The organism is Sediminispirochaeta bajacaliforniensis DSM 16054, from assembly GCF_000378205.1.
Taxonomy (GTDB): Bacteria; Spirochaetota; Spirochaetia; order DSM-16054; family Sediminispirochaetaceae; genus Sediminispirochaeta; species Sediminispirochaeta bajacaliforniensis.
Genome location: NZ_KB899410.1, coordinates 150,866 through 208,536, shown reverse-complemented (window position 1 = coordinate 208,536; position 57,671 = coordinate 150,866). Strand labels below are relative to the sequence as shown.

60 protein-coding genes and 1 tRNA gene (2 of these 61 running past the window's edge) are annotated in these 57,671 nt (G+C 51.1%); 31 read left to right on the top strand and 30 right to left on the bottom strand.

Annotation, left to right across the window (positions count from 1 at the left end):
- From F459_RS0106590 to proS, 8 genes are all read right to left on the bottom strand, one after another.
- On the bottom strand, positions 1–807 hold the 5' portion of the coding sequence (locus F459_RS0106590; RefSeq protein WP_020611948.1) for a BMP family lipoprotein. The gene continues 246 nt to the left of window position 1, outside the view; the window shows 807 of its 1,053 coding nt (coding positions 1–807); the start codon lies at positions 805–807; its stop codon lies beyond the left edge, outside the window.
- Positions 808–1,049: 242 nt separating this feature from the next.
- Positions 1,050–2,117: an ABC transporter ATP-binding protein gene (locus F459_RS0106585; protein ID WP_020611947.1), complete on the bottom strand. Its 1,068-nt coding sequence runs from the start codon at positions 2,115–2,117 to the stop codon at positions 1,050–1,052.
- On the bottom strand, positions 2,107–3,408 hold the full coding sequence (locus tag F459_RS0106580; protein ID WP_020611946.1) for an ABC transporter ATP-binding protein: 1,302 nt from the start codon (positions 3,406–3,408) through the stop codon (positions 2,107–2,109). Before F459_RS0106580 ends, F459_RS0106585 begins: the two co-directional genes overlap by 11 nt.
- A complete protein-coding gene (locus F459_RS0106575; RefSeq protein ID WP_020611945.1) occupies positions 3,408–4,367 on the bottom strand; it encodes an ABC transporter permease in 960 nt (319 codons plus the stop codon). Before F459_RS0106575 ends, F459_RS0106580 begins: the two co-directional genes overlap by 1 nt.
- Before the next feature lie 17 nt (positions 4,368–4,384).
- Positions 4,385–5,419, bottom strand: a complete 1,035-nt coding sequence (locus tag F459_RS0106570) for an ABC transporter permease (RefSeq protein ID WP_020611944.1) — start codon at positions 5,417–5,419, stop codon at positions 4,385–4,387.
- A gap of 95 nt (positions 5,420–5,514) precedes the next feature.
- A complete protein-coding gene (locus F459_RS0106565; RefSeq protein WP_020611943.1) occupies positions 5,515–7,305 on the bottom strand; it encodes an ABC transporter substrate-binding protein in 1,791 nt (596 codons plus the stop codon).
- Between the two features lie 84 nt (positions 7,306–7,389).
- Positions 7,390–8,304 (bottom strand): GNAT family N-acetyltransferase, encoded by a 915-nt coding sequence (locus F459_RS0106560; RefSeq protein ID WP_020611942.1) that lies wholly within the window; start codon positions 8,302–8,304, stop codon positions 7,390–7,392.
- Positions 8,304–9,992: a proline--tRNA ligase gene (proS, locus tag F459_RS0106555; RefSeq protein WP_020611941.1), complete on the bottom strand. Its 1,689-nt coding sequence runs from the start codon at positions 9,990–9,992 to the stop codon at positions 8,304–8,306. Before proS ends, F459_RS0106560 begins: the two co-directional genes overlap by 1 nt.
- A gap of 112 nt (positions 9,993–10,104) precedes the next feature.
- Between proS and eno the strand changes: the two genes are divergently transcribed.
- Positions 10,105–11,400, top strand: a complete 1,296-nt coding sequence (gene eno, locus F459_RS0106550; RefSeq protein ID WP_013256292.1) for a phosphopyruvate hydratase — start codon at positions 10,105–10,107, stop codon at positions 11,398–11,400.
- Between the two features lie 103 nt (positions 11,401–11,503).
- On the opposite strand, the gene F459_RS0106545 is transcribed toward eno, so the two are convergent.
- The 6 genes from F459_RS0106545 to rplM form a co-directional block, all read right to left on the bottom strand.
- The gene (locus F459_RS0106545; protein WP_245540103.1) at positions 11,504–11,773 is read right to left on the bottom strand and encodes an acylphosphatase; all 270 of its coding nucleotides are present in this window, start codon (positions 11,771–11,773) and stop codon (positions 11,504–11,506) included.
- 2 nt (positions 11,774–11,775) lie between these two features.
- On the bottom strand, positions 11,776–12,144 hold the full coding sequence (locus F459_RS0106540) for a response regulator (protein ID WP_013256294.1): 369 nt from the start codon (positions 12,142–12,144) through the stop codon (positions 11,776–11,778).
- A gap of 5 nt (positions 12,145–12,149) precedes the next feature.
- Positions 12,150–12,755 carry a response regulator gene (locus F459_RS0106535; RefSeq protein WP_033301346.1) on the bottom strand — a complete coding sequence of 202 codons (606 nt, stop codon included), beginning with the start codon at positions 12,753–12,755 and terminating at the stop codon, positions 12,150–12,152.
- A gap of 64 nt (positions 12,756–12,819) precedes the next feature.
- Entirely contained in the window at positions 12,820–13,443 is a 624-nt protein-coding gene (locus F459_RS0106530) for a regulatory protein RecX (protein WP_020611938.1), read from the bottom strand.
- Positions 13,444–13,445: 2 nt separating this feature from the next.
- Positions 13,446–13,838, bottom strand: coding sequence for a 30S ribosomal protein S9 (rpsI, locus tag F459_RS0106525; RefSeq protein ID WP_020611937.1), 393 nt, complete (start codon positions 13,836–13,838; stop codon positions 13,446–13,448).
- Between the two features lie 19 nt (positions 13,839–13,857).
- The gene (rplM, locus tag F459_RS0106520) at positions 13,858–14,286 is read right to left on the bottom strand and encodes a 50S ribosomal protein L13 (RefSeq protein ID WP_020611936.1); all 429 of its coding nucleotides are present in this window, start codon (positions 14,284–14,286) and stop codon (positions 13,858–13,860) included.
- A gap of 198 nt (positions 14,287–14,484) precedes the next feature.
- On the opposite strand from rplM, the gene F459_RS23550 reads away from it, so the two are divergent.
- Positions 14,485–14,712, top strand: coding sequence for a ferredoxin (locus F459_RS23550; RefSeq protein WP_081623715.1), 228 nt, complete (start codon positions 14,485–14,487; stop codon positions 14,710–14,712).
- Here F459_RS23550 and F459_RS0106505 read toward each other — a convergent pair.
- The 7 genes from F459_RS0106505 to F459_RS0106475 are packed head-to-tail and all read right to left on the bottom strand — an operon-like array spanning position 14,678 to position 23,777.
- A complete protein-coding gene (locus F459_RS0106505; protein ID WP_020611933.1) occupies positions 14,678–14,977 on the bottom strand; it encodes a hypothetical protein in 300 nt (99 codons plus the stop codon). The two genes, F459_RS23550 and F459_RS0106505, sit on opposite strands and share 35 nt — an antisense overlap.
- Complete coding sequence (locus tag F459_RS0106500) at positions 14,964–15,869, bottom strand: hypothetical protein (protein WP_020611932.1); 906 nt, start codon at positions 15,867–15,869, stop codon at positions 14,964–14,966. The genes F459_RS0106505 and F459_RS0106500 overlap by 14 nt, the downstream gene beginning before the upstream one ends.
- Positions 15,859–18,039, bottom strand: coding sequence for an ATP-dependent helicase (locus F459_RS0106495; protein WP_020611931.1), 2,181 nt, complete (start codon positions 18,037–18,039; stop codon positions 15,859–15,861). Before F459_RS0106495 ends, F459_RS0106500 begins: the two co-directional genes overlap by 11 nt.
- Complete coding sequence (gene rimO / locus F459_RS0106490) at positions 18,036–19,361, bottom strand: 30S ribosomal protein S12 methylthiotransferase RimO (protein WP_020611930.1); 1,326 nt, start codon at positions 19,359–19,361, stop codon at positions 18,036–18,038. Before rimO ends, F459_RS0106495 begins: the two co-directional genes overlap by 4 nt.
- A 6-nt stretch (positions 19,362–19,367) precedes the next feature.
- On the bottom strand, positions 19,368–20,486 hold the full coding sequence (locus F459_RS0106485) for a helix-turn-helix domain-containing protein (protein WP_020611929.1): 1,119 nt from the start codon (positions 20,484–20,486) through the stop codon (positions 19,368–19,370).
- 2 nt (positions 20,487–20,488) lie between these two features.
- Positions 20,489–21,184, bottom strand: a complete 696-nt coding sequence (locus tag F459_RS0106480) for a LolA family protein (protein WP_020611928.1) — start codon at positions 21,182–21,184, stop codon at positions 20,489–20,491.
- A gap of 46 nt (positions 21,185–21,230) precedes the next feature.
- Complete coding sequence (locus tag F459_RS0106475) at positions 21,231–23,777, bottom strand: tetratricopeptide repeat protein (protein ID WP_020611927.1); 2,547 nt, start codon at positions 23,775–23,777, stop codon at positions 21,231–21,233.
- Positions 23,778–23,862: 85 nt separating this feature from the next.
- On the opposite strand from F459_RS0106475, the gene pyrH reads away from it, so the two are divergent.
- Positions 23,863–24,561: a UMP kinase gene (gene pyrH / locus F459_RS0106470; protein WP_020611926.1), complete on the top strand. Its 699-nt coding sequence runs from the start codon at positions 23,863–23,865 to the stop codon at positions 24,559–24,561.
- An 8-nt stretch (positions 24,562–24,569) separates the two neighbouring features.
- Here pyrH and F459_RS0106465 read toward each other — a convergent pair whose 3' ends face one another.
- Positions 24,570–25,490: a radical SAM protein gene (locus F459_RS0106465; RefSeq protein ID WP_020611925.1), complete on the bottom strand. Its 921-nt coding sequence runs from the start codon at positions 25,488–25,490 to the stop codon at positions 24,570–24,572.
- Positions 25,491–25,630: 140 nt separating this feature from the next.
- Here F459_RS0106465 and F459_RS0106460 point away from each other — a divergent pair, with 140 nt between their 5' ends.
- The 9 genes from F459_RS0106460 to F459_RS0106420 all read left to right on the top strand — a co-directional run bounded on the left by F459_RS0106460 (position 25,631) and on the right by F459_RS0106420 (position 29,955).
- Positions 25,631–25,999: a P-II family nitrogen regulator gene (locus tag F459_RS0106460; protein WP_026294922.1), complete on the top strand. Its 369-nt coding sequence runs from the start codon at positions 25,631–25,633 to the stop codon at positions 25,997–25,999.
- Positions 25,974–26,435, top strand: a complete 462-nt coding sequence (locus F459_RS0106455; protein WP_154651640.1) for a PTS sugar transporter subunit IIA — start codon at positions 25,974–25,976, stop codon at positions 26,433–26,435. The genes F459_RS0106460 and F459_RS0106455 overlap by 26 nt, the downstream gene beginning before the upstream one ends.
- Complete coding sequence (locus F459_RS0106450) at positions 26,432–26,944, top strand: Na+/H+ antiporter subunit E (RefSeq protein WP_020611922.1); 513 nt, start codon at positions 26,432–26,434, stop codon at positions 26,942–26,944. The genes F459_RS0106455 and F459_RS0106450 overlap by 4 nt, the downstream gene beginning before the upstream one ends.
- Before the next feature lie 9 nt (positions 26,945–26,953).
- The gene (locus F459_RS0106445; protein WP_013256312.1) at positions 26,954–27,247 is read left to right on the top strand and encodes a monovalent cation/H+ antiporter complex subunit F; all 294 of its coding nucleotides are present in this window, start codon (positions 26,954–26,956) and stop codon (positions 27,245–27,247) included.
- On the top strand, positions 27,244–27,549 hold the full coding sequence (gene mnhG, locus F459_RS0106440; protein WP_020611921.1) for a monovalent cation/H(+) antiporter subunit G: 306 nt from the start codon (positions 27,244–27,246) through the stop codon (positions 27,547–27,549). The genes F459_RS0106445 and mnhG overlap by 4 nt, the downstream gene beginning before the upstream one ends.
- Positions 27,537–27,791, top strand: coding sequence for a Na(+)/H(+) antiporter subunit B (locus F459_RS0106435; RefSeq protein ID WP_020611920.1), 255 nt, complete (start codon positions 27,537–27,539; stop codon positions 27,789–27,791). Before mnhG ends, F459_RS0106435 begins: the two co-directional genes overlap by 13 nt.
- 2 nt (positions 27,792–27,793) lie before the next feature.
- Positions 27,794–28,219: an MnhB domain-containing protein gene (locus F459_RS0106430; protein WP_020611919.1), complete on the top strand. Its 426-nt coding sequence runs from the start codon at positions 27,794–27,796 to the stop codon at positions 28,217–28,219.
- A gap of 54 nt (positions 28,220–28,273) precedes the next feature.
- Positions 28,274–28,357: transfer RNA gene (locus F459_RS0106425), tRNA-Leu, on the top strand.
- 152 nt (positions 28,358–28,509) lie between these two features.
- Positions 28,510–29,955: a sensor histidine kinase gene (locus F459_RS0106420; RefSeq protein ID WP_245540102.1), complete on the top strand. Its 1,446-nt coding sequence runs from the start codon at positions 28,510–28,512 to the stop codon at positions 29,953–29,955.
- 74 nt (positions 29,956–30,029) lie between these two features.
- Here the strand turns inward: F459_RS0106420 and F459_RS0106415 are convergent, their stop codons facing one another.
- From F459_RS0106415 to F459_RS0106400, 4 genes are all read right to left on the bottom strand, one after another.
- Positions 30,030–30,371 carry a P-II family nitrogen regulator gene (locus F459_RS0106415; protein WP_020611917.1) on the bottom strand — a complete coding sequence of 114 codons (342 nt, stop codon included), beginning with the start codon at positions 30,369–30,371 and terminating at the stop codon, positions 30,030–30,032.
- Positions 30,372–30,383: 12 nt separating this feature from the next.
- On the bottom strand, positions 30,384–31,727 hold the full coding sequence (locus F459_RS0106410) for an ammonium transporter (protein ID WP_020611916.1): 1,344 nt from the start codon (positions 31,725–31,727) through the stop codon (positions 30,384–30,386).
- Positions 31,728–31,949: 222 nt separating this feature from the next.
- Complete coding sequence (locus F459_RS0106405; RefSeq protein WP_020611915.1) at positions 31,950–32,606, bottom strand: hypothetical protein; 657 nt, start codon at positions 32,604–32,606, stop codon at positions 31,950–31,952.
- Between the two features lie 94 nt (positions 32,607–32,700).
- The gene (locus F459_RS0106400) at positions 32,701–35,370 is read right to left on the bottom strand and encodes a hypothetical protein (protein ID WP_020611914.1); all 2,670 of its coding nucleotides are present in this window, start codon (positions 35,368–35,370) and stop codon (positions 32,701–32,703) included.
- A gap of 101 nt (positions 35,371–35,471) precedes the next feature.
- On the opposite strand from F459_RS0106400, the gene F459_RS0106395 reads away from it, so the two are divergent.
- The 15 genes from F459_RS0106395 (at position 35,472) to F459_RS0106325 (ending at position 48,616) form a co-directional block, all read left to right on the top strand.
- Positions 35,472–36,212: a substrate-binding periplasmic protein gene (locus tag F459_RS0106395; protein WP_020611913.1), complete on the top strand. Its 741-nt coding sequence runs from the start codon at positions 35,472–35,474 to the stop codon at positions 36,210–36,212.
- A 5-nt stretch (positions 36,213–36,217) separates the two neighbouring features.
- A complete protein-coding gene (locus F459_RS0106390) occupies positions 36,218–37,576 on the top strand; it encodes a sensor histidine kinase (RefSeq protein ID WP_020611912.1) in 1,359 nt (452 codons plus the stop codon).
- Between the two features lie 40 nt (positions 37,577–37,616).
- Positions 37,617–38,465: an aldo/keto reductase gene (locus F459_RS0106385; RefSeq protein ID WP_026294921.1), complete on the top strand. Its 849-nt coding sequence runs from the start codon at positions 37,617–37,619 to the stop codon at positions 38,463–38,465.
- Between the two features lie 3 nt (positions 38,466–38,468).
- Positions 38,469–39,011 (top strand): protein-tyrosine phosphatase family protein, encoded by a 543-nt coding sequence (locus F459_RS0106380; RefSeq protein WP_020611910.1) that lies wholly within the window; start codon positions 38,469–38,471, stop codon positions 39,009–39,011.
- 42 nt (positions 39,012–39,053) lie between these two features.
- Positions 39,054–40,106 (top strand): histidine kinase dimerization/phosphoacceptor domain -containing protein, encoded by a 1,053-nt coding sequence (locus F459_RS0106375; protein WP_033301333.1) that lies wholly within the window; start codon positions 39,054–39,056, stop codon positions 40,104–40,106.
- 60 nt (positions 40,107–40,166) lie between these two features.
- Entirely contained in the window at positions 40,167–40,433 is a 267-nt protein-coding gene (locus F459_RS0106370; RefSeq protein ID WP_020611908.1) for a hypothetical protein, read from the top strand.
- Entirely contained in the window at positions 40,430–40,786 is a 357-nt protein-coding gene (locus F459_RS0106365; protein ID WP_020611907.1) for a sodium:proton antiporter, read from the top strand. The genes F459_RS0106370 and F459_RS0106365 overlap by 4 nt, the downstream gene beginning before the upstream one ends.
- Positions 40,770–42,485: a complex I subunit 5 family protein gene (locus tag F459_RS0106360; RefSeq protein WP_020611906.1), complete on the top strand. Its 1,716-nt coding sequence runs from the start codon at positions 40,770–40,772 to the stop codon at positions 42,483–42,485. Before F459_RS0106365 ends, F459_RS0106360 begins: the two co-directional genes overlap by 17 nt.
- A 98-nt stretch (positions 42,486–42,583) precedes the next feature.
- Positions 42,584–43,183: a hypothetical protein gene (locus F459_RS23165; protein WP_020611905.1), complete on the top strand. Its 600-nt coding sequence runs from the start codon at positions 42,584–42,586 to the stop codon at positions 43,181–43,183.
- Entirely contained in the window at positions 43,176–43,487 is a 312-nt protein-coding gene (locus F459_RS0106350) for a transcriptional regulator (protein ID WP_020611904.1), read from the top strand. Before F459_RS23165 ends, F459_RS0106350 begins: the two co-directional genes overlap by 8 nt.
- The gene (locus tag F459_RS0106345; RefSeq protein WP_020611903.1) at positions 43,484–44,239 is read left to right on the top strand and encodes an outer membrane lipoprotein-sorting protein; all 756 of its coding nucleotides are present in this window, start codon (positions 43,484–43,486) and stop codon (positions 44,237–44,239) included. Before F459_RS0106350 ends, F459_RS0106345 begins: the two co-directional genes overlap by 4 nt.
- Positions 44,240–44,248: 9 nt before the next feature.
- Positions 44,249–45,439 carry a hypothetical protein gene (locus F459_RS0106340; RefSeq protein ID WP_020611902.1) on the top strand — a complete coding sequence of 397 codons (1,191 nt, stop codon included), beginning with the start codon at positions 44,249–44,251 and terminating at the stop codon, positions 45,437–45,439.
- A gap of 14 nt (positions 45,440–45,453) precedes the next feature.
- The gene (locus F459_RS0106335) at positions 45,454–46,146 is read left to right on the top strand and encodes an ABC transporter ATP-binding protein (RefSeq protein ID WP_020611901.1); all 693 of its coding nucleotides are present in this window, start codon (positions 45,454–45,456) and stop codon (positions 46,144–46,146) included.
- Entirely contained in the window at positions 46,143–47,369 is a 1,227-nt protein-coding gene (locus tag F459_RS0106330) for an ABC transporter permease (protein ID WP_020611900.1), read from the top strand. The genes F459_RS0106335 and F459_RS0106330 overlap by 4 nt, the downstream gene beginning before the upstream one ends.
- Positions 47,370–47,383: 14 nt before the next feature.
- Positions 47,384–48,616, top strand: coding sequence for an ABC transporter permease (locus tag F459_RS0106325; RefSeq protein ID WP_020611899.1), 1,233 nt, complete (start codon positions 47,384–47,386; stop codon positions 48,614–48,616).
- On the opposite strand, the gene F459_RS0106320 is transcribed toward F459_RS0106325, so the two are convergent.
- Entirely contained in the window at positions 48,613–50,460 is a 1,848-nt protein-coding gene (locus F459_RS0106320; protein ID WP_020611898.1) for an amino acid permease, read from the bottom strand. The genes F459_RS0106325 and F459_RS0106320 overlap by 4 nt on opposite strands.
- Before the next feature lie 31 nt (positions 50,461–50,491).
- Positions 50,492–51,322 carry an AraC family transcriptional regulator gene (locus tag F459_RS0106315; RefSeq protein WP_020611897.1) on the bottom strand — a complete coding sequence of 277 codons (831 nt, stop codon included), beginning with the start codon at positions 51,320–51,322 and terminating at the stop codon, positions 50,492–50,494.
- Between the two features lie 89 nt (positions 51,323–51,411).
- Here F459_RS0106315 and xylA point away from each other — a divergent pair, with 89 nt between their 5' ends.
- The 4 genes from xylA (at position 51,412) to F459_RS0106295 (ending at position 55,697) form a co-directional block, all read left to right on the top strand.
- The gene (gene xylA / locus F459_RS0106310) at positions 51,412–52,752 is read left to right on the top strand and encodes a xylose isomerase (protein WP_020611896.1); all 1,341 of its coding nucleotides are present in this window, start codon (positions 51,412–51,414) and stop codon (positions 52,750–52,752) included.
- 130 nt (positions 52,753–52,882) lie between these two features.
- Complete coding sequence (locus F459_RS0106305) at positions 52,883–53,812, top strand: nucleotidyl cyclase domain-containing protein (RefSeq protein WP_033301329.1); 930 nt, start codon at positions 52,883–52,885, stop codon at positions 53,810–53,812.
- Positions 53,809–54,807, top strand: a complete 999-nt coding sequence (locus F459_RS0106300; RefSeq protein ID WP_020611894.1) for a hypothetical protein — start codon at positions 53,809–53,811, stop codon at positions 54,805–54,807. The genes F459_RS0106305 and F459_RS0106300 overlap by 4 nt, the downstream gene beginning before the upstream one ends.
- A 50-nt stretch (positions 54,808–54,857) precedes the next feature.
- Entirely contained in the window at positions 54,858–55,697 is an 840-nt protein-coding gene (locus F459_RS0106295; protein WP_026294920.1) for a M15 family metallopeptidase, read from the top strand.
- Here F459_RS0106295 and F459_RS0106290 read toward each other — a convergent pair whose 3' ends face one another.
- Together F459_RS0106290 and F459_RS0106285 are read right to left on the bottom strand one after the other, a co-directional pair.
- Complete coding sequence (locus F459_RS0106290; protein WP_020611892.1) at positions 55,698–56,540, bottom strand: phosphodiester glycosidase family protein; 843 nt, start codon at positions 56,538–56,540, stop codon at positions 55,698–55,700.
- On the bottom strand, positions 56,537–57,671 hold the 3' portion of the coding sequence (locus tag F459_RS0106285; RefSeq protein ID WP_020611891.1) for a hypothetical protein. Its footprint extends 596 nt past the window's final position; only the last 1,135 of its 1,731 coding nucleotides appear in the window; its start codon lies beyond the right edge, outside the window; its stop codon occupies positions 56,537–56,539. The genes F459_RS0106290 and F459_RS0106285 overlap by 4 nt, the downstream gene beginning before the upstream one ends.

Sequence of the window (57,671 nt, the reverse complement as noted above, 5' to 3'; positions counted from 1 at the left end):
TTTCAGCTGCGAAGTCAAGACACTTCCCGGTTGATCATTATCCTGGTTCAGATCTACCCCTATTGCATACTTACCCGCATCCTTTGCTGCTTCCAGAATCCCTGGACCAGTACCAGATGCGACATTCATGACAATATCTGCTCCCTGTTCGAACTGAGCAAGCGTGAGCTCTTTACCTTTTAGGGGATCATTCCAGGATCCTGCAAAGGACTGAAGAATTTTTATGTCCGGGTTGATATATTTGGCACCCTCTTCATAACCGATATAGAAGTCATGCAATACAGGGATATCCATTCCGCCGACCCATCCAATAACCGCTTTGTCATTTACACCGGGGATCTCCGCATGCGTCGTGAACATTGCAGCAGCGGCGCCGGCTAAAAACGATCCCTGGTTTTGAGCAAAACTAATGGATTCTACATTATCCTGCTTCACCACAGTATCGATGATTGCAAACTTGATATTCGGATACAGCGGAGCACACTCCTTTAGATACTCTTCAAAATTTGAGGAAGAACAAATAATCAAATCGTACTGGACTTCGCATGCGGAAAGCAGATTTGCCTTCCATTCATCCGAAGTGGTGCCTTGCAGATTTTTTACTTTGACGCCGAGCTCCTGTTCGGCCAGGGTGGCTCCTGCATCGCACGAGTCGTTATAGGATTTATCTCCTAAGTTTCCGCTGTACACAATACAAACGCGAAGCTGTCCTGAGTCAGCAGAAGCCCCCGTTTCGGTATTTCCGTTGGCAAACAGCGTGGTTACTGTCAATGCCAAAGCCAACATGATGACCAATTGTTTTCTCATCTTGTCCTCCTTAAAATAATGTATATTCCACCATGGAAAAACGTTTTTCCAAATTTGGTAAAACGTTTTTCCAACAACGTAAGTTTATTATTAACCATATTTCATTATCCGTCAATTTTTTTTTACAAGCATTGATAGAATGTATCGGACCACAATAATCGACATAATCGAACAGAGTTAACAAGAATGAGGCTATTTACAAAAAAAACGGCCGATCTCCATGGAGACGGCCGTTTTTTTGTTCAATTGAGTTCCCGCCATCTGTGGCAGGCGACAAGATGGCCGCCTCCGGCATCCTCAAGCGCGGGAATGCGTTCTTTGCAAATCTCCTTGGCATAGGGACAACGGGGATGGAAACGGCAACCGGACGGAGGGTTCAGAGGATTTGGAACATCCCCCGAAAGGATGATCTTTTCAATCTTGGTCTCAGGATCCGGAATGGGAATTGCAGAAAGCAGCGCCTTGGTGTAGGGATGCAGCGGTGTCTTGAACAGCTCAGGCGTCTGAGAGAGCTCCATCATCTTTCCCAGATACATTACGGCAATCCGCTGAGTGATATACTTCACCACCAGGAGGTGGTGGGTGACAAAAAGATAGGTAAGCTGGAATTCATCCTGAAGTTTTTTAAGCAGATTCAGGATCTGTGCCTGTACCGAAACGTCGAGGGCGCTGGTAGGCTCATCCATCAAGATAAACTTGGGATTGGTTGCAAGGGCACGGGCCACGGCAATACGCTGCCGCTGTCCTCCGGAGAACTCATGAGGATATCGACGCATGTGCTCACGGGAAAGACCGACGGTGCCAAGCAACTCGACTACCCGTTCATCAACCTCTGCCACACTGGAATAGACATGCTGGATTATCATTGGCTCACCGACGATATCCTTAATCAGTAGTCGAGGATTAAGGGAGTTTGAGGGGTCCTGGAAAACGATATTGATCTTTCGTCGGGCTTCTTTCATGGCCTTGCCCTTGAGGCGGGTAAGGTCCATCATCTTTCTCATGGCCTCGGCCTTTGCGACATTCTCCTGCTTGTCGGAAGCAAGCAAGGCCTCAAGCTCCTCAATCTTTTCTGCATCCTGATCAAGATAGACACGACCGGCGGTGGCATCATGAAGCCGCAAAATAGCCTTTCCCAGAGTTGTCTTACCACATCCGGATTCTCCAACCATACCGAGACATTCGCCTCGCTTAATCTGGAAAGAGACATCGTCCACAGCCTTCACATCGGCGATATGCCGACGCATGACACCCCCCTTTACGGGGTAGTATTTTTTCAGATTTCTGATATCAAGGATGTTATCGTTCATTATGCTTTTCCCCCGTGAAGAGATGACACGCGACAAAGTGATCCTTCGAATGCTCGATAGTGACCGGCTTTTCTTTCTTGCAGATATCCATCGCATAAGGACAACGGGGATGGAATCGGCAGCCTGTCGGCGGATGGATCAAATTGGGGACCGTTCCGGGAATGGTTTGTAAGGCCCCCTCCTGCTCAACCTTCGGAACCGAATTCATCAGCCCCTTGGTATAGGGGTGAAGCGGATCCTTAAAAAGTTCCTTTACTTCCGCCGTCTCCACCGCATCACCGGCATACATAACCGTGACCCGGTCACACACCTCGGCAACAACACCGAGATCATGGGTAATAAACAGTACTGAAGAAATAAGGGTTTCTTTTAGCTTCTTGATGAGGTCGAGAATCTGGGCCTGAATGGTAACATCGAGATTACTTGTCGGCTCATCGGCAATCAACATACGGGGATGACATGCCAAAGCAATGGCTATGACGATACGCTGCTGCATGCCGCCGGAAAGTTCATGGGGATATCGATCCACCACATTGTCGGGATTGGGAACCCCCAACTGCCGCAAAAGATCGATCACATACCCCCTGATGGTAAGGGCAATCCGCTTTCGATAACGCTTGAAAAAAGGAACATGCGAGGCAAATTGAACCAAAGGAGCCCTCTTTCGAATATGCTCCCGGTGTCGTTTCAAAGCCTCCCGTTTTCTAATATCAGAGGTATCTGTGGCCTCTTCAAGGCGGTAGAGCTGTTCATCAATCTCAAGCACCAATCGATTATGCCGTTCATATACCGCCCGTTCCCGAGCCATGAGGCCACGAATCATCTTCTTGTAGGGGACAAATCCCTTTCCGGCATCTATATCTTCTGAAAGTCTTTTTTCCGTTTCTTCGAGCATCTGGGGCATACGGTGAAACCGAAAACTCTCTCCTACCTGTTCACCAATGGAAAGCACAGGATTTAGAGAACTGGAGGCCTCCTGGAAGATCATGGAGATGTCGTTTCCCCGGATCGTCTGCATAAATGCTTCGCTACGGCCGACGATATCGATCGCCTTGTCCCGCTGCTCTTCGCTGAAAAAGAGATGAATCTGTCCGCTTTCGATTCGGCCGGGAGCCTGTACAATCCGCATCATGGAACGGACGGTCACGCTTTTGCCACATCCCGATTCGCCCACGAGGCCGTAGGTCTCCCCCTTGTTGACATGGATACTGACTCCGTTCAACGCTTTAACGACGCCCTCGAAAGTATAAAAATTGGTATAGAGCTCCTTCGTATCAGCAAGCTTTTCCACTATTTTCTCCGCATCTTTGGATCGAAAACGTCACGAATGGCGTCCCCGAGAAGGTTCCATCCGAGTACAAACAGCGCGATGGTGAAGCCGGGAATCAACACCACATACCAAAAGGCAAGCCGATCACCCGGAGGCCCGACGATCCAGTTTCTGCACGTGGAAACCATCTGCCCCCAATCGGCATATTCGGCCCCGGATCCAAGCCCGAGAAAGGAAAGGCTCGCCGCAGAAAGGACCGTGGTACCTATCTGCATCGAAGCGACAATAATAACCGAAAAAATACTGTTGGGCATAACATGGCGGATGAGGGTCCAAAGATGCCCCGCTCCGCTCGCCTTTGCCGCCTGAACATAATCCATGTCCCGGACAACCAAAATCTCCGAACGAATAACCCGCGTATAGCTGGGCCAGTTCAAAATAATGAGCACAATAACAATCGACTGCAATCCTCGCCCGATGGCCACAACAAGGGCCATCGCCATGACAAGGAATGGAATCGAATAAAAGATGTCGGTTATTCTCATGATGATCTCATCGACGACCCCCCCGAAATAACCGGCAAGGGCACCAAGAACAATACCCACGACCAAATTCGCAAGAACGACAAGAATACCAATCTTGAAGGCGTTTCGCGCCCCCCAGATGATACCGTACAGAATGTCGTACTGTTGCGGAAGGGTACCGAGGGGATTCTCCGCAGAGGGAGGCGACGGAGTCATCTTCCAGCCGTTGTGAGGCATCTTATAGGGATCATCCGGATACTCGGGCGGGGCCAGTAAAGGGGCAAAAATTGCCAGAACTGCGAAAAAGAGAATAATGGATACACCGATGATGGTCAGAGGATTCTTGAAGAGCCGCTTCATCGAAAAACCGAACTCTTTCCATCGGGGATGGGCCGATCTTACTACCGGCTTAACCGCCTCGGCGTTGATGGTCTGCTGATTGTCGTTTGTCTGCATAACGTAAGACTCCTTACTCACCCAAGACGGATTCTCGGATCGATAGCCGCATAGATGATATCAACAATCAGATTCACCGTAACAAAAACCATACCGAGAAACAGTACGTTGAACATGACTGCCGAGACATCAAGCTGGGTCGCAGCTCGTGCCATCCACCACCCGAGTCCCTTTCTGCTGAAGATGGTCTCGGTAATCACCATACCACCCATCAAATTGGCAAACATGACACCACTGACCGTTATGACCGGCAACAGGGCATTTCGCCGTGCATGTTTATAGTTGATGGTCCGCCTGTCGGCGCCCTTTGCAAGAGCGGTCCGAATATAATCCTGTCCAAGCTGTTCCAGCATGTTACTTCGCATGAGGCGCATGATCAGGGCCGAAGAAAGGATGACAAGATTGATGATAGGCAAAAGAAGATGCATGAGAGCATCTTTAAAAAGGCCCCACCGACCGTTGAGTATGGCATCTATGGTGATAAGGGATGTGTAATGATGAAATCCCTGACTATATAATAAGTCTTTTCCTTCATTGGAAAGGGTCCCAGGCGGGAAAATACCGAGGAGCCCATAGAAAAGCATCAACAAAATAAGGCCGAGCCAGAAGGTCGGTAAAGAATAGCCGATAATTGCGAAAATTCTGGACCCGTGATCAATGGGCGTATCCTTGTGGATGGCCCCCAGGGTCCCAAGCCAAACCCCGAAAAGAATAATAAGAGGTGTCGAATAGAGGACAAGCTCGAAGGTAACGGGAAAGTAGCTTTTAAAGGCCGAAAGGACGGGAGCCTCGGCAGTAGCGGAATAGCCGAAATCGCCCTTTAATACATTACCCATCCAGCGGAAATACTGAACCGGGGCAGGGTCGTCCAGGCCGTAGGTTCTGATAATATTTTCGAACTGATCGGGGGAGATCTTTTCGTTGGTGACATAGGCAGCCGCCCGCATACCGGGAGGAAGAAGCATCATCACCGAAAAAACCAGGATGGAAACCCCCAGCAGAACAAAGATCATAAAGAATAGTCTTCGAATGATATAGTTAACAAGACTCACAGGTTTTCTCCGAATCGTATATGAAAATCAATCGGAAGGAACAGCTCCCCGGTAAGAGAACCGGGAAGCCGTTATAGATTGATGGAAAGCCGATATTAATACTCTTTTGTAAACTGGCTGAAAATAAGGGGATGGTTCTCCATGGGATGGAAAACATAGCCCTTTACCCAGTCCTTAAAGTATCGGCGGGATACCGGCTGATGCATAACGATACCGGGAGCATCCTCCAGCCATATATCCTGTATGCGGTAGTAAATCTCTTTCGCCTTGGCAGGATCGGTTTCGATGGCTCCGGCCTCGAGGAGACGGTCCGCCTCGGGGTTGTTGTAACCGCATCGACCGCCGTAAACACCCTGTGAGTGCATATAGGTCGTCATAAAGTTATCGGGGTGGGGATAATCAGCCCCCCAACCGATGTAGAAAAGGGGCAGAGTCCTGGCACGGGTGGCCTGAACATAACTGGCCCATTCGATTCCGCGAACATTAATCTTAAACTTCGGATTGAGCTTCATGATGTTTTCGGCCAGCATCTTGACGGAAGCCTCACGCACCTCGTTTCCTGTGTTGTAGAGGAAATCCATCTTAAAACCCTTGTCCCAAACCTGTCCGCCCCAGGCCTTTTTAAAATGCGCTTCGGCCTGTGCAGGATCATAGGGAATCCGCTTAAGGGAATCGTTTCGGTAGGGAAGTCCGGAAACATGGGGAGTGGGACAGTCGATACCAGCCCCGTTCAGGATGTCGGAGATATAGGTATCTTCATCCCAGCAGTAACTGAAAGCAAGACGAACATCTTTATCCGTAAAGAAATCGGAGGGAATACCATCTCCGTCCAGTTTTGCACTATAAATAGCAGGGTTGTCCGTGGCATTGATATCCTGATTGAAGTTAATTGCACGAACACCGAGTTCTTTCAAATCTTTGACAACGGTAATACCGCTCTCTTTCTCCATCTCATCGTAATAAAGGGGATCTACCTCGACACAATCCGCATCGCCCTGGAGAAGCATCAGTTTCCGGGTCGACCATTCATCAACCACTTTGTAAATTCCCTTAGCAAGAGCAGGCTTTTCACCGTGGAAATCCTCGTTTCGCGTCATAACGACCTCTACACCGCGTTCCCAGCGGTCAAGCTTGTAAGGGCCGGTGCCGGAAGCGATATCGTTAAGGGTTTCTTCTCCGTTGGCAGGAGCGTTGTAGCTCTTCCAGGTGGACTCGGTGCCGTCCCAACCGCCGTTGGCAATAACGAAATCCTTATCCACAATCGCAGACCAATAGCCCGAAAGAATCGCAAGAAATGGAGGAAAAGGGGCTTTCAGATTGAAAACCACCGAGTCTCCCTTAACCTGAATTGCATTCTGCAAATCTTCCCATTTTGCAACGATGTTTCCATCCCCGTCACGGCTTGAGTAGGTACCGAAGAGGGGGAAATAGAGCATCCAGACGGGGCCAGCGTCGGGATCGGTCACCAGGGAACGGATAAAGGAGTACCGCACCACCTCAGGAGTGAGCTCATTTCCGCTATGGAATTTGATTCCCTTTCTGATTTTGAATGTATAGGTCTTTCCGCCATTGGAAATGCCGCCGTTCTCAACCGTAGGAACCTCCTCACAGAGAACGGGAACGAACTTGTCCACGGCAGAACCGTCGAAGAAGACCAATGTCTCGTATAAATTCTGGATTACACCGCCGGATACTTCGTCATAGGCTCGGGCGGGGTCCAAGCTCTCTACGGTGCCGTAACTGGCATACACAAAGGTATCCGGATTCTTGATTTCTTTCGCCGCAGGTTCCGACGTTGCCGCGGAACCACCTTCCTGAGTACCACCTGCAAAAGCAAGGCCGGCAACAAGAAGTAGGGCAAAGATGACTAAAAAGCTCCTTTTCATCTTTCACTCCTTATAAAAAAAAACTTGCTCTATAGACTAAAACAGATATTGGCCTTTGACAAGCACAGTAGGCAATGGTAATTACTATTGTAAGCGTAAATTCACAAAACAACTTCGCCGAACAGTGCTAAAGCCGGCCTCTTCCAGAAAAGGAAGCAAAACCGCGCCATTACCAGGGACATCCAGCAGCAAACCAGCAGCCTCTCTTGCGGCAGCCTCTTCCCGTACCTGTTCTATCAATAGCTTTGCAAGGCCAAGTCCCCGAAAACGGGGATCCACGAAGAGCAGAGGCAGACGAAACACAAACCCTTCTTCGGCATTGAATCCAGCCATAAGAGCAAAACCGGCACGACCACCGTCAGGGGCGGCGGCGGAGACCATTACCACCTCGTCTCCGTTTTCCAGCACAAGCATGCACTCCTCGACAAAACTGCGAAAGAGAAGTTCCTCGGACTCCGGAAAAAGCCTCTGAAAACAATATTCCACCAGCTCCTCTTCCACCGGCTCCGGGAGGGTCTGTACCTCAAGCGGGAAATCACTAAGCACAAGCTCGCCGGTCTCTTCCGGTTCCGGACCAAGAGAGGCAAGGTCTCGGGCCTCTTCATTCCTGTGAAACCAATCCCGCACCGTTTGCCGCATCTCATGTTCTTTGAAGGAGTACCACAACTTCTCAAGCGGACCATGATTCTTGAGAATATCCTTAAACCGCCGAAAGACCCCCTTTCCTCCGGCAAGGGCACGACTAAGTTCCTCCCGATACATGGGGTTATTCAGGCTCGAAACGAATTTTTCCATGAGCCGAAAGCCGTCGGCAGACGACCAACGCGGTATGGAAACCAGTTTTTCGGATAGGGATTCACCCTCATCCTCCGTTTCAAAACCCGCAGCAGGAACTACCTCAAGCTTCTCCATATGAAAAAGAAAGCTCTCTTCCTGGTTTTCCATGGCAAAAATGATCTGATCCACCACCTCGGATGAAAGGATGACCCGATGGCCCATCACGACTCCTCCCGGAGCGCCCTGACCACCGAACGAATATCTGCAAGAGGCACAAGCCTCCGCCTATCCGCTCTTCTATCGTAGAGTTCGGCCCGTCCATCTTCCAGAGTGGAAGCACTGATTACGATCCGCCAGGGAATTCCCATCAATTCCGAATCTTTGAACTTAACACCGGGAGATTCGCTCCGGTCGTCGATAAGCGTATCCTCACTTATCGATGCATAGAGTTGCTCCACTTCCCTCCTTACGGATTCTCCCTTGCCGATCCCCATCAGGAAAAAGCGGTAAGGGGCCAGAGAAGGCGGCCAAAGCAGCCCACGGGCGTCTCTTTTCGTTTCGGCAATAGCGCCGAGAAGCCTGTCGATACCGATTCCGTAAGAACCCATGTGGGGATAGAGCCTCTTACCGTTCTCCTCTCTAAATACAAGCTCCATTCCCTTCGCATAGAAATCTCCAAGCTTGAAGATATTCCCCAGTTCGATGGCCCTAACCGCTTCGAGCGGAGTCCCGCATTGAATGCATCGATCCGATTTCCTTATCATGGCGATATCGACAACGTGCTCGCTCTCGAAATCACGGCCGAAATTGCAGTTCAGAATATGGGTATCGGGTTTTCCCCCTCCGGTGATGAGATTCACCGAGCCTGCCACACTGTCGTCGACGACAACGGGCAACGTAGAGGGAGCGGAGAGGGGACCAAGACAACCGGGAACCAGACCGAGGGAGGTAAGTTCGGAGGGCCCGGCAAAGGCGATCAGGGGTTTGCCAAGATAGGCGGAAAGCTTTTCCTCGCTGATGTCGTAGTCGCCGCGAACAACCGCCATGGCATAGCCATCGGGAGTACGATAGACAATAGACTTCATGAGTGAAGAATTCTGTACACCGAGGAATTCGGAAACCCCGTCGATGGTTTGGATGCCGGGAGTGGGAACCTCCTCCATCCGCCCCGGCACCCCCTGGCTGTACTGTTTCCTCCCCCGTGCAACATGGCGATTGGCCCGATATCCGCAAACCGGGCAGCTCATGACGACATCGTCGCCCAAGTCGCTGGGAAGCAGGAACTCATAGGCCTTTTCTCCCCGCATATATCCGACTCCGGATTCCGCCGTGAGAATATCAAGGCCGCAGCGAGAAAAAATCCGCTCGTAGGCGGCAAACATCTTCGGAAAAAAATTATTGAGGGCCGTAGCGCTGCGATGAAAGGAGTAGGCATCCTTCATTTCAAACTCTTTCAGCCGAACAAGCCCCTGACGCACCCGTTCCTCATCCCGGAATTTCCTTTGGAACTGAAAAAGAAGAACGGGAAAATCCCGATACGATCGGAGCCCGTAGCGAGCCAATTCGACAAAAGCCTCTTCGTGGCTGGGAGAAAGGACATAGCGGCGTCCGCTCCGATCGGAGAACCTGATCATATCGCGGTCTATCAGGTGTTCCCGGCCCGAACGCTTCCAAATATCGGCGGGGTTTACCAGCGGTACCGAAACCTCCTGACCACCGAGACGATCCATCTCCTCTCTGATGATCTTTCTCAGCTTTTCGACCATCTTGATACCAAGAGGAAGATAGGAATAAAGACCATGCCCGAGCGGGCGTATAAAACCTCCGCGAAGCAAAAACGAAAGCCCCTCGCTCTTTACATCCTGAGGAGTACTTCTGAGTGTTTTACCGAACAGATGACGGTATCTCATTGCGGCTATTGTAGCTTCCCCGGAAAGAGGGGTCAAGCAGCCCTTGACTTGACTGGCTATTCATTGGATAGTTTGAATAAATAGAAGGAAATACCAGCACAGGAGAGGTATGATGAGTACTATTGAATTTATTGAAGCAAGAGAAATTCTCGACTCCCGTGGTAACCCCACTGTGGAAGTTGATGTCGTTCTTGAAGATGGATCCATGGGACGTGCGGCTGTTCCATCGGGGGCCTCGACCGGTGTACATGAGGCCGTGGAACTTCGCGACGGCGATAAGAGCCGTTTCATGGGAAAGGGCGTGCTCAAGGCCGTGGAAAATGTCAACGACACCCTTGCCGGTGAGCTGGTTGGACTGGATGTCCTCGACCAGGTTGATATCGACCGCACCATGATCGAACTCGACGGCACCGAGAACAAGGCAAAACTTGGTGCCAACGCCATTCTGGGTGTATCCATGGCGGTAGCAAGGGCAGCCGCCGACTTTCTCGGTGTGCCTCTTTTCAAGTATCTCGGAGCCTACCACGCAACCGTTCTTCCGGTTCCCATGGCCAACATTCTCAACGGCGGCTCTCATGCCGACAACTCCGTGGACTTCCAGGAGTTTATGGTCATGCCCGTCGGCGCCCAGAATGTCCGCGGCGGCATTCGCATGATCGCCGAGGTGTTCCACAACCTCAAATCCATCCTGAAGGACAAGGGTTACAGCACAGCAGTGGGAGACGAGGGCGGTTTCGCACCCAACCTGAAGAGCAATGAAGAGGCTTGTGAGCTTATTCTTCAGGCCATCGAAAAAGCGGGATACCGCCCAGGCGAAGATGTCATGATTGCTCTCGATCCTGCCGCAAGCGAGTTCTACGACGAAAAGAGCGGCAAGTATAAGCTTCGCTGGTCCACCGGCGCAGAATACTCAAGTACCGAAATGGCCGATTACTGGGCAAGCTGGACAGAGAAATATCCGATCATCAGCCTCGAAGACGGCATGGCCGAAGACGACTGGGAAGGCTGGAAATACCTCACCGACAAGATCGGCAAGAAGGTACAGCTGGTGGGTGACGACCTGTTTGTAACAAACACCAAGCGTCTGAGAAAAGGAATCAGCGAGGGCATTGCAAACTCCATCCTCATCAAGGTAAATCAGATTGGAACCCTTACCGAAACCTTCGAAGCAGTCGATATGGCGAAGAGGGCCGGTTATACCGCCGTTGTTTCTCACCGATCGGGCGAGACCGAAGACAGCTTCATCGCGGATCTGGTTGTCGGACTGGAGACGGGACAGATCAAGACCGGTTCTTTGAGCCGAACCGACCGACTGGCTAAGTACAACCAGCTTATGAGAATCGAGGATTATCTCGAAGGCGTCGCCGAATATCCCGGCATGAAGGCCTTTTATTCCATCAAACGCTAACATCCTAAAAGCTTTGTTTTACAAAAAAAGCTGTCCGGTTCCCGCCGGGCAGCTTTTTTACGTTTTATGGCATGTATGACAATTTCAATTTACCGGCGGCCCGTCAATAACGAACGGAAAAGCCGCGTATGCCTTCGGGTGGAACTTCCTTTACGCGTACAGTGTCGATTCTGGCCATCGACGGACCTTCCTTGCACCACGCGATGAACGCCTGACACGCCTTCAGGCTTCCTTCAGCATAAAGAAGAACGCTTCCGTCATATTCGTTGCGTACCCACCCATTGATTCGCGCACGGTCGGCGGCCAGCTTTGCCGAGTAGCGAAAACCGACCCCCTGGACCCGTCCCGACACGGCAATTCGGTAGGCTGCCAAATTCAAACCTGCAATTCAGAATCGAGGGCGTCTCCCACCTTTTCCGCCAGTAACGCATAATCGAAAGGCTTGTAGATCACTTCAAAGGGGATACTGAATTCCGGTCGAAGAAATCCGCTCGTGATGAAGATGCGTTTATCCTTGCAATAGGTATCAAGAAATTTTATCCAGTAATCTCCGCCGAGAATATCCATACGATAATCGGTCACTATAACTTTTATGGCATGATCCAGAAGCTGCTTTATAGCGCCGACACCATCGGAAGCAACCAGCACCTTAAAACCTTTCTTCTGAAGATAGTCACGGAGGGTAAGACGTATGGAATCCTCATCCTCCACAATTAAAACAAGGCCTTTTCGTTCCTCATGCATGTACGCTACCCCCTGGCAGCCACAAGATCCTGAACGGCAGCAAGAAGGGAACCGAAATCAACAGGCTTGGCAAAAAAGGCGTCGGCACCCTCGCTGATAATCTTTTCTGACTCCGCCTCATCGTCCAGGCCGCTCACGGAAATGATAACCGGCGAACCGAGGCTCTCATCTTTTTTAATTTTGGTGCAAAGCTGGTGTCCGTTGACTCCCGGGAGATCGATATCCAAGATGACGATATCGGGTTTCTCCCGACTTAAAACGACACCGGCTTCAAAGCCGTCAAAAGCCTGACTAATCTGCCAATCGGGCATCTTGCGGGAAAAAAATTGTTTCAGCATATCATTCAGCTCTCGATCATCATCAATTATAAGAACTTTATCTTGATCTTTCTGGCGCTGCAGGTCTTCAAGCTCTTCGGGGATTCGCATACCTCGCCCTTCGAGAAACGAGAGCAAATCTTCGGCATAAATTCGGTATTGACCTCCGGGCGTGGTGAATGCCTTCAAATGATTGCTTTTTATCCAGTTTATCGCAGTTTGATTCACAACTCCACAAATATTGGCGACTTCAAGTGCGGAAAAGATCCTCACTTTTTTCCCATTTTTGGCCATGGATTGTATATCTCCTTCGCCCGTTTTCTGAATATCCTTTATTGTAACAAAAATATCTAAAAGGTCAATGCAAACCTTCCGAAGGACCAAAAAACTTCTCAACAGTCCGCATAACGTTCGATCGGGAAAATCCCTTTCGTGCCAGAGATGCCGCCATAGACTTCCGCGAAACACCATCTTTGCGAAACAGTTTTCGGGCGGCCGCTTCAAGAGCCGCAGTTTCCTCTTCAGGTCCTAAAAGGGTATCGACGACCGTTCGGGCAATGGTCCGATCGACCCCTTTCGACGCCAGCCCCGCCAGCAACTTCGCTTTCCCTTCAGGATGTCGGCGTATTCTTGATCCCACCCACATCTCGGAAAATCGCTTATCGTCGAGAAGGTGGAGTTCCTCCAAGCGAGATATCACCGAATGAATCACTTGGTCGGAAAAACCGCGACGCGAAAGCTTTCCACGAAGTTCGAAAGCGCTGTGTTCCCGCCTCCCGACAAGATCAAGGGCCTTGGTCCATGCCGAAAGCATACAAGACTGCTCTTCAATAGCATAGAACAACTCTTCGCCGATTTCCATTCCTTCTACAAGATGTAGGGTGAAAATACATTCACCCGGAACAAAAAAAGAGGAGCCGTCGGAAATGGTGAGATATACACCTCTTCCTTCGACTCCCTGGCGTATGCTCTGAAGAACCACGCTTATCGTTTGGAGAACTGGAATCTTCTCCGTGCTCCGCGCTGACCGTATTTCTTCCGTTCCACCATTCGGGAATCTCTGGTAAGAAAACCGTTTGCCCGGAGTGAAGTCAGGTTTCCTGCATCGTATTCTACAAGGGCTCTGGCAAGACCATGACGACACGCTCCCGCCTGCCCCGAGGGCCCACCGCCCTTAACATTGATAACAATATCGAATTTACCTTCACTAGCGGTCACTGCAAGGGGTTGTCTGACCACATAGACAAAAGAGGGATTATTGAAATAATCATCAACACTCTTTCCATTCACGGATACGGCTCCACTACCTTCTCTAAGGTAAACCCTGGCTACCGCTGTTTTCCTTCTACCTGTTCCTAATGAAAGATTCTTTACCACCTATTTGCTCCTATCGCCGTTAGATTTCAAGGGTCTCGGGCTTCTGCGCCGTATGGGGATGATCCGCTCCAGCATAGACCTTTACGTGACGAAAAAGCTCTCTTCCGAGAGGGCCTTTGGGAAGCATTCCCTTGATCGCATGCTCCAGAGGAAAGGTTGGCTTACGCTGGACCATCTTCTCGTAGCTCTCCATTGTGAGACCGCCGGGATAACCGGAGTGCCGGTAATAGAATTTCGCGTTTTTCTTGTTTCCACTCAAATCGGCCTTTGCCGCATTGAGAATTATGACATAATCACCCAGATCCTGGTGATACAGGAATTCCGGTTTGTTCTTCCCACGCAGAACCCTAGCAACCTTCTCGGCAACTCGGCCAAGGCGTTTGCCTTCGGCGTCGACCACATACCATTTTGTCTCCTGGTCGCCGCTTTTCTTCATGATCGTCTTCATTTATCTGCCTCTATTTCGTTTTTACCGGAGAATTGGACGGAATAATCCCATATCACGGGATTTCTGTCAAGGCAGGGGGCCGGGGCTGTACCTCCTGCTCTTTCATCCATCTTCTCTTCGCCGGAATTATCCGCTGTAACAAGAATAACCAAATTACGCTTTACGTCAAGACGTCCCGATTGTATCTTGTAACGGAAGATGAAGTATCGTATAGAAATTGATAAGGATGTATGCATCGCCTGTGGTCTTTGCGAACATCAGTTCCCCAATTATTTTAAAATCGGTCGCAGCCATGCCGAATATCTCGGATCTCAACCCCTTACCGTTGAGGACGAGGTGACGGCAGAGCGTTTGGCATGTCTTGGACAAGAATGTCCGACATCGGCCCTTCTCATCGCCTTCGTTTCTTCCACAGTGCTGCGATAAATCCGAAGGCAAGAAAAAGTATCGGTAAATTTTCTAAGACAACCGATACATGGAGTACTCCGGGAATAAGGAAAATCCCCTCACCGACCACGCCGAAAACCCTAAGGGTTTGATACATCACGTTACCATAAAAGAGAATAGCCGCCATGATAACCAACATCCAGGCACTGTCCCTGGTCGAAGACCAAAGCATGATGGCAAGGAACGTCGTCACCCCACCGAGAGAAAGCCGTACCACGAGGGCCACCAGTTCATAGGTTTCCATGGAATTCCTCCTCTATCCGCAAAAAGGATTGTACCTCACCCTCGGTAACAGAGAAAGGGATGATCGCAGGAACATCCGGCGAGGGAGGCAAAACGATCCTCCTTCTCAGGGACGACGCACGAAATAGAGCATAGGAATCTCTATCCAGCTTCCAGACAAGATAGGGTCCGATCCTTTGCCAAAGCAGCGACGAGACAGCTTCTTCGACAAAGGAAGGCCAGGGGGATCCGGGCTCTGCCACCTTGCGCAGCAAATCGTTCACTGCCGTTGCGGTAAGTGCGGCAACAGAAGCAGAAATCGGGTCTTCATTGCCATAGTCACGGGAAGGTGTGTCCTCGATGCGCCTCAAGGAAAGGAGGGCCCAGGGCGCGAAATCCCCGGGAACAGGAAGTACGGGAACAATCCGCAACAGCTCCGGCAGCATGAGAGATTCATCCTCCAACAGCCGTTCCCAGAATCCGAATGCAAAGGGACGCCATAAAAAGAGAGCACCATCCCTTGCCGCAGAAGAACATTCGGCAACGGAAAGGGTCATCGGATCAACAAGCTTCGCCGATGCACAGAAGGCAAGCAGTCGCTCCCTGTTTCTGAAAAGCTGGACGGCGGGAGAAATTTTATACCCGCGCTTGCCGGTCATGCTTGAAAGCGGAGCACAAAGCCCGGCAATTGCTTTTTTGAGCCTAGAGATGTCTTTACCGGGGAACGAGGCCCAGAGGCCCTTTGCAGCCGAAGACTTCAGACTTCGAAGCATGTGTTCGGGGCGGTGTCCGAGAATGGCAGAACCGCCGTCAAGATACATATCGAGAAAACGCCTTCCACCTGCATCGTAAAGACGGTAGTCTCTGGCCCTCCGAATAGGAGGCAGGGCCTCATATCCGAAGTCACCACTCATCGCCGATCCTCTCCAATCCGCTATATCGAGGCAAAAACTCAGCCTCCCTCCCAGTCTCAAAACGGACCGTCACAACAAGTTCCCCATCCCGCATCACGGCGGCAATCACCTGGCCCCTGCCGTAATCATCGTGGTATACCATGGTTTCGGGAGGAAATCCTTGGTAATCCTCCACATCTTTTCCATGTTCCTTTCCGGAACCGAAAGATGCCGTCTCCAGCCAGTAATCCCTGGTCGACAGGGCCCCGGAGGCGGCCGAGAGATTCTCAAAACCGCGTTCCTCTTCTATGACCTCTTTCGGTAATTCACGTAGAAATCGCGAAGGTAGCCTCATTTCGGTCCGCCCCCAGATGGTACGGCGTCGGCAGCCGGTGAGATACAGCTCGTATCGTGCCCTGGTAATGCTGACATAAAAGATACGCCGCTCTTCTTCAAGCTCGTCTTCATCGTCTGCCCCCCTGCCGGGGAAAAGGCCCTCCTCCATACCCGTAATGATGACCCTGTCGAATTCGAGGCCCTTTGTGTTGTGCATGGTGATAAGGGTCACCCCGTTCTCATTCGACGGGTCCTGCCCCCCCAAACGAGAACGGTCCAGTTCAAGATCCTCAAGAAAGGCTGACAAGCCCTCTCTGCCTGAGGGGTATTCCGCCGCCGCCGCCACCAGCTGCTGGAGGTTTTCACTCTTCTGGCTCATGGCAACCTCATCCTGCCGATAATAATCAAGGAGTCCGGAAAGGCTCAGGGCCTCCTGCAGTGCCTGGGCAAGATCGGAGTGTTCGACGAGCCGTCCGATTTCCTCCATGACGGCAAAAAACGCTCCGGCCCCGCGGGCACCTTTGCCGGAAAGAATGGTATCCGCCTGCGCACAGGCGGCCAGGAGATCCCCCGAGCAGAACCGCCCTCCATGGTCACATAGCTTTCCCACCGACTTTGACCCGATTCCCCTGGTCGGCTTATTGACGATACGTCGAAAGGCAACCTCATCCTTCGGATTCTGCAGAAGGGCAAGCAGGGCAAGAGCATCCTTGATCTCTTCACGCTCATAAAAACGCAGGGCTCCTACCACCTTGTAGGGAATTCCCCGACGGAGAAAACAGGTCTCAAAGGCTGCAGACTGGGCATTGGTCCGGTATAAAATGGCCGTGCCGTCAAGATTTCCGTCGGAGAGCAAGCCTGCACAATACTCGGCCTCGTCATTTTGATCGGAGAGAAAGCAGACTCGAACCTTAACCCCTTCCCCCTTTGTCGGCCGAAGGGTTTTACCCAGCCTGCTTCGATTATTGGCGACCACCTCCGAAGCGGCCTGGAGAATCCTACCGGTAGAGCGGTAGTTCTCCTCGAGCCTGATCACTTTCGTGCCCGGGAAGGTATCGGGAAAGGTAACGATATTCTTTACCTCGGCCCCCCGAAATCGATAAATAGACTGATCATCGTCGCCGACCACACAGACCGCGGTGTTCGGTCCTGCCAATTCCCTCAGCAAATGGTACTGGGCAACGTTGGAATCCTGATATTCATCGACAAGGATGACCCGAAACCGCCCGTGAAAGCGATCCCGTACCTCGGGAAAATCCTGCAAAAGCCGCACAGGAAGAAGAATGAGATCCCCAAAATCAACATTTCCCATCTCCCGAAGCCGCTTTTCGTAGCTGCGATAGAGACGAGGAAAATCAGGATCTCGACTAAGGGATTCAAGATCGTCATCGGGAGACAGGGCATAGTCCTTGGCACGGCTTATAAGATGGGCATAGGGGGCAAGCTCCCGTCGTTTCTTACCTTCTTCCAAAGCATGAAGCAGGGTAAGGCTGTCTTCGTCGTCATAGATGGTAAAATTGGGATCAAGTTCCAGAAGCTTGGCATGCCTGCGGCAAAGCCAGGCACCGAAGGAGTGGAAGGTGCGGATCATAACCTTAGCACCACCGTCGGGAACCATTTCGGCAACCCGCTGACGCATCTCCCCTGCCGCCTTATTAGTAAAGGTAACCGCCAGAATGGAATAGGGATCATAACCGAGTCGGTCGATCATGTAGGCAATTTTCGAGGTGATCACCCTGGTTTTTCCCGATCCGGCACCGGCGAGGATCAAAAGAGAAGGCCCTTCATACAGGACAGCCTCACGCTGGGCCCGGTTCAGAGCATCAAGGTAGGCAGAAACATCACCTTCACTCATACACAGACAGCCTCCAGATCAAATCCGTTGCTTCGTACAATTCGACAGGTCATCCAATCGCCGGCCTTAAGATCCGGAGCGGAAACGACCGTAGCCCCATCCACCTCAGGGGCCTGGAACCACGCCCGGCCGAGGGCTACATCCTCTTCTTTAACAGGCTCTTCAATCAAAACCTTTGTCTCGATACCGACCCTCGATGCGGCCCGTTCCATGCTGATGGACTCCTGAAGTTCCTGAAAGCGTCGAAGGCGCCTTTCTGCGGCGGGCATGGCAAGACGATGCATCAGCGGTCCGCGCAGAAAAGCAGCCCTTGTACCCTCTTCACGGCTGAACAGGAAGAAACCGGCCCAGTCGAGCCGTGCTTCGGCGATAAAGGACTCCAAAGCGGCGACTTCCTTCCTCCCCTCTCCCGGGTAGCCGAGAAGAAAGGTGGATCGTATTGTGGCATCGGGAAGTGCTGAACGGATCTCCCTGATCAAGGCCAGGTAGCCTGCCGCATCTCCCCGGCGCCCCATGCTCGAGAGAATCTTCGGATGCGCATGTTGAAGGGGAATATCGAAATAGGGAAGGATCCGGGAATCGGCCCGCAGGATGGGGAAAATCTCTTTGGGAAAATGATCGGGATGGATGTAAAGCATGCGAAGCCAGAACTCCCCCTCCAGGGAGGAAAGGCGCCTCAGAAGCTCGGGAAACAGGGAGGCTGTCCCCTGGTCCGTTCCGTAGGCGGCAAGATCCTGGGCCACGAGGTTGATCTCTTTCACGCCGTTCCTGATAAGCCGGGCGGCCTCTTCCACGATCTGTTCCATCGGCACACTACGAAGCGAGCCGCGAATGAGGGGAATGGCACAGTAGGAACAAAAGTGATTGCAGCCTTCGGAAATTCTCAAGTAAGAACTGCCGGGAAAGGAAAAAAGCCGGTTCCTGTTGCAGGAAAGTTTTGCCTCTTCAGGCAAGAGTACCGGCCGTTTATCCTCAAAAAGCGGTTCAAGAATATCCGTGATGTCATCGACGGCGTAATTCCCGAAAACCCCATCGATCTCGGTCATCTCTTCAAGGAGTCGGGCCCCATAACGCTGCGCCATACAACCGGCAAAAAGAATTCGAGCCTTCGGATAGTCGGCCCGGGCGGAAAGGGCTACATTAACCGCCTCCTGCCGTGCAACTTCGATAAAACCGCAGCTATTTATGATGATGAGATCTGCCGCTCCGGCATCCTCTACGTATTGCAAGCCTGCATCGTCAAGCCTTGCGGCGATTATTTCGGCATCAACCTGGTTCTTGGCACAGCCGAGTTTTTCTATATAGTAGCGTTTATGCGTCATCCAGAATCAATAGACGGGTATCAACTTCAATTCGTAATTTCCTGAGTCACTTCGCTCCCATCTGACCAATTTGGTGGAAACCTCACCGGCACCACCGAGATCCACTTCCTTTCCGGTAATCTTTGCAGTGACCAATCCCGCGTTGGAAACCCAAAGCCGAATCTCCCGATCAACATCGATCCGGAAAAGTTCGTCTTTGTGGAAATAACGTTCCTCACGCTGAGAGGAATCGGAAAGATAGCGAAAAAGGCAATAACCGCGAAAAGAAAGCTCTACCTGAAAAGGATTTGGACGAGAAGCCGTGGTAATGGTAACAGGCTCCGAACGACGAGAAGCGACACTGCTTTCCCCTACAGCCGGAGTGGAATCGGTCTCTTCAAGACCTTCACCGCCCCCCTCCAGCGGACGTTTAAGGAAACGGTCGAAACGAATCACAGCACTTTTATCGGAAACAAGAATATCGTTCACGAAAATTCTCAGATCGGCCTCACCATCGCCGTCGATATCCACCTGCCGATCCTCATCCATGGAGAACTCAAGATCACCGGCGGCCGTACGCATTTCGACCGTCTGGTCGACGGACGTTATGGTAATTGGGACATCCCCGTTTTCCAGAGAGACAAAAACGACATCGTTGACGGAAAAGCGCTTTTCCAGGATCTCTTCTTCCAGAGGAAAGTGCTCAATCTGCTCATCAGGGGATACGGAAGCCTTGGCAGCTGCTGCCTCATCGCCGGCACTGCCGCTTTTTTCTTTTCCCAGCATTCCTGAAAAACCGATAAGATAAACACCCGCCGCGATAAGAGCAAGAACGACAAGAATGATTACCGCAGGCAAGACAGGTATCTTTCGCTTTCTGTCGAGAAGTTGCTCCATGGGCGCAGGCTGCTCCTGGAGCTTAAGATTTCTGTACAGCCCAACCAACTCTTCACTTTCAAGGCCGAGATAATCGGCATAGTTTCTGAGAAATCCGACGATATAGGGTTCTCCCGGAAATATGGTAAAATCCTCATTTTCAAGGGCGTCAATATATCGTCGGGCAATGTTGGTGTCCCTGGCAACCTGTTCAATCGAATACCCCCGTTCTTCACGGGTCTGCCGCAATTTGACTCCAATCGACTCCATTATTATTCTTCCGGTTCAAACAGAAAATTTTCAATGATATACGCAGAAGCGGGCTCATCATACTGAAAGCGCGCATCGGGTATCCCTTGGTTTACATCAACAGCATTAAAATCGAACTGAAAAGATTCGTAATCGGCGGTAATCCCTTTCATACGACGAATTCGCAGGTCCTCATCCACAGAAATGATGATCTGGCGAAACCCCTCGTCGGTGCTTCGCCAATGAAGGTTGAGATTACGGACCAATACATCGGAACCTTCGTCCAAAGGAACAGGATCGGGACCATCAAGAAAGGCGATACTATATCCCCGCTTGAGCAGAGCCAAGCCCTGACTGCTGGCCATTGAGGCCAAGGTTGCCTGGCTATGACGTTTGAGCTGCTGTCGAAGTACCACATTCTGCCGCGGGAGGTAGAGACTCATCTTTTCACCGTCAACAACAATAGTCTGATCCTTTGGTTCGGTAAAATTGATCCGCAGGAGATTGGGGGATTTATAATAACAAACCCCCTCCATTGTGGTATCACCATGGTTGATGGTAATCAAGGCCTCATAATCATCAACCTTTCCGTAGGCATCGGAAACCGAGTTGAAAAAACGTTCGGCCGTAAGGATTTCCTGAGCCGACAAGGCAGCAGAAAGAAATACAAAGACGATAAGAGAAAAAGCCCGAAACAGGCGAGTTGTTTGCTGGTTCATAACTCTCACATCATACAGATCGGGGACCGTTTGTCAAGCTTGGTTCTTACCGGCCGTTCTTTCCGGCCGAAACCAGATGCATGACAAGATAGCGAAGCCCTGCATCATTGAGTTTCAAGGGGACATTACAGACCGGGCAGTGAAATCGTCCCTCCGAAAGATGTTCCATACCGCAGGCGACACAAAAGACAGCCCCGCAGGAGGGACATTTTCCCGCAGGAGCCTCGGCAGGGGGTTCACCCTTGAGTTTCAGGCGATCGGGGGCATCGGCATCCGATGGAACCCACCAGCTGCGCCCGCAGCCTGCACAGCGGTATTCCTCTCCTCCTTCATCCCGAAGACGACGACGGAGGGCCCCAATATGGGGAAAATCCACATCGTCCGCCGCCCTTTCGGCAATGCTAAGCTGCTCATCCGCCTCACTATAGCGCCCCCGAACCATCAGCATCTCCGCCAGGTCGGCCCTGCAAAAGGGATCTTTCGGATCGCTTTCGACGGCGGCCTGAAAGGCGGAAAGGGCACGGGAATATTCACCGGTTCTAAAGGCAGCCTGCCCGGTAAGCCTGTAGCGCAGGGCAGTAGGATTTTCCTCAAGAAGACGGGCGAGAATCCGCTCCGCCTCGGGGACACGGTCGGCAGCAAGCAGTGCAGCAGCACCGTTTTCCCGCCAAAGAGGATTCGCAGGTTCATCCCGGGCAGCAGCAAGGTAGGCATCGGCTGCCTCGTCGTAGCGGTGTGAAGCAGAAAGGATATTACCCTTGCGATTGAAAAGCTGTGGAGAAGAGAGACAGGTAAGGGCATCGTCGATACAGGATACGGCGGCTTTGCATCCCCGAAGACGAAGGAGGGCCTCGGAATAGTTTATTATCGGTTCCGGCTCTTCCGGCAAAAGCTGTTTTGCATGCTCAAAGAGATCCAGTGCCTCAGCATCTTTTCTTTCATCAAGCAAAATCAGTCCCAAAAGGTTCCAGTTCCAGCCGTTCTCCCGATCCAGTTCGAGGGCCCGGCGGGCCTCCTCCTCATTTCCCTTGCCGGAAAGATACCCTATCTCTGCCCGTTTAAAATGATAGAGGGGATAATCAGGCTCCAGGGCAAGTGCCGCATCCGTCAAAGCGGCGGCGGAGGCGAGATCATTCCTGTGCAGGTCGAGAAGGGCGCAAAGATAGTAGACCGCGCTATCGCCGCACCCCCTTTGGACAAGGGGACGAAGCAGAGCCTCGGCACGAGCCCAATTTCCATCCTCAAAAGCGATCTTGCCCTCTATGGCAAGGGCCTCGGGATCATCGGGTGCATAGCGACGAACGGCGGCAATGGCCCGCTCAAGTTCGTCCCAAGCCTGCTGTCGATAAAGCTCACCGGCTGCCTTTCGATACATTGCAAGCGCCTCCGTGTTTTTCCCGCTTCGCTCGAAAGAGGCTGCAGCGTTCAGGGCAAACTGGCTGACAGAGGGATCCCCCTCAAAGGCACGGCGGTACAAGTCCGCGGCTTGGTCAAAGCGCCCAAGGGAAGAAAGGGCGTTACCACGAAGGTTGAGCAAAGCAGAGGACAAAGGCTTTTGAGCTTCCATCGTATCGAGAAGCCCAAGAAGTTCATCGATACGCCCCTGGAGATAGAGGACCCCGGCCTTTTCCCTAAGAGCCTCCTCCATGCCCGGATCGCCTTCAAGGATTCGCTCTATGTGCAAAAGCGCTGAATCGTAAAAACCAAGAGAAAGATAGCATTCAGCCAAAAGCAGTTCTTCTTCGGGGAGGGGGGCCCGTCCGGTAAAGGCACGTTTCAATTGGATAAGAGCGGGCCCAAAGTTACCAAAATCGAAAAATCGACGGGCAAGAATAATCCGCTGCTCAGGAGAAGGTTTTATTGCACGGGTCCAGCGAAGATATTCAATCTCGACCTCTACCGGGCGAGACTCGACCAACAGGGAGAGAAACCTGACCTCTGTTCGGTCGCCTTCCTGAGGATTACGGGCATGATAACGCTGGGCAGCCAGGGCAATATAACCGCTTCGTCCGCCGTCATCCTCCACCTCTCCAGCCCACGCCCCGTCGATAAAAAAGGTAAAGGAGGTTCCTCTGGCAATCAACTTCAGCGTCACCCTGCGGAAACCGGATGAATCATCCTTTTCCGCAGCCGCTGCCCCCCGGGGAGCAGCGGTCCAGGGAATCAACGTTCTCGGATGACCGTTAAATACGAAATCGAATCGGAACATTCCTGTATCGCTCACAAGAACGTAGTAAAAAGAATCCTCGGAAATCTTCCGTAACAGGAGACCGGCGGAATAGTTCATTTCCTCCGCACCGGAGGGAATCGTCATCTCGATTTCCACAAGAACATCATCATATTGGTACTGTTGATCCTGGACCCAGGCGAAAAAATCCGGCTTCTGCAGCTCAAGAGAAAAATACCCCTCCCTGTAGGCGGCCCGGTATCCTGGCCCGCCGCCGACATCAAAGCGTCTATGAGCCTCCTTTTCCGAAAACGAGGTTTCCCAACGCTCCGTCACAATGCTTCCGGCCTCCGGCTTTCGGGAAAAGAGGCGCAAAAGCAGGCGGTTGGTTCTGCGTATGAGTTGTTCAAAGGGTCTGAATGCCATTGCGCATCAGTATACGGAGCACAGCCGTTTCCGTCCAGCTGCTCCTTGTGGTATGATAGGAGCAACACAAAGGGATGGAGGAAGCATGGCTGATGTAAAGGTGCTCTCGGTTGGAGGGTCGATTCTGGCCCCATCGGAACCGGATGTCCTGTTTATACGAAATTTCCTGGCGGTATTGCAGGAATATCTTGAAGGACAAGAAGAACGGCGGCTGATTTTGGTAAGTGGGGGAGGTGCCCCGGCGAGGGTCTATCAGCAGGCATATCGGCAGATTCTTCAGCCGGAGATGGGCAGCAGCGATGACCAGGATATGATCGGCATCGCCGCGACCCGGCTCAACGCGCAGCTGCTTCGGGGTGTACTGGGGGATCTCTGTAAAGACGAAGTAGTCACCGATCCTTCCGCAGACTTTCCCTTTACCGGGAGGGTGCTTGTGGCGGCCGGCTGGAAACCGGGCTTTTCAACGGATAACGATGCAGTGGTCCTTGCAAAGCGTTTTGCAGCCGATACCGTCGTAAACCTTTCGAATATCGCGAAAATCTACTCTGCCGATCCGAAACTCGATCCTTCGGCTCGCCCCCTCGACAGAATCAGCTGGGCTGATTTTCGGAAGATGGTGGGCGACGAGTGGACTCCCGGTAAGAATCTTCCCTTTGATCCCGTCGCCGCAAAGCTCGGTGAGGCAATCGGTCTACGGGTCATCACCGCCGAAGGAAGAAATATTGAGAATCTGAAGCACATCCTGGCAGGAGAGCCCTTCGAAGGCAGCATCATCGAGCCGTAACAGAGGCTTCAGCAGTGCCAGACGGGTTGGGAAAAGGCCGGGGGAAAGGGATTGTCTCTCGTAAAATCGGGAATCCAGGGGCGTTCGTCCCCTGATTCCTGGATAAACCCCTCTTCGATACCAAGCTCGCCAAGGAAATCCACAAGCTCATCGTACTGTGCTTCGCCGAGCACCGGGCCGTCATCACCACCGTCGATATCCACAAACTGCACCATAAGCGAGAGCAGGGTTCTATCGGCAAGATGCTCCGCATACCAGCGAAGAAGCTCCTTGCTCTCCTCCAGCAGCCCCGGCATCACGAGATGGCGGACAATCACTCCCCGTACCAAACGGCCATGCTTATACTCGAGGGGATGGGAGCGGCCCATACGTTCGATGGCAGCCTTTGCGACGACCGGATAGTCGGGGGCCCTGAAAAGGCGACGGGCACGCTCGGAAGAGAGGGTTTTTAGATCGGGAAGATGAATATCGACAAACGACTCGATAAGGTCGAGCGTCGAAGGGCTCTCATACCCCGATCCGTTCCAGACTACAGGGATCTTTACAGAAGCCATCTCCAGGGCCGTGGCCACCGAAGGGGCGAAATGAGTGGCGGTAACGAGATCTATTGTCTCGGCACCCTCCTTTTCAAGACGGGAAAAAAGCCCGGCAAGCTCCTCTACGGAACGTTCTCCGCCATAGCCGCCACGGCTTATCTGCCTGTTCTGACAAAAATTGCAGCCGAGGGAACAACCGGTAAAAAAGAGCGCGCCGCTCCCCTTCTCCCCGGCGATGGGAGGCTCTTCCCCGCGGTGAAGGACGGCACAGGCCGCCCGAACGACCGCGCCCTCTCCGCAGATCCCGCGGACAAGGGAGCTCCGATCCACACCGCAGTTGCGGGGGCATAGGTGACAGTTACGATAATAAGCGGAAAGCTCTTCATTTTTCATCGTCTTCTACCATATCGAAAAAGCAGATTTCGGAACAGGGCAGCCCCGGCAGAAAGAAGCTTGACCGAAGAGAAGAGGACGCCTACACTGATGCAAGAAGAACCAAGTCTAAAAGCCAAAGTGAGGGGAGAGCCCTGTCGTTGAAATTACTGGTTGTGGTATTGAACAAGGAAGAGTTACTCGACGAGGTACTCTCGGCCTATGTTGAAGCGGGTATCGACGGCGCTACTATTCTCGATTCGGAGGGTATGGGAAGGTTCCTCACCTACGAAGTGCCTTTGTTTGCCGACTTCAAGAGCTTTATGAAAGGAAACAAACCCTATAATAAAACCATCTTTTCCGTAGTCCGGGAGGAAGCGGCAATCGGACGCCTGCGAAAACTTCTCGATTCGGTGGTGGGGGGGCTTTCGGAGCCGGGGACCGGTATCATGTTTACCCTTCCCGTCGACTTTGCAGCGGGTTTGGTTGGAATGGAGGAAACGGGTGAAAACCATTGCGACGATGCTTGAGGAAGGTGTCATCGATCTTTCCCTGAAAGCAAGCCGAAAAAAACAGGCTATCAAAGAACTTGCCGCTCTTCTCGCCGAAACGAAAAAGGTTTCCGACTGTGAAAAGATCGCAAAAGCGGTGCTCGCACGGGAAAAGGTGGCATCCACCGGTATCGGCCACGGAATTGCAATTCCCCATAAGCTAAGCCCATCGGTACAAGAGACGGTGATGATCTTCGGCCGAAGCAAAGAGGGAATTGCATTTGATGCAATCGATCGAAAACCGGCCCACCTGCTTTTTTTCATCGTCGGCCCTGAAAACTCGAGTGCAGATCATCTGAAACTCCTCAGCAGGCTCAGCAGGCTTCTGACCCAGGAATCCTTCCGTGATCAATTGCTGGAGGCCCGATCCCCCGAGGAGGTCGTGGCCCTTTTCAGAAACAACGAGGAATCATGAACCTTTATCGCAAATGGTCCTTTGTCAGGATGCTCCTCACCAGCTTATACCTTTTTCCCGCCTGGCTCCTTTTCACCTGGTCGACGGAACCAGCAAACCTTATTATGGGCGCTTTCTTTTCTCTCCTTATCGCAAGTCTTACCTATCCCCTTTTTATCGATCAGAGCGAGGCGGGAAGAAGGAGCCTTTTACCGAAGATACCTCTATTGTTCATATACCTTCTTCTGGTGGCCTGGAAAATGTATATCTCAAGTTTCCAGGTTGTCTGGAAGATTATTCGGGGACGATACAACCCCAGGATCGTTCACTTCCGTACCCGCCTTTCTTCGGACACAGCCCGTACCGTGCTGGCGAACTCCATCACCATGACCCCCGGAACCATCACCGTCGATATGAACGACGATCACCTGATCGTCCACTGGCTTGATGCTCCGACAACCCATTCCCGTTATGCCGGAGAACTTATCAAGGGAAATATGGAAAGGCTCCTGCGCCGTATCTGGATATGAGGTGTTTCTATGGATATTTTTGCTTCCGCCCCTCCCGTTTCGCTGCTTCTTGATCTCATGCTCGCCTTCCTTCTCGGCTCCGCTTTAATCAGCATGATAAGAGTCGTGATAGGCCCAAGTGCCGCAGACAGGATGATAGGTCTCAACCTGGTCAGCGGCCAGATTCTTGCCCTCCTGGTTCTTCTTGCTGTCAGGGGAGGACATGGAATATACCTCGACGTAGCCTTGGTCTACGACATCTTCGGCTTTGTCGGTCTTCTTGCTATTACCCACTACCTGCAGCGAAAGGGAGAAGGAGAGTGAGCTGGATAACAGCGCTCTTTTTCCTTCTGGGCGCCCTCTTCGCCCTTATGGGGAATCTCGGGACCCTCCTTTTTCCCGATGTCTATACGAGGCTCCAGGCGGCTTCCACCTGCAGCACCACCACGGTTTTTTCGATCATGGTAGGTTCTCTTTTCATAACCGGTTTTTCACTAATGGGCGGGAAAATTCTGGTTATCACCCTTTTTTTCATGATATCAAGCCCCGTATCCGGCCATATCATTGCCCGCTATGCATGGCGTAGCGGGCAGGTTCCCTGGAGGCGGCCGACATGGAAGCGATAGCAATAAGTGTCACCCTCGGGATGCTGGTGATCGTATCTATCACGGCCCTGCTTGCAAAGCGTCTTTTGGTTTCGGTGATATTGATGTCGGTATTCAGCCTCCTTTCTGCCCTCCTCTTTTACCTTTGCGATGCACCCGACGTGGCAATAACCGAAGCGGCCGTCGGTGCCGGCGTTTCCACCTTCATCTATGTATGGGCGATTCATAAAACCAGTCACATGGACGATGACGGGAAGGAGTAATCGTGGGCAATGGATTTAAGACCGACATTCTCGATACAGTCAGCAGAAAACTGGGGCCCTACGTTCTTCTCTTCGGCTGTTACATGATAAGCTACGGCCATGTAAGTCCAGGTGGTGGTTTTCAGGGCGGGGTGGTTTTGGCCTCGGGTGGGATTCTGATGCTTCTCGGTTGCCGCGAGGAACGGATCGAAGGGCTGTTCCCGCTTTCGGCCCTTAGCCTTGCCGAGGCTTTCGGCTTCCTGATCTTCCTTGGAATAGGGATCGCAGGTATCCTTTTCGCCGGTTTCTTTTTAGCTTCCCCCTTCGGCTCTCCAATCGAAAGCAAGAGTGTAATTCCCTGGTTTATCTATATGCTGAATATGGTGATAGGCATTAAAGTCGGAGCGGGAGTCGGTCTTATCTGCATCGCCCTGCTTCAAAAGAGTTGAGACGAAATTGAACTTGATAAAGATTACTGATGTGTGGTATGTTTTCGAAAGCTTGCCGGCGTGGCGAAATTGGTAGACGCAGCAGACTCAAAATCTGCCGCCTTCACGGGTGTATCGGTTCGAGTCCGATCGCCGGCACTATACATCCTTTCCAGGCCACCTATTTCTCCTGAAAAACCACTCTCAGAGCGTGAAATTTTTCTCGTACGATAAGCCTTGATTGACGGTTGAATTCTACTGCCCCTATAATGGTGGCAGTATCGGCAACCAGGGGTTGTATAAATTTAATGATGATCTGCAAAAGTTCTCTTCATGATTCGGCCGGCCGCACCAATGATATTCTGCTTGTCGAAGACGATAAGCAGGATGTACCGATCCAAGACTCCGGCCTCATTGGCGCTGGCTATCGCATACACCGAACGTCTTCCTGCCGCGAAGCACTTCGTATCGTAACCAGACGTGATCGGGATTATTTGGTTCTGATGGCCACAGAACTCTCCAATGGCCAGGATCCCATCGAAACAACGCGGCAAATGCTTTCGACCCGGCATGTTCCCGTCATTTTTCTGTCAAAGTATTCAGACGGCAACACCTTGCAAAGGATTTCATCCGTCTCGCCCCGCTACGGCTTTTTATTGCGGCAAAGTGAACCTTCACTGTTACTGGCATCGGTTGATATCGCCTTCGAGCTTTATAGATCACGGACGACAGGGCCGGGGAAGAAGCCAAGGAAACGCGTTGCATCCGACACAAGTCATTCACGTCTGTTTATCGACAATGCAGTCGACGGAATCGTCATTATAGACGAGGAGGGGACCATTGTAGAGTGGAACCGGGCCCAGGAAGAAATCACCGGGCTTTCCGCTTCGAAGACGCTGGGTATGCACGTTTGGGATATTGAGCTCCTTCCCGAAACATCCACGGCGGCGATGCACCACTATGTTGAAAGGGGAAAGATTCCACAAGAGGATTCTCTATCCGTGACGGAGATCATCCGTGCAGACAAGGCATCCAGAATTGTTGAAGTGGCAACCTTCGGATTTACAACCGATTGCGGTCATGCCGCCGCCAGCATCACACGGGATCTAACAGACCGTCTTGGAACTGATGCAAGGATACAAGGCTTGTTAAAGGAGAAAGAGCTCCTCCTGAAGGAAGTACATCACAGGGTGAAGAACGACCTCGCCTTTGTCGGATCCATGCTGATGCTGCAACTCGGCATGGAGGAAAATGAAGAGGTAAGGGAATCTCTCACAGATGCACAAAAACGGATTGCCGTGGTCATGCAGGTATATGAAGACCTCTATCGAAACGACAGCACAAAGCATGTGGACAGCCGATCGGTGGTGAGAAAAATTATAAGCGAAGCGCATACAATAGCTCCGGGGTGCGCCCCGCTCTTTTGCCTTGACGTCGAATCGATAAAGCTTCCTCCCCGAACGGGAATAGCCTTTGGTACAATCCTGAATGAGTTACTGACCAACAGCATCAAATATCGAAAATCATTAACGGAAGGACCGAAAATCAGCATTACCCTCACTACCGATAGGCCCAATTATATGAAACTGAAGGTAAGTGACGACGGAATAGGTTTTCCCGATTCGGTCCTTGCCGGGAATTTCTCAGGCTTCGGCTTAACGGTTATCGATACGTTGGTCAGACAATACGGCGGCAGTCTCATTATGGAAAACAGCATAGGAGCCTTTGTTTCGATCGAGATGAGAATTCGCATGTAGAGTAAAAAAGCCCCCTGCCGTCAGGCGGCAGGGGTACACCCACACAGAAGGGAATACTTTTTGTAATACGGCAATCAGCCGATTGCTTCACTTCCTGTTTCCCCGCTCCGGATTCGAATGGTTTGCTCTATGGGAAGAACAAAAATCTTGCCGTCGCCGATCTCACCGCTCCGGGCACCAGCGATAATCCCCTCTATTGTGGCATCAACAAAGGAGTCGTTGACGGCAATTGCGATCCGAACCTTTTTCAAAAGATTCACCTCGATATCCACACCGCGGTAGGATTCATGATAGCCTTTCTGTTGCCCACATCCAAGGGCATTTGTAATTGAGAGCTTGTAGATCTCTCTGCTGTACAATTCCTGCTTCACTGCATTCAGACTCTCCGGCTGAATGTATGCAATCACCATTTTCATCGCATACCCCCTCTACTGGTTGGAAAAGATCTGGAATCCGTAATACGACTCCATTCCATGCTCTTCGATGTCCAATCCGGATAGCTCCGCCTTTTCGCTTACCCGAAGTCCCATGGTAGCCTTGAGAATAAAGAAGAGCAGGAGAGCAAGAACAAACACCCAGACAAAGACCGAGAGAGAACCTAAGAGCTGAACTCCCAGCTGATGCAGCCCTCCGCCGTAAAAGAGACCGGTAACATCACCGGCGCCGGTTCCGAAAAGCCCCACGGCCAAGGTTCCCCAAACACCGCAGACGCCATGAACAGAAACCGCACCAACGGGATCGTCGATCTTGAGGACCTTGTCGATAAACTCTACAGAGCCGACAACCAGCATTCCCGCGACGGCCCCTATGATAAGGGCACCTACAGGGGAAACGACGAAACAACCGGCGGTAATTCCGACGAGACCTGCAAGGGCACCGTTGAGGGACATACTGGGATCGGGCTTACCGAAGGCAATCCAGCTGGTACCCATTGCAAAAATTGCTCCGGTAGAAGCCGCCAAGGTAGTGGTAACGGCGATAAAGGCGATACTGGGGTTGGTACCGCTGAGGGTACTTCCGGCATTAAAACCGTACCATCCAAACCAGAGGATAAAAACGCCAAGGGCGGCCAGTGGCATGTTGTGACCGGGAATGGCCTTCACACCGACCACTTTCCCATTGGAATAGATATATTTTCCTGTCCTCGGGCCAAGAACGATGGCACCGGCAAGGGCAGCCCAGCCTCCGACGGAATGAACAGCCGTAGACCCGGCAAAATCATGGAAGCCCATGCTGGCAAGCCAGCCCCCGTTCCATATCCAGTGACCGGAAATGGGGTAGATCAGGCCCGAAATTACCACACTGTAGACAAGGTAGGATGCGAACTTCGTCCGTTCCGCCATTGCCCCGCTGACGATGGTCGCGGCTGTTGCGGCAAAAACAACCTGAAACATCCAACTGGCAAAGTCGGAAAGCTCAAAACCAACAAGGAAAAACTGATCGGTTCCGACGAAACCGCCGGCGGATGTCCCGTACATAAGACCCCAGCCGACCGCAAAATAGATCACGGCACCGGCAGCAAAATCCATAAGGTTTTTCATCAGAATATTCCCCGCATTTTTAGCGCGGGTCAGACCGGTTTCAACCATCGCAAAACCCGCCTGCATAAAAAAAACCAATGCCGCAGCGATCACCAGCCAGAGTGAATCGAGGGCATCATATGCACCTTGTACGGACGGACCATCCCCCTCCGCAAAAAGTGCAACAGCACCGGACAGAAGTAAAAGTGTTGAAATTAGTGCAACCTTCCGGCTTTTTCTCCAGAGATGCATACACTCCTCCTAAAAAATGTTTCTATTCAACATCTTGCAGGAATAGTGCCATCTCGAAGTGATATGAGAAAAAAAGATAAATTTTTTGTAATTCCTGTAATTTGATAGAGTTAGACAAGCTGTTCGATAATCAGGAAGTGGAAAAAAAGTTACATAGAGGTATGATGTTATTTATTATACTACATTATTGTAATGTAAAATCAATATTCATACATTTTTGTATCATAAAATGATTTTCCCACCAATAATGACTTTTGCCTCTTTAAATGGAAAATCAGAGGTGGTAAAGGAACCATACTTGTCACTATCGAATTCCACCGGACCTATCGAACCATGGTACTGGAACTTTGTGTAGAAACCAATCCCTCCGAAATTCACTCCAAGGCCAAGGCCGAGAAAACAATATTCCCGTGCAAGAAAGGTAAACGGTTCATTCAGATCATAAGAGCTCCCGTCCCGTTCATAGCTATCGATGGAAGCGGTCATGGTTCCGAAACCTCCTTCGAAAAAGGGATCGAGGAAGGCTGTTGTTCCGAAAATATGGTAGCTGAGAGAAAGATTGACATCAACATCTATCATGTCGTAGGAGTAGTCATCAGAAGAAAGGACATCATAATAGTCCCAGTTGTAAAAGCTAAAGTAGGTATAGAGTCCGAGAGCAAGCTTTTTGAAAAGCAATTCGGCATTTACCCCGTAATAGACCCCCTCGCCCTCTGCGAAATGACTCCAGATATCTTCGCCACTTGAAGAGTCTATCTCTTCCCGATCCATGTACAACGCCCCTGAGAAGCCGAGGGAAAGCTTCAGAGCAAAGAGCCCCGAGGTGCTCAAGGTCAACAGAAGCACGAAGATAGTAAACCGTATCCTCTTTACTGCCATCGCCGCCCCTCCTCATGCAACGGTAGGTATAGAATATATAATACCGTACCAAAGGAACTTCTTCCAGTGATTGATCCTATTTATTCATTTATCTCTAAAACTTCCAGGGCATGATCGATGTTTTACCGTTATCCGGGGAAATTCTCCGCCCCTCGTCACTCTGTCTGAGCAGGGCTTCGACATCCGTTCCAAAATCGGTAACCATGGGAAGAAAAAGTTGGACGCGAAAATCTCCGGGAAACAATACCGGCGCCTCATTGCCCAGGCTCCACTCTTCCACCCGAGAGGCGACGCCGCGAAAGAGTTCTCTTCCATCGATGTGTCCATTTTTGTCTCGATCGGACTCGGCTGATACCAGCGTCTGCAGAAGTGCTTCGGCAAAAAGAGAGTTCTTCACCTTCTCGACTTCTTCGGCATCCGCTGCCGCTTCACGACGGTTTGCATCGAGGATGACGGCACCGGTGCGAGGGAAACAAGCCATGGAGTAGAAGCGGGCAGCCTCCCCTGCCACAGGATCGGAGAAAGAGGGAGCACCGTCTACATCTACCGCATCGAGCAAGAGCAGCCGTCGCCGGGCGGGAACAGCATCCAAAAGACGCCAAAACTCCTGAAACGGGATCGAGACCTCCGGGGCCATCAAAAAGCGATCATCACTATCCTTCGAAGAAGAAAGTGGCCCGGAAAAAAAGAGTACGACGGTATCATCAGGGCTGGTATTCATCAGAAATCGATGCGCCTCCTGAAAGCTTTGAGGCGAAATCTGCGTATTGTTGTAGGATCTGTGGGTAACGGCAAAGGAACGGTCGAATACCACGTTATCGAAATAGATATGAAGATCTGAAGCATCTTTGGCCGCATAGCGAAGAGACGGTAGGGTACCTTTCGTACCGGATATGCCGAAGCCCACATAGTAGGTTTCCCCCGCTTTGGCCTTGCGAACGGTCGCATAACGACAGCGGGGCAGCGATGTGATTCCCCTGATATCGGTGCAACGTATCTCAATCTTGTTGACCCGTTCAAAAAGTTCGATCTCTTCTTCGAAATGAAGAGAAGAATCCCTTTCCACCTTTTTCCCTTCTCCGGCATAGAGGGGGACACCATTCACAAAAATTTGATAGCGCCCAATCGGGGCCCCGCCAGGCAACAGGGAAAAAGAGAGGGATTCGGAAGTTTTCATGTCGGTGATACGATGGTTTTCCGCAGCTTCGATCACCACGCGCGGGGGGATTTCCGCCCAAAGCGCTTTCGCATCCGCCTCTTGTGTCGGCCCAATGTGCATATCGGGACGATTAAGAGGGCCTGCATGCTGAGAGGCAAGCAACACTCCTTCTCGGCCTGCCACCCCGAACATGGTATCGGCATTGCGGCTCCCCGCAAAAAGCCCTCCGTCGGTAAAACTCACCCACCCCGATCCCCTTACGGCAAGACTCACAGGCGCTCCACATTGTGGTTTCTGCGGCTCTATCCGAATAAGGCCTTGCATATCGACCGAAAGCAAGAGATCGGTCCCCCTCCCCCACATGTTACCCTCCCGTGCAAGAGCGGATGCATCCCGGGGAATTTCGGAAAGCAGAGCCACAAGTATCCCGTGAAAATCCCGTTTTTCAATACGATCGGGAAAACGCAGGATCACATGGCGTCGCTCCCCATCGAGAAACACCTCGAGAAGAGGGGAAAGCGATCCAGGAAGGCGGTTGAGATAGAGGCCCTCATCATCATCGTAAAGAAATAGATTCCCCCACTCTGCCTCCGCCGATGTGCCAAGGAGATTAAAAAGAAGGTAGCCGCTGGAAACCGAAAAAAAGGCAGTACTGGCCCTTCCTCGAATGGTGTGGTATAAGCGGGGGACCTGCTTTTCGTCCCTTGTCGAGAAACGGTAGAGCTTGATCCGTTTCCCTCCGTAAATCGCCATTCGATCCCCAGCTGTTTCCAGGCGAATCGCCTCTCCCTGATCAAGGTCGAGGCACCAAAGGCGATGTAAAGCTAAATTCGTATCGACCGCCCAGGCCACACCCTTTCCTCGGTCGTCGTGTACCAGAAAACGATCAGGGCCCAACCACAGGCAGGACACGATCCTTCCCGGGCCGTCGCCTGGGGGAAAATCAAGCAGAGAAGGAGATGATAATGAGTATCCACCTTCAAACGATAATCGAAAAAAGAGCACCGAAGAGCCCACAGGAAGAAGCAGGAACCTGCCGTCGACGGAAAATGAGGGAGCTGAGGATGGTACAAGACCGGGAGGAAGAGGGGTTTCAAACACCTCTCCTTCGGTAGCATCTATGAGTCGAAGCTGCTTCTTATCATTTTCACCGGTAACAATGGGAAAAAGCATTCCGAAACTATTTCCGAGAAAGGCTATCGGACTCTGCGCCCCAAAAAGAAGGCGATCACTTCCTTCGACACGCTTTGCCGCCATGAGGCCCCGCCGGTTCCTGGTAAGATAGACGAAATTCCCCTCCGATCCCAATGGGGCACATGCCCCAGAGGAGGGAATTCTCCTTAGAATGCGTCCATCCTCATCCCATAAAAGCAGGAGCCCATCCCCTTCTCCCGCCGTAAGAAACAAGCCTCCCGGAAGCGACACACCATCTGCTACGGGAGCGGCATGGGAGGCTTGAACAACAAAAGGAAGACGAGTGGAAGCAGGAGGGGTTTCCTGAACCTGTACGACCTCTATGGGAGCCGTCGTACAGGCAATCGAAACGAAAACAGAAGAAAAAATCACCGATGCTGCCAAAAGATGTGCATAAAACGAGCCTTTCATAGCCTATATATCGGAAAGCGGATGACAAAACAGAAGAGAAAGCGAGCCACAGGCCTCCTTGTTTTGACAAAACAGTATAAGCGACGCATACTGAAATTTGTATGAGACGACTCCCTCTCCTTTTTATCTTTTTTCTCCTTATGTTTCCGATCTCGGTCGCTTCCCTCAAAGCGGAGTCACTTCCTCCTCTCATCCTATCGACGGCAGACACGCCCCCCTTTTCCAAGACAAACGACATGGGATATTACGATCTAATTATCAGAGAGGCTTTTACGCGTATCGGAAGACGTGTTACCATTCTCCACTTACCGAGCGACAGGTCCCTTGCCGAAGCCGCTTCGGGGAATATCGACGGCGAATACGCGAGAACCGAAGGCATGGAAAAATTCCATCCACATCTTATTCTTGTTCCCGAAAAATTGAGTGATTTCAATTTCAGTGCTTTTACGTGTGATTCCGCCATTTCGGTAGCTTCCTGGGACGATCTTGCGGCCTATCATGTCATCTTCATCAACGGATGGAAGATCTTCGAGGAGCATGTAACCGATGCAAAAAGCATTGTTACGACATCAAACGAAACCTCGCTTTTTTCCATGCTTGTGGCGGGAAGGGCCGATATCATTCTTTACAACGATAAACGAGGAGAGTATTATCTTCGAACGCACGACATCAAAGGAGTCAGGATTCTCTTTCCGCCCCTTGCCCAACGAGAAATGTATCTGTATCTGCATGATCGCCATGCTTCCCTGGTAGAGCCTCTTGCCGAAGCTCTTGCAGCAATAAAAGAAGAAGGCCTTGCCGAACATTATGTGCACGCGGCCGTCGAATCACAGAACGAGTAGAGTAGATGCATCGGTATAAAGGAAAAATCTCCCGGCAATTTGCAGGATATATGGCCATTATCGCCTTCATCTCAACCATGGGCACGGCATTGATCAGCTTTCGGTACGAAAGTGCATATCAGCAACGACAGTGGGAACAGGACCTTAAGGCTGTCCAGGAAGAATGGCTGCCCCTTCTCTCCAGAGCAGCATGGTTGCTTTCGACGGAAGACATCCATCTCATCCTGCTCGCCGTTTCCCAAATACAAGAGGTGGATGGAGTGCGTCTCGATCTCTATGGGCAGCAAAGTTACCAGATGTCCCGAAGGGTCATACACGAGCAACTGAGGTTCTCATGGCCTGTGACCTATAAGCGGGCAGGAAAGCCAATTGAAATCGGAAGGCTTACGCTCTTCAAGCGAACATTTTCTCTGGGCGAACGCATAGAGCGGCTTATACCAGGAAGATTGCTCTGGGAAGGTCTGAAAATCGCACTCATCATTATTCCCGTTTTTCTGTTGGTGCGTATCGTTGTGACAAACAAAATCGATACACTTTCGGAAGTATTAATCCGACGTACAAAAAATCTAAATGATGACACATACCGGGAAATAACGATACCGGGCAGGAAAATCTTCTCAACGAAAGACGAATTCGACCAGCTCGTAGCCGCATTCAATCAGCTACTCAGGGAAATACGCAAGGAACGCGATATCAGGGAAAAAAGTGAAACCACCCTCATTCGATTGCTCAAGGAGAAGGACATTCTCCTCCGGGAAGTTCATCATCGAGTAAAAAACAACCTCCAGATTATTATCAGCCTGATAGGGCTTCAATCTGCGACAATGAATACGAAAGAAGGAAGACAAGCGCTGGAGGAGGCGGAACGAAGGATCAAAAGCCTGGCTCTTGTTCATGAACAGCTCTATCTGGAGGACTCCATAGATACCGTCGACCTCCGCGCTTATATCGACTCCCTTCTGAACAATATCTCGCTCACCATGAATCGAGGCGGTCCCAATGCTGTCATGATCAGAACCACGGGAGATCATGTGCACCTCTCCCTGGATCGGGCAATTCCCCTGGCACTCATCCTCAACGAGCTTTGCACCAACGCCTTTGAGCACGCTTTTCCCGACGGAACACAAGGACGGATCGAGGTTTTCGTTGCCGCAAAGGAAGCGTACTTTACGGTGACCGTCACCGACAACGGGAAAGGGTTCTCCGATCACCTGCTCCAGGAACAAGCTACCGGATTCGGGCTTACCATTGTGCAGAAGCTAATTGAACAGATAGATGCAACACTCTCCAGAGAGAGTAAAGGCAAGGGGACCATCTTCTCAATGAGCATCCCCTATGACCGAAGTATACGCAAATCAGTATAGTCACTTTGACAAAATAGCATCTCGGACGCATACTACAGACATGATTACAATAAGAAAAAGCGTGTCCCTCAATAATGGTGTCGTCATTCCCCGAATCGGCTTCGGAGTCTTCCGCATCACCGAACCGAAAGAGGGTGAAATTGCAATCGAAACAGCAATTAATGCCGGTTACCGGCTTATAGACACCGCATCGGTCTACGGGAATGAGGAGTTGGTGGGAAAAGTACTGAAAGCCTCGGGAATTCCGCGGGATGAATTCTTCATCACCACAAAGGCATGGAACGATGAGCTTGGTGGAGAAAAGACCCAGAAGGCATTCGAGCAAAGCCTGAAACGGCTTGCCACCGACTACATTGATCTCTATCTCATCCACTGGCCGCTGTTCGATCAGGCGATCGAGGCGTGGCAGACCATGGAGAGACTGTTACAAAGCGGTAAGGTCAGGGCCATCGGGGTAAGTAATTTTACCCCGTACCACATAGAACGACTCAAATCTGTTTCCGATATCGTTCCCGCGGTAAATCAGGTGGAATTTCATCCATATCTGGTCCAGTCCGACCTGAAGGCATATTGCGATCGACACGGTATCCAGCTCGAGGCATGGAGTCCCTTCATGCGTGGTAAGGTGCTTTCCGATCCCACGCTGCAACGCATGGCCGCAGAAAAGGAAAAAAGCACGGCCCAGATAGCCCTGCGGTGGTTATTCCAGAAAGATATCATCGCAATTCCCAAGTCGGCCACGCCCGAACGTATCATTGCCAATAGTCGGATCTTTGATTTTGAGCTTTCGAAACAGGAGATGTCGGTCATCGACGGTCTCGACAAAAATGAACACCTCGGTGCCTCTCCCGATAATTTTATTGAGTATTTCAAAACAACCGGAGTATAAAAAATGCCCGCTTTTCCAAGGATTGATTGCCTCGAGATAGAGGGATCTTCATCCCTCTATCTTGGAGCTCACCCCTTTGAGGGGTTGGAGGAAGCGGCGGATACAAAGCAAAAATGTGAACGCCTGGAAGAGTACATCACGTTGGTCCGCTCGCTTTTTATTGAGACATTTGTCGTTCTGCTGCCGGAAATGGAATTACAAACCGCCAATCACGGCTGCAATCTATTGTACCAATACCGAAACAGAGGGTTGTCGGTCGTCTATTTCCCTATAGAAAACTTTGGGGTTCCGGACGCCATCGACAAATTCGACGAGTTGCTCAAAACCATTGCCGAACGGCTGGAAAAGGCACCGGTTCTTGTTCACTGTCTTTCCGGCTGCGGAAGGACAGGTATGGTTGCATCCGGATTTCTTATTAGACTCGGAAGCAATGTCGAAGATGCCATCGCCCGGGTAAACCGTGTCCACCCGAAAGCAAGCCATACAGTTAAACAGATCCTTTTTCTGAAAGAGTATAGGAAGTGGCTTAAACAGAGAAACGCATAAACGGCTTGCCACCCGTTCCTCCCTGCCCTAGAATAGTAGTTGATGCAAAACATAGTGGAGGGACGGGAAGGGATCCTCAACCAACTTCTAAAGAGTGTTACCCTTTGGGGGCTGTTGGCCTATATTCCCAGCATGTATGCATCGCTGAAAGAAGGGCTCTATGTTCTGGCCTTCATCGACACCCTTATCTATGCCATTCTTGCACTCATTATCCTGCATCCCAAGATGCCGTATCGCTTTAAGTTGATTGTAATTGTTTCGATTACGCTGATACTGGGGGCCGTCGTTCTTTTTCAGACAGGAAACAAGGGGGCCGGTTACATCTGGCTTCTCTTTTCCGTGGTCATATCGGCTCTTTTCGGTACAAGGAGAGGAATTGCAGCCTCCATCACCGCTTCGCTCATCATCCTTATCTTCTATTTTCTTCTCGGTCGTTCAGGGATAATCAGCGGCAGGCATACAGCTGTGGAAATAACGGTGATAACCTCCAATCTTATGCTCGTTTCGATCATACTTGCCATGATTATCCAAAGGTTACTGACAATACTTCAGAATGAGTTGGAGGAGAAGGACACATTATTGCAGCTACTTCACCACCGGGTAAAGAACAACCTTCAAATGGTAGACAGCCTTATTTCTCTCAACAGTGAATCAAAGGACAAAACAGAAGTGGCGCTGGCAGCGCTTAGTAGTGAAATTTCGGCAATATCGGCGGCAAACGAGATCCTTTTGTCCAATCCCGGAAAAAAAGAATTTGAGCTTTCGGATATCGTGAGGGCGCTTTGCAGAGCGGATCACGACGAAGTTTTCGGCAACGGGATCCTGACCGCTTCCCCTGAACAGATAACGGAAATCGCCGTCGGCATAGCGGATCTCCTGTCACAGCTCGGTCGTACTACCGACCTTTCCATACGGGTGGAGACAGATTACGCATCATCCCATATTCTCCTAAAAATAACGCCGCGGGCGGAACGGCACGAGAAAGACCTTTTCTCGGCACTCTCCCTCCGAAGGCTCATCCTGCCTTCGGAACATATCCTTCGCTCGGAAAGAGGAAACGAGCTACTTGTGAGTATCCCTCAAAAGTCACATTGACACCCCCTCGGGGCCGGGTTAGCATGGTTCAGAAGGCCTCATACCGACGGAGGACAAAACATGAAAAAAATTCGACAAGGACTACTCCTGGCGGTTTGTACGCTTGTCGCCGTTATATTGCTCCTCTCCCTTACCGAAGAGTCGGGATGGCCGCATAGGCTACGAGATATCATTACGCAAAAAGGCATACACGACACAGGAGCGTCGAATCTGGTGGCAGCCGTCTATCTTGGGTATCGGGCTCTGGATACGCTTGGGGAGACAGTTGTCCTTCTCCTTGCCGTCAGCGGATTACTCTTCATCCTGAAAAATAAGGGAAAAGAATGACAGAACTCAATATTCTGCTCATAGCCCTGCTTTTTGCCGTCGGATTGTGGGGAACGCTTGCAAGGAAAAATATTATAAAGAAGGTTATTGCTTTAAGTGTGCTCAACAGTTCTATAGTGGCACTCTTTATCGTCTGCGCCTCTGTTTCGGGGGAAAAAGCTCCCATCATCGACAACTCGTCAGGGGGAGTATTTGTCGATCCTATTCCTCAGGCCCTGATGCTGACCGCCATTGTCGTAGGGTTTTCCCTTACGGCCGTCGCGCTTGTCTTCGTCTGGCGTCTGTACAAGGCATATGGGACACTCAATATCGATCACATCGAGTTAAGGGCAAAAGATGATAACAACGCATAGCCCCCTGCTGCCGACACTCATCTCTCTCGGCTGCGGCGGGGTGATGCTTGTGGTAAAAAACCTGGTTGCAATGGGAATAGGAAAAGAGACGGGAATTCATGTACTTACCCGGTTCCTTATCATATTCTGGGTGATATCAACCGGCTCAATTCTATTGTTCATAGGTCCCGACATAGTCTCGGAGTCAAGTATCGTGACGCTCTCTGTCGGAGGCTGGGCGGAACCCCTTGGGATAGTCTTTGTCTTCGATCGTCTCTCGCTCTTGGCGACGCTTCTCATTCTGATCGTCGGAACCGCTTCATTACTGTATGCAGAGGGAGACGGAAGCTACAAGGCCGATTTCTTTTTCTTTGTCTGGTTTCTCCTGGCAGCCTGTGAGGGGATAACAGCAAGCAGGGACCTCTTTACCCTCTTTGTTTTCTTCGAAATTCTTGCCATATCCGCCTATATTCTCATAGCATACAAGCAAAAGCCGAGGTCCATACTTGCAAGTTTCCGCTATCTAATTCTTGCAACCGTCAGCATATCCTTTTATCTTGTCGGAGTTTTTATCATCTATCGGGGAACGGGCAGCCTGTCGATAAGCGAAGCGGCCCGCTTAACACCTTCAATAGGGCCGAAACAGACAGCCCTCGCCCTTACCGCCCTCACCGTCGGTATTGGGACCAGAATGGCAATGGTTCCCTTTCACGGCTGGTTACCGGAAGCCCATTCCATTGCGGCCCACCCTGTATCGGCCCTGCTCTCGGGAATCGTCATAAAAGCACCGGTGATAGTGCTTTTCAGAATCGCCTCACTCTTCCCGTCCGCGGCCACCAAACTTCTGGGGATGATACTCCTTGGCTGCGGAGGCCTATCGGCGGTAACAGGGCTCTTCTTTGCCCTGCAGCAAAACGATGCGAAACGGCTATTGGCCTACCACTCGGTCAGCCAGATGGGATATATCGTGGGAGCATTCGCCCTTTCACTTATCTTACCGGCCCCCTTGGCCTCGGTGGCAGCAGCGGCGGCCCTTTTTCACGCCTTTAACCACGGACTTTTTAAATCCCTTCTGTTTCTTTCGGTCGGAAGCAGCTGCGACATCGCAGGAAGCAGAAACGTCTACAAGGTCAGAGGTCTTTGCCGAAAGGTGGGCATCTGGTTCCCTCTTTTCCTTGTCGGGGCCTTTTCCATTGCAGCCGTGCCCCTATTCAACGGGTATGCGAGTAAATACCTCTTTTCCGTGGCAATGCACCACGTTCCGGCCGTCTATGCCCTCTTCCTGCTGGTATCGGCCGGAACCGCAGCATCGTTTATCAAACTGGGGCGGATCTATTTCGGAGTATCCTCTTCCGCTACTGCTCCCGAAGCAGATGGCGGCCTGCCTGTTAACAGGCCAGGTAACATTCCGGGAAAAGGAGGAGCAGTGCTCCTCGCCGCAGGCTGCCTCGGCCTCGGTCTTGCTCCCCTCGCCCTAAGAAAGTCGGTGATACCGCCTCAGGCCCTTCGTCCCCTTAGCGATCTTTTTTCTGCCTCGCCCCTCTTCAGCCAAACAATCGTTCTTGCCGCCGGAGTCCTGTTGTTTTTTATCGTCTCAAGCCCTCCCGGTCGCTCCCTCGCCCACCACATACGAAAACGGGCAGCAGGAACCGATGCGCTACTGGGTCTTATGATCGTCGGATTTCTTGTCATCTGGACTCTTTTGAATTTTCAGCTCTGAAATAGTCAAGGAACAACATCATCTATTGACTTTCTTTGTGATGTAAAGTAACTTTATCTTACAAAGTGACTTTACATCACAAAAGGAGGTATATTAATATGGAGCCTACAAACGAGGAGCTTCGAAACTACCTTAACGATCTAAAAGAAATGAAGGGGCTGGCGACCCGACATGAAGAAAAACCGCTTGTTGAATACTGGGACTTTCTTTCCTGGGGTGTATTGATTGTTTTGGGAACCCTCCTTCACGTTCATTTTTTTCCGGCAAGCCTTGATCGGGCCCTTTTGGTTATATGGCTACCCATTGTAATCATCGGTGGTTTTGTCGAGACATTCGCTTGGCTCAACCTTATCAAACGGCTGGACACGCCCATTTCCCTACGCCAGAATCAACGATTCTATCTCTCCCTTTTGGTGATTTTTATTGCAACCATGTTTATCCTTTTTTACCTCATCCACCTTGAGGGCCCGGTTTTGGGTATGATTCTGCTGATTATAGCAATCCTGTTTGCCTCGGTCGCACAGATTACCTATCTTGCCCTTTTTGCAGAAACAATCATTACCCTTACGCTCGGAATCATTTTTACGGTTCTTGATGTGCAGGGTCAGACAGCGGCCGTTACCACCGGGCTCTTTGCCGGCCTTGCCTTTTTCGTGATGGGAATCCACACACGAATTCTGGAAAAGCGCAATGGATAAATTGTATACCCGTTTCGACGGGGTATTCTTTGAAAAGACCAGACTCTCCCTTCTGACCCTTATCATCCAGGATGGCAGCGTAGCCTTCAACACCCTGAAGCGGGAGCTTGAAATGAGTGACGGGTCCCTTTACGCCCACTTGGAAAAACTCATAGCCGCGGGCTATGTGCAAAAGCAGCGGGAACTTGCGGGAACCTCGGTGCAAACGGTTTACTCGGCAACAGAAGAGGGAAAAGCACGGTTCAAAGAATATCTGGAATTTCTGGAAAGCATTGTAACCAAACACAAAGGAGACACGGAATGAAACGGATTGGATTGGCTTCATTACTGGCTCTATGTGGCGTCTCTACCATTTTTGCCCAAACACCTAGGGCCGAAGAACTTTTACATAAGACGGAGAGCATCATCAACCCATCAATTTACCGTTCTGAGATGAGTATCAGAACGGTGAAGCCGGGAGAGCGGGAAAGCATAATGGCGATGGAAGTTTTCTACAAAGAAGATGCCGGGTCCTTTATTGAGATGACGGAACCGCCGCGAAGTCGGGGACTTCGATTTCTGGAAAAGGAGACCAACCTCTATATGTATAATCCAAAATCGAACAGCAGAAGGCCATTGCGTCTTTCACCCGAACAGTCGTTTCAGGGAACCATCTTTTCCAACAATGATATCTCGGACCCAAAATATACCGATGACTATTCCGCCCATTTTTCCGACGGCGAAACGATAGAGCATCCCGACTTTGGCGACGTGACATGCCTGGTCATCATTGCCGAAGCAAAAAGTAGAAAGGCCCCCTACGGGAGCATCAAGATATGGATCAATGCCGAAAACCTACGCCCGCTTCGTTTCGATTATTATGCGAAATCGGGGCTCCTTTTCAAAAGCATGATCCTGAGTGATTACAAGGATCTTGCAGGAGACCTCCGCCCCGCTCTTATGCATATGGATTCCTACGAAATAGAGGGGGCCTATTCCGAGGTCGTCATACACAGCATGGAAGCCCTGTCAGATATTCCCGACAGTCGCTTTAGCACCGCGGCTTTGGTTCGTTAAGAAAACTTTATGAAACAGTACCGCAGTATCACAGGCATAGGCCTGACCCTTCTGTTCGCCCTGGCAGCGGTCCCCCTTTTCTCCCAGGATTATTCACTTTTCGGAGAAATCGACATGGAAGGATGCTACGCCAGAACACCGGGTGCAGAAGCGTCGAATAGCCTCGACTATACCCTGGGGATAGAGGCTAACCACCGCCTCGAATACGATACCTTTACCTTTATTGCCAGGCATCGGGCAGAACTTGATCGCCGGGAAACGATTGAACACGAGCTCTACGAGGCATATATCGATTACCACCTCAGCGACAGGCTTGAACTTGCCGCAGGAAAGCAGCGCATCCCCTGGGGCAGGGGCATTGCTTTTTTTCCCACCGATACCTTACATCCCAGCCACACCAGAGAAGATGTGGAAGGTTTCACCGGCCTCAGCCTTGTCTTAATTCCGAACCTTAACACCCAGCTGACAGGGGTTGTGGACTTCACCGACCCCTTGTCCGCATCAAACGATATAACGGATAACGAAACGAATGAAGACTTCTATAACGATCTTAAGTATGCCCTCTATGCAAGTATAGTGGCGGGAAAGGCCGATATGGCCCTCTCCATGGTCTATCTTCGTGATCAAACCCTCAGACCCGGCTTCGGTATATCGTATGATATTGCCGGATATATTATCACCAGTGAATGCGCCCTTGAATTCTCACACGCTGTGGAATATCCCGACGAATCCATAAACGGATTTGAAACGGACAGTGAATCGGCCCCCCAACTCCTTGCCTCGGCAGGGCTAAGCCGTACCTTTTTCCCGGCAGCACATCCGGACGTAAGTATGATGTTTGCGGAGGAATACCTGTACGCAGGAACCGGATATAGCAAAGATGAACGAACGGATTACGTTTCACTTATCGGCAGCTATACGGGAGAAGAACCATCGGTCGACTACCTGGGACGGCACTATCTCTTTTCCCTCGCCAGTTTTGAATACTACCAACACGTTCGGCTTGAGCTGTCCTCATACATCAGCCTTGCCGACCACTCTGCCTATTGGTCAGCAAAGGGAACCCTCCTCGCCGTTGCCAATATGGACCTCAATCTCCAAGGGGAGATGTTGACAGGCTCTTCCCGGACGGAATTCGGATCGCAAAAAGCGAGCAAAGGAGACTGGCGACTCACACTGGAGTCTGTCATCCATTTTTAAAGAAGGAGTGTATCATGGCACTACTGGAAATCCGGGGGATTCATAAGGATTACTATTTGGGGAAAAGCGTTATCCACGCCCTGAAAGATCTGAATTTCACCATCGACGAGGGTGATTTCATCTCAATCGTAGGCCCATCGGGTTGCGGTAAGACAACCCTTTTGAACATCCTCGGCTGCATCGATAAACCAACTTCGGGAAAGCTCTTTTTCAATGGGCAGGACCTGGCGACGCTTAGCGACAATCAGGAGGCGGGAATTCGATTGGAAAAGATGGGTTTCATCTTTCAGGCCTTTAATCTGGTGCCCGTCTTGAGCTGCTTCGAAAATGTTGAATTTCCCCTTATCCTGGCAGGGATTCCGAAGCAAGAGCGGAAAAAGCGTGTGGAGTATCTGGTGGAGCTTGTAGGCCTCGAAGATTTTTCGGCACACCGCCCCGATGAGCTTTCAGGAGGGCAGCGCCAGCGGGTCGCCATCGCCCGGGCTCTGGTTAATAATCCATCTCTTGTCATTGCGGATGAACCGACCGCAAACCTTGACTCCGCCACCGGTAACGTCATTCTGGAAACCATGGCAGAGCTGAATCAAAAGGAACGTGTCACGTTTATTTTTTCCACCCATAACCCGGATATCATGCACTACGCCCAAACGATTATTCATTTAAAAGACGGTAGGGTCACGGGAATCGATGCAGGGGGTTCCGCATGATATTCTTCAAAGTAGCCTGGCATAACATGGTAGTTCGCGGACGGCGTACCATCATGATACTGTTTTCCGTCGCCCTCTCCGTAGCGGTCATCCTCTTTGTTTCGGGAATGATCGAAGGGGTAAAGAAAAACTTTTTTCGCAACATGCTCGAAGAAAGCGGCCATGTACAAATTCTTCCCAAGGGAAGCGACACGGCATTGAACCCCTACGACCTGACGCTTCTGCTCCCGAATCCCGACGATATGGTGAAAAAACTTTCGGAAAACAGTGAAATTCTTAGGGTGGAAAAGGTACTGAGCTTCGGTAGCGTACTGTTGGCCGGAAACAGGAATCTAACCATTACGGGCTGCGGGATAAACAGAGAGAGCCGCTTCTTTTCTAAAGCACGGGGCGGCATATATGTGGGTGAATTTCTGGGGAAAGGAAAGGAAGGGGCCCCCGGAATCGCCATGAGCAAACGCATTGCGGAGCTTTTGGATATAGGGGTCGGTGATTCGGTAGTGGTACTGGTCGAAGACAGCACGGGGAGTCCCTGGTATGTGGAATACCCCGTAACCGGCTTTTTCCAAACCGACAGTAAGGAGTTTGATGAAGGAAGTTTTTTCATCGACCTCGATGAAGCCCAAAAGCTGCTCTACGTGCCCGGCGAATGCAGGGAAATACGGATTTTACTCAAAGCCCCGCAAACCGCGGAAGCCTTTGCCGATCGATTAAAGAGCGATCCCCTCTTCGCGGCCCACGCCGAGATAAAAGACTGGAAGGAAATTCACGGAAGCTATCTCGTGCTTCTTCAACTCTTCGATGTTTTTTTCCTGTTCATAAACATCTTTACCATCGTAGTCGCTGCTACGGTTATTACCAATTCGATCCTGATGAATGTCTTTGAGCAAACCAGAGAATATGGAACATTGCGGGCTATCGGCATGAAACGACGCCAGCTTTTCGGTCTCATCTTAACCGAAGGGATACTGCAAGGTATCATCGGAAGCCTCATGGGGTTGGCCATAGGGATACCGGCGGTACTCTATTTTCGGAAATATGGCATGAGATGGGGAGAAATTACCGAAAGTTTCGGTTTAGGAGATGCCGTATACTTTGCTTTCAGCCCGCAACAAGCCCTCTCAAGCCTCGTCGCAGGGGTCCTGATCGCCTGTGTCGGGTCCCTGTACGCGGGAGTTGTCAGTTCAAAGCAAAGTATCATGGAATCTTTGCGCGCACTATAAGCGGGAGAAACAGTATGGATTTGATAGGTATCGCATTACGAAATGTATGGAGAAATAAACGACGAACTATCCTCAACCTTATCGCTCTCTGCCTGGCAACAAGCCTGATGCTCCTGGGATTGGGCTGGGTAGAAGGATACCATACCTATGTCTACGGGGCCATGCAAAATTTTGAAACCGGCGAGGTGCAGCTGATTCCCCCAGGATATCTGAAAGAAGAACGACGTATGCCCCTGGATCTGACACTTCCCGATTACCACAATCTTAAACAGAGGCTTAAAAGCATGCCGGAAGTAAAGGAAGCAACGGGACGCATCGATTTTTCTCTTCGCTTATCCAACAGAAAGGAATCGGTCTACCTTATAGGCAGGGCTATAGATCCGGAAAGTGAGGCCGCTACCACCGTATTAGCCGACTACATCGACGACGGCCAATACCTTTCATCAAAAAAGGAGGGAATTCTCATTGGGAGAGAACTGGCAAAGCGCATGGGAGTGGTGCCGGGAGACACACTCTACATTGTTGCCCAGGATGCATACGGTTCGGAAAATTTCATCGACATAAAGGTGGCGGGAATTTTTCACTACGGGTATCCTCCAATTGATAAAAACATTGTGTTTATTGATGTACACAGCGCCATGAGCCTGCTGGACATGCAAGACAAGGTAACCAGAGTGGTTATGCGGCTTGCCCCCGGCATAAGCCCCGAAACAGGTGCGGCCATCTTGCGAAAAGCAAAGCTGCCAGGTGAAGTACACACCTGGAAAAGCTTTGCCCAGGCAACCGTTTCCGCGGTACAAACGGATACCAGAAGCTTTTTTACCATGCTGGTAGTGCTCTATATCCTGATCGTTCTTGGACTTTTGAACTCCATGTCGATGAGTGTCCACGAAAGGACCAGAGAGATAGGAACCCTGCGTGCAATAGGCATGAAAAAACGGGATGTAGTTTTGCTACTATTGGCAGAAAGCGGCTGGATCGCACTCATAGCTGCCATGATCGCCATTGTCATTTCGTTTCCAATGGTTTGGTACCTGGGCAGCGTAGGCCTGGACATCTCAGCCCAGATGCCCGACAATATTCCCGTCCCTTTCGGCCAGCGGTTTTATGCAGATTTCAGGCTCCTCCATTTTATTATCGCCGTCGCTATCGCAAGCTTTTCTGCCGTACTGGGGACCTTACGGCCGGCAAGGAAAGCGGCTCGTCTGGTGGTGGCAGATGCCATGCGAGGCGGGGGGATCGGCTAAAGCAACTCCGATTGCCCCCGGCGTCGGCCGCCGAGAAGCAGGAGATTTCGGATGCCCTCTCCTCCGCGCACCGCAAGCCACTCTTTTTCAAAGCCTTCCGAACCGCTAATCTGAGCAATGGCGGCAAGGGTTTGGAGGTGAAGATCCCGCCGATCCATGGAGCCGGCAAGAAAAAAGACAGCCTTTACCGCCGGATGTGCTTGGTCAAAGGCAATCCCCTCGATACAACGTACGGCAAATAGGCCGAATCGCTCCTTTCCCCCGCATACCAAGTGAGGAATGGCGATAAAAGGAGAAAGAACGGTAGAACTTGCCGCCTCTCTATCCTCAAGCAAAGCCTCAAGCTCCGCCTGACTTCCGAAGCCTTCCTTCGCAAAATGCTCTGCGGCAAGGGAAAACAGGGTCTTACGATCGGCACAGGAGCTAAGGTCGAGACAGGAAGCCCCCCGGAACACCGCATCCACCCGGTCCTTGACCAGTTCGTCCCTGGTAAACACGATCTCCACAAGCTCCGATTCCAGAACGGAATCGGTCAGACGTTTATCGGTCATTCGTTCCACAATATGCAGGAGCGCAAATTCACGCTTCATCTGTCGTTTCCCATAGAGGAAATAGAGCAGCAGACTCAAAACAATAAAAGAAAGGGTAACCTCGACCGCCTCAAAACCAAGATGTACGATAAGAAAGGCCACCGAAACAAGGGTTAGCACCTGGGGCAACGGAAAAAACGGGGTACGAAAACTTGGACGGTAACTTTGAATCCGGCTTGCCCGTAGGATCATGACGGAAAGAGAAGCAAGGACGTAATTGAGCAGGATGACCGAAGATGCGGCCTTGACCAAAACCTCCAGCTCAAGGGTCAGAGAGCCGCCGATGAGCAGGGTTGTGGCAATCAGGGCGGGAAAAGGGGTCCCTGATCGCTTGGAAACCCGGCCGAAAAAACCGGGTATCAATTTATCCCGGCTGAGCGCAACGGGATAACGGCTGGCAGACATGACTCCTGCATTTGCCGTCGTGATAAACGCAAGGACCGCAGCAGCCGTGATTGCGGCATAACCGACAGCCCCGCCGAAGCCCCTTGCAGTGTCGGCGAGGGGTGCAACAGAAGCGAGAAGCGTGGAGGGATCACTGGCCCCCACGGTTACGTAGAGCACGGCCCCATAGAGAATGGTAATGGTGATGACGCTGCTTATCATCCCCGCAGGAATATTCCGCTTGGGAGAGGCAACCTCTTCACTGATGGAAGAAACATTAATCAGTCCTCCATAGGAGACAAAAACGAAAGCGGCACCGGCAAGAAGGGCGCTACGGCCGTGTGGCAAGAGAGGTTGAAAACGCAGGGGCTCCACCGCACCGTATCCAACCCCCACGTATGCCGCCAGGATTGCAAGAAGAAGAATCACCAAAAGGACCTCGAATCTGCTTGCGAGGTCCACCCCAAAAGCATTCAGAAGAAAAAAGAGAGTCAGAAGAATATAACCTGCAAGGTGCACATTGATACCGAAAGCAAGGGTACAGAGTTCGGCAAGACCGAAAATCGCAAAAGCACTTTTCAGGGAAAGGGCAAACCAGCTCAGAACACCGGTAACGGTCCCTGCGAGGGGGCCCATACTGCGGGCAATAAAGAAGTAGTTGCCGCCTGCCTTAGGCATGGCGGTAGAAAGCTCGACGACGCTCAAGATACCGATTGCGGCTATCAAGCCTGCGAGCATATAGGCAAGGAACACTCCAGGTCCGGTAATGGAAAAAGCGATCCCGGGAAGAATGAAGATACCGGAACTAATCATTGCCCCCGAGCTTATTGCGTAGAGATCGAGAAATCGTAATTTCTTTTTTAGTTCCATGCGAAAATGTAATCTATTCTCACTTAGGCGGTCAAGAATCAATTCCCTCGATATTCTGACGATAACGCTCTCGGTAGCCCCTCGGACTCACCCCCACATACTGCTTAAAGGTCTTTGAAAAGTGAAATTCACTATAAAAACCGAGGGTTTCGGCTATCTGATACAAGGGCTGTGAGGTCCCGAGAAGATAACCGGTGGCCGCTTCGATTTTCAACCGGGTAAAATACTTCATAGGGGTAATCTGCATCTTTTGACGAAAAAGCCTTATGAAATAGGACTCGTTCAGACCGACCCGTCTGGCAAGGGTCGGCAAATCGAGCTTCTCGGCTACCCTTCCCTGCATGATTTTCAGCGCCTTCTCAATATGCTGATTACTTCCGTCGCCATAATTAAAGCTGCCCGGTCCCTCGTTCAACATGTAGAGAAAGGAAACAAACTGATGGATACCCGAATTTCGCCTTGCACTACTTGAGGAGGCCACCTTTTCCTTTAGTTCTTCGAAAAAAAAGCGGTAATTTGTTCCCACATGACGATACAAGCTCCGCGGCAATCTGCCGGTCAAAAGTTCCCTAAGCTCGGCATCCGCCCCCTCATCCGGGGCGAAAAGAATGGCATAATAGGTAAGGGGATGATCGCGGCCGATGGTCTGAATCGTATGAACCTCCAAAGGGGGACAGAGAAAGACCGATCCCGGTGAAATGCGGTAGGTGGTACTTCCGACGCTGAAGCTTCCGCCGCCCTGAAGAAAATAGTGCAGCTCATATTCATTCCGGCCATGGGCGTGGACCCTACTATGCCATCTAATCTTTTCTTCATCCTGAAGTTGATAGACAAACAGCGCTTCGCGAATGTTTAAAACCATCGTTAATGTCAATTATATACATCTTTTGTCAATCTTCTCCATAGCAGAGTCGAAAAACAGCTCCTATATTTGGATATAGGAGGAACCACATGAAAGACTATTTTATCGGCAATAAAGAGTATTTTCCGGGAATCGGAAAAATAGCGTATGAAGGAGCGGGAACCGACAACCCTCTCGCTTTTCGTTTTTACGATCCCGACAAAAAAATCGGAAACAAGACCATGAGGGAACACCTCAGATTTTCCATCGCCTATTGGCACAGCTTCTGCGCAGGAGGCCTCGATCCCTTTGGAGCGGATACCCACTTTTTTCCCTGGGCAGTCAAGGCGGACCCCATGGAGGCGGCAAAGGACAAGGTAGATGCGGCATTTGAATTTATCACAAAGATTGACGCCCCCTTTTACTGTTTTCACGACCGGGATCTTGCTCCCGAAGGGAAAAGCGTTACAGAAAGCGAAAAGAACCTGATGGAGCTGGCAGGCATGGCAAAGGAGCGCCAGGAGGCCACCGGTGTCAAACTTTTGTGGGGTACGGCGAATCTTTTCAATCATCCCCGATTCATGAATGGAGCGGCTACCAATCCCAATTTCGACGTCATTCCCTTTGCCGCGGCCCAGGTAAAGGCAGCCATCGATGCAACGATTCTCCTTGGCGGAGGAGGATATGTATTCTGGGGCGGACGAGAGGGCTACATGAGCCTTCTGAACACCGACATGAAGCGGGAAAAAGAGCACCTGCTCCGTTTCCTCACCGCTGCCAGGGATTATGGCCGCAAGGCTGGTTTCAAGGGAACCTTCATGATAGAGCCCAAGCCCATGGAGCCGACAAAGCACCAATACGACTACGATGCGGAAACCGTGGCCGCCTTCATCAAAACAAACGGCCTGGAAAAGGATTTTGCCATCAACATCGAAAACAACCACGCGACCCTCGCCGGCCACACGTTCTGGCATGACCTCCAGGTAGCTGCAGACAACGGCCTACTCGGCAGTGTCGACGCGAACCAGGGAGACTATCAGAATGGCTGGGACACCGACCAATTTCCCTCGAATGTCTATGAGACGGCAAGGGCAATGATGGTGATCCTTGAAAACGGAGGATTTACCTACGGAGGCCTCAATTTCGACGCCAAGCGCCGGCGAAACTCCACCGATCCAGCAGATCTCTTCTATGCCCATATTGGCGGAATGGACGCCTTTGCTCTTGGTCTGGAAATCGCCTACAACATTAATACCAAAAGTGAATTGCCCAAGCGTAAAAGCAAACGCTATGCTTCCTTCGATTCGGGGAAGGGAGCGGAATTCGAGGCGGGAAAACTCTCCCTTGAAGAATTGCGCAACATCGCTCTTGACGCCAGGGAGCCGGAAACCATCAGCGGAAACCAGGAGCTTCTGGAAAACATCCTGAACCGCTACATGTTCGTACGCTGACCCTCTCCTCCGGGAGAGCTTCGGCCGTGGGGCCTGTCAGGTCCCACGGCCTTTTTATCTTCCGTATCGCCACAAAACAACTTGATTAAGCATAAAAATTGTCGATTAATAAGTATACTGTGGTAGGTTTGTGAAACGAATAGGAAGCGCATTAATCAACACGAGTTCAAAGGCCCTCGCTCAATCCATGACAACGAAGACGATGGTGGTCCTTGCCAAAAAGGTCTTTCCCAATTACGACCTTTATGCAAGAACGGGATTCCCCTCGAGTATGCCAATTCCAAATAAAGAAGCCGCACGACAAATCGTCCACGACATGGTCAAGGCCGATCGCTTTCTCGATTTCGTCTTACTTCTGGTAGAGATCGGAGACAAAGGGCTCATGGGGCGAAGATACACCGTTCCCTACATGCGCGATATCATTTCCGGAGTCTTTGAGCTCGGCTATCTCTACGATACAACAAACCAGCTCTTTGTCGAGAACCCTCAATATAGTATTACAAGAAACTGGGGCGCGCTAAAAACGGCGAAGGAATATACCCTCACCTTTCTCAGGATCGACATCGTCGGCAATTCGGTTATTGTAAGAAAAAATCAGGAAGAACAGGTCGGTGCAGCCTATGAAGCCCTCCGGGAAATCTGTCAAAATGCCGTCCTTAAACGCAACGGCAGGATATGGAGCTGGGAGGGAGACGGAGGCCTGGCCACCTTCTTTTTCAATAACAAAAACCAGAGTGCCGTCATGGCAGGCCGGGAAATCCTTCATGAACTCTTTTTTTACAACAAAATATCCTGTCCACTGAAATCGCCTCTCAACATCAGAGTCGCCATTCATAGCGGACCCTTCGATTACACACCGGACGAAGAAGAACTAAAATCCTGCGAAACCATAAAGCGGATCATGGACATTGAATCCCGTATGACATTACCTGACACCATGACCATCAGCTCGGTGGTAAAGCTCATGCTTGATGCGATCTCTTCCACCGACCTCGAACCCTTTACGGGAAAAGATCAGCTTGAATACTACCGTTACACCCTCAAACTGGAGAAGCCGTGAAACTCTTTGTAATCAGCGATCAAAAAAAGATTACGGACCATTTCTCGGCCATCAAGCGAAGTCGCAAAAACAGCATAGAGCTACTTCCCAGAAAGGAATACCGTTCCCGGTTGAAAGACGAAACTGAAACCTGCCTTGTCTATTACGATATCAGTCAGCAGGAAGAAAAAGCCTACGGCAAAGAACTACGTTTTCTCCTAAAAATGCCCCATGTATGTGCTGCGGTCATAGACAGCAAGGATGCTATGGAAGACCCCGCACTTTTTTTTCGTCAGGGAGGGGTCGATTATCTTGGGAAAAAGCTCTTTCAACGTGGCTTTCAGACAAAACGATTGAAAGAGATTGAAGATTTTCTTGGTACATCAATAGACAGCGCGGCAGCAACCAAGCCCGGGACCTGTCCGGATCCCCTTTCCTTTCCGCAGGAATGCATCATTCCCGGGGGAGAATGGAAGCACGTCGAGCAGGGAAAAAACTATCTTTTTTGTATGCTGTTTGCTGAACTCGATTCAACAAGCGAATGGAAACGAAGTTCGGGGCAAGATCACCTCAAGGCGGTAAAAGATAAGTTTCAGGGGTTTATACGCAAGAATTTCGAGCAGATAAACGGCCGCATTTGGATGTGGAACGAATTCGGCGGTCTTGTACTTTTTCCCTATAACGGAAGCTCGTTTCCCATGGTCCTCGCCGCCTGCAAGCTTATGATGAATAGAGCCATTGCCAGTTGCGAGGATTTCCCCTTCGGAACACCGATCTCCTACCGCCTTGGAATCCACATCGGAGAAACCGTTTACAAAGAGCGAGGCAATACCGGAACCATTGTTTCGGATGCGATCAACTTCATTTTTCACCTTGGCACAAAATACGCCGTTCCCGGAAACCTCTATATCACCAGGCAGGTATATGAAACGACCCATCCTGGGCTTAAAGAGCTCTTTCTCGAAGAGGGAGAGTTTGAAGGAAAGAAAATCTTCAGAATGCGTCGTGTACTTTGATAAACTCCCTCTCATTGTCCAAACGGCGAAGCTTCGGTATAGTGGCTGACATGAGCACAATGCATCAAAAAATTAGTATCCTGTTGCCGCTTCTTGCCGCCTTCATTCTCCTGAGTTCCTGTGAAGATGCAACAGCGGAAGAAGAAAAATCCCCGGAAATTGTATATCTCCATCCGGAGTTCACCATGACAATAGAAGATCTCAAAGAGATGACGACATCCCTGCCGGAGGCAACTCGTCAGGCAATCCTTGCCAAACCGCAGGATTTTCTCGAGCTGGTTCTTAAGGTTAGTGAGGAACCGGAAATCCTGACAATCCTTGTGGATAAAAACCATGCCCTTCCCGAGGAGTGGGAACCGGAAGATAGGGTTTCGCTGAACGATTACCCCCTGGCGGTAAGTCGAAAGGACCTTTCCCTCAGCAAGGCCGTCATGCCCCATGTTTTGGCCCTGAATGATGCCGCAAAGGCGGATGGTGTCACCCTGCTTTTTTCCTCGACCTTTCGTTCCTGGACCTACCAGCAGGGCCTGTATCAACGTTATGTAAAAGCCGATGGACAGGAAGCCGCCGACCGCTACTCGGCACGACCCGGCCATAGCCAACACCAGCTTGGTACCGTGATCGACTTCGGAAGCATTACCGAGGCCTTTGCCGATACAAAGGCGGGAAAATGGATGAAAGAGAACGCCTGGAAGTACGGGTTCTCCCTTTCATTCCCCGAAGGGGAAGAAGCCGTTACCGGTTACATGTGGGAGCCGTGGCACTTTCGATATATAGGTCCCGATACCATGGCACTCCAGCGGGATTTTTTCGGCGACAGTCAACAACGCACTTTAGAATTTCTGCATGACAACAAGGCACAGATAGAGGCCTTCAGAGTTCAGCAGTGATTACCCCTGCCCCGAAAGGACGATGAAATAACAGGGAAGGTGACGCCGCTTTCCCCTGTAAAAGCGGATAGGCTTTTTCCCGCCATTGTCTATAAAGGCGATGGCGGCGGCATCACCACCGTCCAGATTTATCCCCTCTCTGGCCCCGTAATGGCTCAAGATTCCGGCAGTTTCCCGGCTTGTAAGCCCCGGCTGAAAGAGTGAATCGCCTTCAACAACAAGGACAAAAAGAGAAGCGGAAGCCTTGCTGCCGCCGATACCGAAGGCGGTACGGGCGTGCCGCCGGCCATGGATGCCGATGGTATCCCCGGATTTCAATATGGGCAAATAGGTTCCGACAAGCCAGAGGGGATGATCAGGAACATCCCCGTCGGCAGAGACTATCCCATAGCCTGTTTCATCACGAAAAAGCACGCCCCACTGCCGCTGCCTTGCCCCATACTCCCGGCCATCCACCAGCCAAGAACCAATGGCCTCAAGTCTCTTCGATCCGGCCCCTCCCACGCTCACGAAAGGAGCACCGGTAAAGGCGGCAACGGCTTCGGGATGCTGAGAAAGAGCCGAACGAAAGGCCTTCGCAACATCCGTTCCATGGGGAAAGGGAGCAAGAGGAAGGACCTGGGCCCCTTGCGAGGGGACTATAATCAAAAGATGGAATGGCGGAAAGTCCTTTTCCCCTTGGTAGGAAAGGTACGAAACCCCCGTTCCGAGAGATCGCGCAGAGGACAGGGGGGGCAGATCCCGGGGCAGTCCGACCTCTTTCGACCGTCCTGAAAAGCTGGCACAGGAAGAGAGGAGCAGCAGGCACACAAGCAAGGCAGTCGTACATCCGCGCTTCATCATAGCACGCTTATCTCCTGTGCAAGCCTCTGCAAGCCAGGCCAGACGTCAAGGGATGCAGCATAACGCCCCAGCCAATCGGCAAAACCAGGAGGAAGGGCAGCGACGGGCTCCTGCTTCTCACGAAGCATCGATTCACGATAGGCCCTAAGATCGTCGGCCCACCAAGCAGGTTCACCATGATAGCGATCGAGCAACAAATCAACGCTCCTAAGCCTCGCATCGATATAGGCCTCGGCAAGATGGCGCAGATAAAGTCGAAAAGCGGAATCCGGCAATCCTGCAATCTCTCTCAGCGCCCTGACGAGCTCGCCTCTTCGTCCGGCAGCAGATTCTGCAAGCAAGCAGCTTCCGAGGTCGTCGACAATCAGGAGAAACATTCGTCCCAGGCCAAGGTCGGAATCCAAAAGCGCCCGGCCAAAGGGAAGTTTCTTCGAGGGATCATGGTAAAGGGCGACGGGAAGATGACAAAAAAGAAGATCCCGTTCAAGGGCCCTGAACAGGTGGGCAAAGGATTGATCCTCGTGGCGATCGAGAGGGAAAAAGGGTGGAGCGCCGCTGTCTGCAGCCAAGGCAAGGGTTCCTCCCTGAAGAAATGAGGAATCACTTGCAACCATGCCGTCGGCAAGCGTGAGATTGAGGCCGTTTTCCGCTATTGCCTCATAATCCTTCTTTTCAAGAAAATAATTATCATTGCAAAAAAACCTCTGGAGAGCAGGAAAACAGGGAAAAGAAAACCAGCGGGCCCCTGCGTATCCCGCACTTATCGCACCGATGCGGGCGCTTCCTCGTTCCAAAATCGCAGCAAAAGAAGAAGAAAGTGCTTCGAAAGACCAGGCGCCTACCTCCTGGGGAGAAGAAAACAAGCGCATGGCCACTGCGGGAAGGTCATAGTCGGCAAGATGAACCAGCCCTTCCTGCAGGGCCTCGATCGTGGGGAAGAAATTCATGCTTGGTCGAAAATCGGAAACAAAAGAGGGGAAAAGGGCCTCTGCATGTGCAGAGGTATAACAGCGGTAGGACAGATCGTCGTCACTTATCAGCAGATGGTCTCCCGCAGCAAGGAGCATGGCAAGGTTTCGATTTGCCCCAACAGTCGATAAGGCCGCCCTTTCGGAAGGGCCGTACACAAGG

Bases quoted from the DNA above. Each gene is read 5' to 3' on its own strand.
- F459_RS0106505 (WP_020611933.1), bottom strand. From the start codon at position 14,977: ATGGAAACCTATGAACTGGTGGCCCTCGTGGTACGGCTTTCTCTCGGT.
- F459_RS0106360 (WP_020611906.1), top strand. From the start codon at position 40,770: ATGATAACAACGCATAGCCCCCTGCTGCCGACACTCATCTCTCTCGGC.
- eno (WP_013256292.1), top strand. From the start codon at position 10,105: ATGAGTACTATTGAATTTATTGAAGCAAGAGAAATTCTCGACTCCCGT.
- F459_RS0106500 (WP_020611932.1), bottom strand. From the start codon at position 15,869: ATGAGTGGTGACTTCGGATATGAGGCCCTGCCTCCTATTCGGAGGGCC.
- F459_RS0106390 (WP_020611912.1), top strand. From the start codon at position 36,218: ATGCATCGGTATAAAGGAAAAATCTCCCGGCAATTTGCAGGATATATG.
- F459_RS0106290 (WP_020611892.1), bottom strand. From the start codon at position 56,540: ATGATGAAGCGCGGATGTACGACTGCCTTGCTTGTGTGCCTGCTGCTC.
- F459_RS0106365 (WP_020611907.1), top strand. From the start codon at position 40,430: ATGACAGAACTCAATATTCTGCTCATAGCCCTGCTTTTTGCCGTCGGA.
- F459_RS0106435 (WP_020611920.1), top strand. From the start codon at position 27,537: ATGGAAGCGATAGCAATAAGTGTCACCCTCGGGATGCTGGTGATCGTA.
- F459_RS0106330 (WP_020611900.1), top strand. From the start codon at position 46,143: ATGATATTCTTCAAAGTAGCCTGGCATAACATGGTAGTTCGCGGACGG.
- pyrH (WP_020611926.1), top strand. From the start codon at position 23,863: ATGGCTGATGTAAAGGTGCTCTCGGTTGGAGGGTCGATTCTGGCCCCA.
- F459_RS0106415 (WP_020611917.1), bottom strand. From the start codon at position 30,371: ATGAAAATGGTGATTGCATACATTCAGCCGGAGAGTCTGAATGCAGTG.
- F459_RS0106335 (WP_020611901.1), top strand. From the start codon at position 45,454: ATGGCACTACTGGAAATCCGGGGGATTCATAAGGATTACTATTTGGGG.
- F459_RS0106475 (WP_020611927.1), bottom strand. From the start codon at position 23,777: ATGGCATTCAGACCCTTTGAACAACTCATACGCAGAACCAACCGCCTG.
- F459_RS0106485 (WP_020611929.1), bottom strand. From the start codon at position 20,486: ATGGAGTCGATTGGAGTCAAATTGCGGCAGACCCGTGAAGAACGGGGG.
- F459_RS0106315 (WP_020611897.1), bottom strand. From the start codon at position 51,322: ATGGTTTTAAACATTCGCGAAGCGCTGTTTGTCTATCAACTTCAGGAT.
- F459_RS0106445 (WP_013256312.1), top strand. From the start codon at position 26,954: ATGGATATTTTTGCTTCCGCCCCTCCCGTTTCGCTGCTTCTTGATCTC.
- F459_RS0106420 (WP_245540102.1), top strand. From the start codon at position 28,510: ATGATCTGCAAAAGTTCTCTTCATGATTCGGCCGGCCGCACCAATGAT.
- F459_RS0106565 (WP_020611943.1), bottom strand. From the start codon at position 7,305: ATGAAAAGGAGCTTTTTAGTCATCTTTGCCCTACTTCTTGTTGCCGGC.
- F459_RS0106380 (WP_020611910.1), top strand. From the start codon at position 38,469: ATGCCCGCTTTTCCAAGGATTGATTGCCTCGAGATAGAGGGATCTTCA.
- F459_RS0106385 (WP_026294921.1), top strand. From the start codon at position 37,617: ATGATTACAATAAGAAAAAGCGTGTCCCTCAATAATGGTGTCGTCATT.
- F459_RS0106450 (WP_020611922.1), top strand. From the start codon at position 26,432: ATGAACCTTTATCGCAAATGGTCCTTTGTCAGGATGCTCCTCACCAGC.
- F459_RS0106320 (WP_020611898.1), bottom strand. From the start codon at position 50,460: ATGGAACTAAAAAAGAAATTACGATTTCTCGATCTCTACGCAATAAGC.
- F459_RS0106345 (WP_020611903.1), top strand. From the start codon at position 43,484: ATGAAACGGATTGGATTGGCTTCATTACTGGCTCTATGTGGCGTCTCT.
- F459_RS0106400 (WP_020611914.1), bottom strand. From the start codon at position 35,370: ATGAAAGGCTCGTTTTATGCACATCTTTTGGCAGCATCGGTGATTTTT.
- F459_RS0106410 (WP_020611916.1), bottom strand. From the start codon at position 31,727: ATGCATCTCTGGAGAAAAAGCCGGAAGGTTGCACTAATTTCAACACTT.
- F459_RS0106395 (WP_020611913.1), top strand. From the start codon at position 35,472: ATGAGACGACTCCCTCTCCTTTTTATCTTTTTTCTCCTTATGTTTCCG.
- F459_RS0106370 (WP_020611908.1), top strand. From the start codon at position 40,167: ATGAAAAAAATTCGACAAGGACTACTCCTGGCGGTTTGTACGCTTGTC.
- F459_RS0106560 (WP_020611942.1), bottom strand. From the start codon at position 8,304: ATGGGCCATCGGGTCATCCTTTCATCCGAGGTGGTGGATCAGATCATT.
- F459_RS0106495 (WP_020611931.1), bottom strand. From the start codon at position 18,039: ATGAGTGAAGGTGATGTTTCTGCCTACCTTGATGCTCTGAACCGGGCC.
- F459_RS0106405 (WP_020611915.1), bottom strand. From the start codon at position 32,606: ATGGCAGTAAAGAGGATACGGTTTACTATCTTCGTGCTTCTGTTGACC.
- proS (WP_020611941.1), bottom strand. From the start codon at position 9,992: ATGAGATACCGTCATCTGTTCGGTAAAACACTCAGAAGTACTCCTCAG.
- F459_RS0106325 (WP_020611899.1), top strand. From the start codon at position 47,384: ATGGATTTGATAGGTATCGCATTACGAAATGTATGGAGAAATAAACGA.
- F459_RS0106535 (WP_033301346.1), bottom strand. From the start codon at position 12,755: ATGGCCAAAAATGGGAAAAAAGTGAGGATCTTTTCCGCACTTGAAGTC.
- F459_RS0106575 (WP_020611945.1), bottom strand. From the start codon at position 4,367: ATGCAGACAAACGACAATCAGCAGACCATCAACGCCGAGGCGGTTAAG.
- rimO (WP_020611930.1), bottom strand. From the start codon at position 19,361: ATGACGCATAAACGCTACTATATAGAAAAACTCGGCTGTGCCAAGAAC.
- F459_RS0106540 (WP_013256294.1), bottom strand. From the start codon at position 12,144: ATGCATGAGGAACGAAAAGGCCTTGTTTTAATTGTGGAGGATGAGGAT.
- F459_RS0106350 (WP_020611904.1), top strand. From the start codon at position 43,176: ATGGATAAATTGTATACCCGTTTCGACGGGGTATTCTTTGAAAAGACC.
- F459_RS0106480 (WP_020611928.1), bottom strand. From the start codon at position 21,184: ATGAACCAGCAAACAACTCGCCTGTTTCGGGCTTTTTCTCTTATCGTC.
- F459_RS0106375 (WP_033301333.1), top strand. From the start codon at position 39,054: ATGCAAAACATAGTGGAGGGACGGGAAGGGATCCTCAACCAACTTCTA.
- F459_RS0106340 (WP_020611902.1), top strand. From the start codon at position 44,249: ATGAAACAGTACCGCAGTATCACAGGCATAGGCCTGACCCTTCTGTTC.
- rplM (WP_020611936.1), bottom strand. From the start codon at position 14,286: ATGAAGACGATCATGAAGAAAAGCGGCGACCAGGAGACAAAATGGTAT.
- F459_RS0106585 (WP_020611947.1), bottom strand. From the start codon at position 2,117: ATGAACGATAACATCCTTGATATCAGAAATCTGAAAAAATACTACCCC.
- F459_RS0106295 (WP_026294920.1), top strand. From the start codon at position 54,858: ATGAGCACAATGCATCAAAAAATTAGTATCCTGTTGCCGCTTCTTGCC.
- F459_RS0106465 (WP_020611925.1), bottom strand. From the start codon at position 25,490: ATGAAAAATGAAGAGCTTTCCGCTTATTATCGTAACTGTCACCTATGC.
- xylA (WP_020611896.1), top strand. From the start codon at position 51,412: ATGAAAGACTATTTTATCGGCAATAAAGAGTATTTTCCGGGAATCGGA.
- F459_RS23550 (WP_081623715.1), top strand. From the start codon at position 14,485: ATGAAGTATCGTATAGAAATTGATAAGGATGTATGCATCGCCTGTGGT.
- F459_RS23165 (WP_020611905.1), top strand. From the start codon at position 42,584: ATGGAGCCTACAAACGAGGAGCTTCGAAACTACCTTAACGATCTAAAA.